The organism is Skermanella rosea, assembly GCF_016806835.2.
GTDB lineage: Bacteria > Pseudomonadota > Alphaproteobacteria > Azospirillales > Azospirillaceae > Skermanella > Skermanella rosea.
Genome location: NZ_CP086111.1, coordinates 550,001 through 606,211 on the forward strand (window position 1 = coordinate 550,001; position 56,211 = coordinate 606,211).

At 68.0% G+C, this 56,211-nt stretch carries 54 protein-coding genes and 2 rRNA genes (2 of these 56 only partly in view); 30 read left to right on the plus strand and 26 right to left on the minus strand.

What is annotated here, in order from left to right; translation table 11 throughout:
• A 23S ribosomal RNA gene (locus JL101_RS02605) occupies positions 1-2,209 on the plus strand; it begins 535 nt to the left of the window's first position.
• A gap of 99 nt (positions 2,210-2,308) precedes the next feature.
• Positions 2,309-2,423 (plus strand): 5S ribosomal RNA (gene rrf, locus JL101_RS02610).
• Between the two features lie 122 nt (positions 2,424-2,545).
• Here the strand turns inward: rrf and JL101_RS02615 are convergent.
• Positions 2,546-3,022, minus strand: a complete 477-nt coding sequence (locus JL101_RS02615; RefSeq protein ID WP_203100369.1) for a phasin family protein — start codon at positions 3,020-3,022, stop codon at positions 2,546-2,548.
• A 515-nt stretch (positions 3,023-3,537) separates the two neighbouring features.
• Here JL101_RS02615 and JL101_RS02620 point away from each other — a divergent pair.
• From JL101_RS02620 to mtnA, 3 genes are all read left to right on the plus strand, one after another.
• Positions 3,538-4,143, plus strand: coding sequence for a transcriptional regulator (locus JL101_RS02620; protein WP_203100367.1), 606 nt, complete (start codon positions 3,538-3,540; stop codon positions 4,141-4,143).
• Positions 4,144-4,214: 71 nt separating this feature from the next.
• Positions 4,215-4,547 (plus strand): hypothetical protein, encoded by a 333-nt coding sequence (locus tag JL101_RS02625; RefSeq protein ID WP_203100365.1) that lies wholly within the window; start codon positions 4,215-4,217, stop codon positions 4,545-4,547.
• A 43-nt stretch (positions 4,548-4,590) separates the two neighbouring features.
• Positions 4,591-5,679 carry an S-methyl-5-thioribose-1-phosphate isomerase gene (gene mtnA / locus JL101_RS02630; protein ID WP_203100363.1) on the plus strand — a complete coding sequence of 363 codons (1,089 nt, stop codon included), beginning with the start codon at positions 4,591-4,593 and terminating at the stop codon, positions 5,677-5,679.
• A gap of 160 nt (positions 5,680-5,839) precedes the next feature.
• Here the strand turns inward: mtnA and JL101_RS02635 are convergent, their stop codons facing one another.
• The 3 genes from JL101_RS02635 to JL101_RS02645 all read right to left on the minus strand — a co-directional run bounded on the left by JL101_RS02635 (position 5,840) and on the right by JL101_RS02645 (position 10,000).
• Positions 5,840-6,364, minus strand: coding sequence for a response regulator (locus tag JL101_RS02635; RefSeq protein ID WP_202682777.1), 525 nt, complete (start codon positions 6,362-6,364; stop codon positions 5,840-5,842).
• Between the two features lie 19 nt (positions 6,365-6,383).
• Complete coding sequence (locus JL101_RS02640) at positions 6,384-8,675, minus strand: histidine kinase dimerization/phosphoacceptor domain -containing protein (protein WP_203100361.1); 2,292 nt, start codon at positions 8,673-8,675, stop codon at positions 6,384-6,386.
• A gap of 89 nt (positions 8,676-8,764) precedes the next feature.
• Entirely contained in the window at positions 8,765-10,000 is a 1,236-nt protein-coding gene (locus JL101_RS02645) for a phenylacetate--CoA ligase family protein (protein ID WP_203100359.1), read from the minus strand.
• Positions 10,001-10,155: 155 nt separating this feature from the next.
• Between JL101_RS02645 and JL101_RS02650 the strand changes: the two genes are divergently transcribed.
• The gene (locus JL101_RS02650) at positions 10,156-10,392 is read left to right on the plus strand and encodes a hypothetical protein (protein WP_203100357.1); all 237 of its coding nucleotides are present in this window, start codon (positions 10,156-10,158) and stop codon (positions 10,390-10,392) included.
• 5 nt (positions 10,393-10,397) lie between these two features.
• Here JL101_RS02650 and JL101_RS02655 read toward each other — a convergent pair whose 3' ends face one another.
• The 8 genes from JL101_RS02655 to JL101_RS02690 all read right to left on the minus strand — a co-directional run bounded on the left by JL101_RS02655 (position 10,398) and on the right by JL101_RS02690 (position 18,570).
• Entirely contained in the window at positions 10,398-10,913 is a 516-nt protein-coding gene (locus JL101_RS02655) for a hypothetical protein (RefSeq protein ID WP_203100355.1), read from the minus strand.
• Complete coding sequence (locus JL101_RS02660; RefSeq protein WP_203100353.1) at positions 10,910-11,131, minus strand: hypothetical protein; 222 nt, start codon at positions 11,129-11,131, stop codon at positions 10,910-10,912. Before JL101_RS02660 ends, JL101_RS02655 begins: the two co-directional genes overlap by 4 nt.
• A 108-nt stretch (positions 11,132-11,239) precedes the next feature.
• Positions 11,240-12,085, minus strand: coding sequence for an ABC transporter ATP-binding protein (locus tag JL101_RS02665; RefSeq protein WP_407697381.1), 846 nt, complete (start codon positions 12,083-12,085; stop codon positions 11,240-11,242).
• Positions 12,086-12,155: 70 nt separating this feature from the next.
• A complete protein-coding gene (locus JL101_RS02670) occupies positions 12,156-13,424 on the minus strand; it encodes an ABC transporter substrate-binding protein (protein ID WP_407697429.1) in 1,269 nt (422 codons plus the stop codon).
• Positions 13,425-13,487: 63 nt separating this feature from the next.
• Positions 13,488-14,555, minus strand: a complete 1,068-nt coding sequence (locus JL101_RS02675; protein WP_201077149.1) for a branched-chain amino acid ABC transporter permease — start codon at positions 14,553-14,555, stop codon at positions 13,488-13,490.
• Positions 14,556-14,571: 16 nt separating this feature from the next.
• Positions 14,572-15,465 (minus strand): branched-chain amino acid ABC transporter permease, encoded by an 894-nt coding sequence (locus JL101_RS02680; RefSeq protein WP_202682786.1) that lies wholly within the window; start codon positions 15,463-15,465, stop codon positions 14,572-14,574.
• A gap of 322 nt (positions 15,466-15,787) precedes the next feature.
• Positions 15,788-17,740: a long-chain fatty acid--CoA ligase gene (locus JL101_RS02685; RefSeq protein ID WP_203100349.1), complete on the minus strand. Its 1,953-nt coding sequence runs from the start codon at positions 17,738-17,740 to the stop codon at positions 15,788-15,790.
• Entirely contained in the window at positions 17,740-18,570 is an 831-nt protein-coding gene (locus JL101_RS02690) for an ABC transporter ATP-binding protein (RefSeq protein ID WP_203100347.1), read from the minus strand. Before JL101_RS02690 ends, JL101_RS02685 begins: the two co-directional genes overlap by 1 nt.
• 325 nt (positions 18,571-18,895) lie before the next feature.
• Here JL101_RS02690 and acnB point away from each other — a divergent pair, with 325 nt between their 5' ends.
• The 5 genes from acnB (at position 18,896) to JL101_RS02710 (ending at position 25,599) form a co-directional block, all read left to right on the plus strand.
• On the plus strand, positions 18,896-21,484 hold the full coding sequence (gene acnB / locus JL101_RS02695) for a bifunctional aconitate hydratase 2/2-methylisocitrate dehydratase (protein ID WP_203100345.1): 2,589 nt from the start codon (positions 18,896-18,898) through the stop codon (positions 21,482-21,484).
• A gap of 255 nt (positions 21,485-21,739) precedes the next feature.
• A complete protein-coding gene (gene acnA / locus JL101_RS02700) occupies positions 21,740-24,448 on the plus strand; it encodes an aconitate hydratase AcnA (RefSeq protein ID WP_203100343.1) in 2,709 nt (902 codons plus the stop codon).
• 158 nt (positions 24,449-24,606) lie between these two features.
• Complete coding sequence (locus tag JL101_RS02705; RefSeq protein WP_203100342.1) at positions 24,607-24,786, plus strand: hypothetical protein; 180 nt, start codon at positions 24,607-24,609, stop codon at positions 24,784-24,786.
• Complete coding sequence (locus JL101_RS36870; protein ID WP_203100341.1) at positions 24,783-24,890, plus strand: BrnA antitoxin family protein; 108 nt, start codon at positions 24,783-24,785, stop codon at positions 24,888-24,890. Before JL101_RS02705 ends, JL101_RS36870 begins: the two co-directional genes overlap by 4 nt.
• Positions 24,891-25,179: 289 nt before the next feature.
• Positions 25,180-25,599, plus strand: coding sequence for a hypothetical protein (locus tag JL101_RS02710; RefSeq protein ID WP_203100339.1), 420 nt, complete (start codon positions 25,180-25,182; stop codon positions 25,597-25,599).
• 22 nt (positions 25,600-25,621) lie between these two features.
• On the opposite strand, the gene bla is transcribed toward JL101_RS02710, so the two are convergent.
• Both bla and JL101_RS02720 read right to left on the minus strand, forming a co-directional pair.
• Complete coding sequence (gene bla / locus JL101_RS02715) at positions 25,622-26,455, minus strand: class A beta-lactamase (protein WP_228435258.1); 834 nt, start codon at positions 26,453-26,455, stop codon at positions 25,622-25,624.
• Positions 26,456-26,818: 363 nt separating this feature from the next.
• Entirely contained in the window at positions 26,819-28,084 is a 1,266-nt protein-coding gene (locus JL101_RS02720) for an alpha/beta fold hydrolase (RefSeq protein ID WP_203100335.1), read from the minus strand.
• 224 nt (positions 28,085-28,308) lie between these two features.
• On the opposite strand from JL101_RS02720, the gene JL101_RS02725 reads away from it, so the two are divergent.
• On the plus strand, positions 28,309-29,154 hold the full coding sequence (locus JL101_RS02725; RefSeq protein WP_203100333.1) for a hypothetical protein: 846 nt from the start codon (positions 28,309-28,311) through the stop codon (positions 29,152-29,154).
• Between the two features lie 4 nt (positions 29,155-29,158).
• Here the strand turns inward: JL101_RS02725 and JL101_RS02730 are convergent, their stop codons facing one another.
• Complete coding sequence (locus tag JL101_RS02730; RefSeq protein ID WP_203100332.1) at positions 29,159-29,443, minus strand: hypothetical protein; 285 nt, start codon at positions 29,441-29,443, stop codon at positions 29,159-29,161.
• A gap of 474 nt (positions 29,444-29,917) precedes the next feature.
• On the opposite strand from JL101_RS02730, the gene JL101_RS02735 reads away from it, so the two are divergent.
• The 6 genes from JL101_RS02735 to JL101_RS02760 all read left to right on the plus strand — a co-directional run bounded on the left by JL101_RS02735 (position 29,918) and on the right by JL101_RS02760 (position 35,546).
• A complete protein-coding gene (locus tag JL101_RS02735; protein ID WP_203100330.1) occupies positions 29,918-30,688 on the plus strand; it encodes a terminase small subunit in 771 nt (256 codons plus the stop codon).
• Between the two features lie 29 nt (positions 30,689-30,717).
• Entirely contained in the window at positions 30,718-31,935 is a 1,218-nt protein-coding gene (locus JL101_RS02740) for a multidrug effflux MFS transporter (RefSeq protein WP_203100328.1), read from the plus strand.
• On the plus strand, positions 31,932-32,633 hold the full coding sequence (locus JL101_RS02745; RefSeq protein ID WP_203100326.1) for a M48 family metallopeptidase: 702 nt from the start codon (positions 31,932-31,934) through the stop codon (positions 32,631-32,633). Before JL101_RS02740 ends, JL101_RS02745 begins: the two co-directional genes overlap by 4 nt.
• 34 nt (positions 32,634-32,667) lie before the next feature.
• Positions 32,668-33,846 (plus strand): multidrug effflux MFS transporter, encoded by a 1,179-nt coding sequence (locus JL101_RS02750; protein WP_203100324.1) that lies wholly within the window; start codon positions 32,668-32,670, stop codon positions 33,844-33,846.
• A 118-nt stretch (positions 33,847-33,964) separates the two neighbouring features.
• On the plus strand, positions 33,965-34,522 hold the full coding sequence (locus JL101_RS02755) for an ankyrin repeat domain-containing protein (RefSeq protein WP_203100322.1): 558 nt from the start codon (positions 33,965-33,967) through the stop codon (positions 34,520-34,522).
• Between the two features lie 34 nt (positions 34,523-34,556).
• Positions 34,557-35,546 (plus strand): cobalamin biosynthesis protein CobD/CbiB, encoded by a 990-nt coding sequence (locus JL101_RS02760; protein ID WP_228435259.1) that lies wholly within the window; start codon positions 34,557-34,559, stop codon positions 35,544-35,546.
• Positions 35,547-35,583: 37 nt separating this feature from the next.
• On the opposite strand, the gene JL101_RS02765 is transcribed toward JL101_RS02760, so the two are convergent.
• Together JL101_RS02765 and cobS are read right to left on the minus strand one after the other, a co-directional pair.
• Positions 35,584-36,198 (minus strand): histidine phosphatase family protein, encoded by a 615-nt coding sequence (locus tag JL101_RS02765; protein WP_203100320.1) that lies wholly within the window; start codon positions 36,196-36,198, stop codon positions 35,584-35,586.
• Positions 36,195-36,974 (minus strand): adenosylcobinamide-GDP ribazoletransferase, encoded by a 780-nt coding sequence (gene cobS / locus JL101_RS02770; protein WP_203100318.1) that lies wholly within the window; start codon positions 36,972-36,974, stop codon positions 36,195-36,197. The genes JL101_RS02765 and cobS overlap by 4 nt, the downstream gene beginning before the upstream one ends.
• Before the next feature lie 131 nt (positions 36,975-37,105).
• Here cobS and cobT point away from each other — a divergent pair, with 131 nt between their 5' ends.
• The gene (cobT, locus tag JL101_RS02775) at positions 37,106-38,158 is read left to right on the plus strand and encodes a nicotinate-nucleotide--dimethylbenzimidazole phosphoribosyltransferase (RefSeq protein WP_203100316.1); all 1,053 of its coding nucleotides are present in this window, start codon (positions 37,106-37,108) and stop codon (positions 38,156-38,158) included.
• Between the two features lie 2 nt (positions 38,159-38,160).
• A complete protein-coding gene (locus JL101_RS02780; protein ID WP_203100313.1) occupies positions 38,161-38,583 on the plus strand; it encodes a DUF2141 domain-containing protein in 423 nt (140 codons plus the stop codon).
• Positions 38,584-38,586: 3 nt separating this feature from the next.
• Here JL101_RS02780 and gcvA read toward each other — a convergent pair whose 3' ends face one another.
• Positions 38,587-39,465: a transcriptional regulator GcvA gene (gene gcvA, locus JL101_RS02785; protein WP_203100311.1), complete on the minus strand. Its 879-nt coding sequence runs from the start codon at positions 39,463-39,465 to the stop codon at positions 38,587-38,589.
• A 122-nt stretch (positions 39,466-39,587) separates the two neighbouring features.
• Here gcvA and JL101_RS02790 point away from each other — a divergent pair, with 122 nt between their 5' ends.
• Positions 39,588-39,800 carry a DUF1127 domain-containing protein gene (locus tag JL101_RS02790; RefSeq protein ID WP_203100309.1) on the plus strand — a complete coding sequence of 71 codons (213 nt, stop codon included), beginning with the start codon at positions 39,588-39,590 and terminating at the stop codon, positions 39,798-39,800.
• Positions 39,801-39,809: 9 nt separating this feature from the next.
• Here the strand turns inward: JL101_RS02790 and JL101_RS02795 are convergent, their stop codons facing one another.
• Entirely contained in the window at positions 39,810-40,607 is a 798-nt protein-coding gene (locus JL101_RS02795; RefSeq protein ID WP_203100307.1) for an ABC transporter permease, read from the minus strand.
• A gap of 5 nt (positions 40,608-40,612) precedes the next feature.
• A complete protein-coding gene (locus JL101_RS02800; RefSeq protein WP_203100305.1) occupies positions 40,613-41,371 on the minus strand; it encodes an ABC transporter ATP-binding protein in 759 nt (252 codons plus the stop codon).
• 88 nt (positions 41,372-41,459) lie between these two features.
• Between JL101_RS02800 and JL101_RS02805 the strand changes: the two genes are divergently transcribed.
• The 4 genes from JL101_RS02805 to JL101_RS02820 all read left to right on the plus strand — a co-directional run bounded on the left by JL101_RS02805 (position 41,460) and on the right by JL101_RS02820 (position 44,238).
• Positions 41,460-42,800 carry an ActS/PrrB/RegB family redox-sensitive histidine kinase gene (locus tag JL101_RS02805; RefSeq protein ID WP_203100303.1) on the plus strand — a complete coding sequence of 447 codons (1,341 nt, stop codon included), beginning with the start codon at positions 41,460-41,462 and terminating at the stop codon, positions 42,798-42,800.
• 14 nt (positions 42,801-42,814) lie between these two features.
• Positions 42,815-43,399, plus strand: coding sequence for an ActR/PrrA/RegA family redox response regulator transcription factor (locus JL101_RS02810; protein ID WP_158043777.1), 585 nt, complete (start codon positions 42,815-42,817; stop codon positions 43,397-43,399).
• 94 nt (positions 43,400-43,493) lie between these two features.
• The gene (locus JL101_RS02815; protein ID WP_203100301.1) at positions 43,494-43,946 is read left to right on the plus strand and encodes a ferritin-like domain-containing protein; all 453 of its coding nucleotides are present in this window, start codon (positions 43,494-43,496) and stop codon (positions 43,944-43,946) included.
• Between the two features lie 97 nt (positions 43,947-44,043).
• Complete coding sequence (locus tag JL101_RS02820) at positions 44,044-44,238, plus strand: hypothetical protein (RefSeq protein WP_158043779.1); 195 nt, start codon at positions 44,044-44,046, stop codon at positions 44,236-44,238.
• Positions 44,239-44,253: 15 nt separating this feature from the next.
• Here the strand turns inward: JL101_RS02820 and JL101_RS02825 are convergent, their stop codons facing one another.
• Together JL101_RS02825 and JL101_RS02830 are read right to left on the minus strand one after the other, a co-directional pair.
• Positions 44,254-44,433 carry a DUF1289 domain-containing protein gene (locus tag JL101_RS02825; protein WP_203100299.1) on the minus strand — a complete coding sequence of 60 codons (180 nt, stop codon included), beginning with the start codon at positions 44,431-44,433 and terminating at the stop codon, positions 44,254-44,256.
• 15 nt (positions 44,434-44,448) lie between these two features.
• On the minus strand, positions 44,449-45,516 hold the full coding sequence (locus tag JL101_RS02830) for an NAD(P)/FAD-dependent oxidoreductase (RefSeq protein WP_203100297.1): 1,068 nt from the start codon (positions 45,514-45,516) through the stop codon (positions 44,449-44,451).
• Between the two features lie 174 nt (positions 45,517-45,690).
• Here JL101_RS02830 and JL101_RS02835 point away from each other — a divergent pair, with 174 nt between their 5' ends.
• Positions 45,691-47,853, plus strand: coding sequence for a sensor histidine kinase (locus JL101_RS02835; RefSeq protein ID WP_203100295.1), 2,163 nt, complete (start codon positions 45,691-45,693; stop codon positions 47,851-47,853).
• Between the two features lie 224 nt (positions 47,854-48,077).
• Here JL101_RS02835 and JL101_RS02840 read toward each other — a convergent pair whose 3' ends face one another.
• The gene (locus tag JL101_RS02840; RefSeq protein ID WP_203100293.1) at positions 48,078-48,269 is read right to left on the minus strand and encodes a hypothetical protein; all 192 of its coding nucleotides are present in this window, start codon (positions 48,267-48,269) and stop codon (positions 48,078-48,080) included.
• Positions 48,270-48,561: 292 nt separating this feature from the next.
• Between JL101_RS02840 and JL101_RS02845 the strand changes: the two genes are divergently transcribed.
• Positions 48,562-49,920: a TldD/PmbA family protein gene (locus tag JL101_RS02845; protein ID WP_407697382.1), complete on the plus strand. Its 1,359-nt coding sequence runs from the start codon at positions 48,562-48,564 to the stop codon at positions 49,918-49,920.
• A 211-nt stretch (positions 49,921-50,131) separates the two neighbouring features.
• On the opposite strand, the gene JL101_RS02850 is transcribed toward JL101_RS02845, so the two are convergent.
• The gene (locus tag JL101_RS02850; protein WP_203100290.1) at positions 50,132-51,100 is read right to left on the minus strand and encodes a S8 family peptidase; all 969 of its coding nucleotides are present in this window, start codon (positions 51,098-51,100) and stop codon (positions 50,132-50,134) included.
• A gap of 273 nt (positions 51,101-51,373) precedes the next feature.
• The gene (locus tag JL101_RS02855; RefSeq protein WP_203100289.1) at positions 51,374-52,294 is read right to left on the minus strand and encodes a LysR substrate-binding domain-containing protein; all 921 of its coding nucleotides are present in this window, start codon (positions 52,292-52,294) and stop codon (positions 51,374-51,376) included.
• Positions 52,295-52,404: 110 nt separating this feature from the next.
• Here JL101_RS02855 and JL101_RS02860 point away from each other — a divergent pair, with 110 nt between their 5' ends.
• Together JL101_RS02860 and JL101_RS02865 are read left to right on the plus strand one after the other, a co-directional pair.
• Positions 52,405-52,944 (plus strand): peroxiredoxin, encoded by a 540-nt coding sequence (locus JL101_RS02860; RefSeq protein ID WP_203100288.1) that lies wholly within the window; start codon positions 52,405-52,407, stop codon positions 52,942-52,944.
• A 118-nt stretch (positions 52,945-53,062) separates the two neighbouring features.
• Complete coding sequence (locus JL101_RS02865; protein WP_202682834.1) at positions 53,063-53,593, plus strand: carboxymuconolactone decarboxylase family protein; 531 nt, start codon at positions 53,063-53,065, stop codon at positions 53,591-53,593.
• A gap of 86 nt (positions 53,594-53,679) precedes the next feature.
• Here JL101_RS02865 and JL101_RS02870 read toward each other — a convergent pair whose 3' ends face one another.
• Positions 53,680-54,342: a LysE family translocator gene (locus tag JL101_RS02870; RefSeq protein ID WP_203100287.1), complete on the minus strand. Its 663-nt coding sequence runs from the start codon at positions 54,340-54,342 to the stop codon at positions 53,680-53,682.
• Between the two features lie 348 nt (positions 54,343-54,690).
• Between JL101_RS02870 and JL101_RS02875 the strand changes: the two genes are divergently transcribed.
• A protein-coding gene (locus tag JL101_RS02875; protein WP_203100286.1) for an LPS-assembly protein LptD crosses the window boundary here: on the plus strand, positions 54,691-56,211 show its 5' portion. It continues 702 nt past the right edge of the window; 1,521 of the gene's 2,223 nt are visible here — the first part of the coding sequence; its start codon is at positions 54,691-54,693; its stop codon lies beyond the right edge, outside the window.

Genomic DNA, 56,211 nt, shown 5'->3' on the forward strand with positions numbered 1-56,211 from the left:
GTGACGGCGTACCTTTTGTATAATGGGTCAGCGACTTAGAGTATGCAGCGAGCTTAAGACGGTAGGTGGAGGCGCAGCGAAAGCGAGTCTGAACAGGGCGCTTGAGTTGCATGCTCTAGACCCGAAACCTGATGATCTAGCCATGGGCAGGTTGAAGGTGCGGTAACACGCACTGGAGGACCGAACTCACGCCTGTTGAAAAAGTCGGAGATGACCTGTGGCTAGGGGTGAAAGGCCAATCAAATCAGGAAATAGCTGGTTCTCCGCGAAAGCTATTTAGGTAGCGCGTCGGATGGTTGCCCACGGGGGTAGAGCACTGGATGGGCTAGGGGGCCTCACCGCTTACCAAACCTAACCAAACTCCGAATACCGTGGAGCACAGTCCGGCAGACAGACGGTCGGTGCTAAGGTCGATCGTCAAGAGGGAAACAGCCCAGACCGCCAGCTAAGGTCCCCAAGTGGTGGCTAAGTGGGAAAGGATGTGGGAAGGCCATGACAACCAGGAGGTTGGCTTAGAAGCAGCCATCCTTTAAAGAAAGCGTAATAGCTCACTGGTCTAGACAAGCCGGCCTGCGCCGAAAATGTACCGGGGCTCAAGCCACCCACCGAAGCTGCGGGTGCACGCAAGTGCGCGGTAGCGGAGCGTTGCCTAGGCCGATGAAGGGTGCCCGTGAGGTCACCTGGAGGTATGGCAAGTGAGAATGCTGACATGAGTAGCGACAAAGAGTGTGAGAAACACTCTCGCCGGAAGTCCAAGGGTTCCTGCGCACGGTTAATCCGCGCAGGGTGAGCCGGCCCCTAAGGCGAGGCCGAAAGGCGTAGTCGATGGGAACCTGGTTAATATTCCAGGGCCTGGCAGAGGTGACGAATCCCGAAGTGCGTGCGGCCTTATCGGATTGGCCGTGCGCTGGAGGGGTTCCTGGAAACAGCCCTGCCATACAGACCGTACCCGAAACCGACACAGGTGGACAGGTAGAGCATACCCAGGCGCTTGAGAGAATGGTGTTGAAGGAACTCGGCAAATTGCCCTCGTAACTTCGGGAGAAGAGGGCCCCGTTCCTGCGCAAGCAGGGGCGGGGGGCACAGACCAGGGGGTGGCGACTGTTTACTAAAAACACAGGGCTCTGCGAAGTCTGGCATGACGACGTATAGGGTCTGACGCCTGCCCGGTGCCGGAAGGTTAAAGGGAGGGGTGCAAGCTCCGAACTGAAGCCCCGGTAAACGGCGGCCGTAACTATAACGGTCCTAAGGTAGCGAAATTCCTTGTCGGGTAAGTTCCGACCTGCACGAATGGCGTAACGACTTCCCCGCTGTCTCCAACACCAACTCAGCGAAATTGAATTCTCCGTGAAGATGCGGAGTACCCGCGGTCAGACGGAAAGACCCCGTGCACCTTTACTCCAGCTTTGCAGTGGTGCCAGGGTTCCCATGTGTAGGATAGGTGGGAGGCTATGAAACGCAGGCGCCAGCTTGCGCGGAGCCATCCTTGAAATACCACCCTTGGGATCTCTGGCATCTAACCGCGCTCCCTGAACCGGGAGCCGGGACCCTGCATGGCGGGGAGTTTGACTGGGGCGGTCGCCTCCCAAAGAGTAACGGAGGCGCGCGAAGGTTGGCTCAGAGCGGTCGGAAATCGCTCGACGAGTGCAATGGCATAAGCCAGCCTGACTGCGAGACCGACAAGTCGAGCAGAGACGAAAGTCGGCCATAGTGATCCGGTGGTCCCGCGTGGAAGGGCCATCGCTCAACGGATAAAAGGTACGCCGGGGATAACAGGCTGATCTCCCCCAAGAGTCCACATCGACGGGGAGGTTTGGCACCTCGATGTCGGCTCATCACATCCTGGGGCTGGAGCAGGTCCCAAGGGTTCGGCTGTTCGCCGATTAAAGTGGTACGTGAGCTGGGTTTAGAACGTCGTGAGACAGTTCGGTCCCTATCTGCCGTGGGTGTCGGAGTGCTGAGAGGCGCTGTCCCTAGTACGAGAGGACCGGGATGGACGCACCTCTGGTGTACCGGTTGTGGCGCCAGCCGCATCGCCGGGTAGCTAAGTGCGGACGGGATAACCGCTGAAAGCATCTAAGCGGGAAACCCCCCTCAAAACAAGCACTCCCCTTAGAGCCGGGATAGACCATCCCGTCGATAGGAGGCGTGTGGAAGCGCGGCAACGCGTGAAGCTAAGCCTTACTAATCGCTCGATCGGCTTGATCCCAACGCGGGCGCGTCCCGCGCAGCAGAAAGCCAGCACGACAAGCATCCGTCGAAGACGCATCACATCCTCACACCTCGAAGCACCCGGGCGCTTGGTCGACCTGGTGGTCATAGCGAGGGGCCCGCACCCGATCCCATCCCGAACTCGGCCGTGAAAACCCTCCGCGCCAATGGTACTGCGTCTCAAGACGTGGGAGAGTAGGTCGCCGCCAGGTCCACCAATCGCCCGTGCGCTTCAAGGCAAACGAACCGTCACGAATTCTCCCATGCGGATACGCTCAGCGCCGCCCGGTTACCCGGGCGGCGCTGATGTCGTTCGAGGATTGGGGTTGCCGGGTCAATCCGCGCTTTGGTCGATCCGGGCCATTTCCTCGCCGGCCTTGCGCAGGTTCCGGCCGGCTTCGTCCATCACGGACAGGCCGTTGCCGATGCTGCTCGTCAGCTCGCTGATCCGTTTCGCCGTGTCGCTCGCGACCTGCGTGGACACTTCCGAGATCCGGACATTGCTGTCATGCAGGGTTTCGATCCGGTTCCGGAGGATGCTGCTCTGGCATGACAGAAGCGCATCGACCGACCGGCAGTTCATCAGCTCCTGGAGGTCGCTCATGTTCTTCTGGGCGGTCTCGCGCGTCGTGTTGATCCATTCGTGCAGGATGGCTTGCCACCCCTCCGTCATGATGGTCCCGCATCTCATCAGCACGTCCATGTTGAAGGTGGCGTGCTTCGTGGCTTCCTCGGACACCCGCAGTGAAAAATCGAGCATCCTGCCGATCCGGGCGGTCGATTCCTCGACCAGTTGGATCGCCGAGTCCATCGACTTGTCACCCGCTTCCTTCCCCGCATCCCTCATGGATCGGAGCGTGTCCCTCGATGCCTCGATCATCCTTGTCTCTTCGGCCTCTGCGACGGTCGCAGCGCTTTCCTTATCCGCAGCCATCTCCTCACTCCTTAGCCGGTTGATTATCTACGTTTCTTGGGCATTGGCGGCCCGGTATACGCGGCCGTATCCGGGAGGCGGCGCCAGACTATCATGACTCGCGCAGATCGAAGAGAATATTGGAGCAGTCCTCGTGTGACAAACTGGGCTCATATGTTAATATATCGATTTATATAGACTTGCCGTGAGTGGCTATTCACCGGAAACCAGAAAATTATCCTTTTGGTGTCCGGGAGCCTGCTGTCACGCCGACTGTCGGAACCACGAGGGCATTTTTCACAAATATTCCGTTTTCGGCCCAGGCTTCACGGTTCGGAATGGCTCCCATCCACCGTTGGCCTGGAAACCCCGAACGGCTAGCCTGGGGCATTCATCCGTTGAAGGTTCATGTCATGACGACGCGCCGTCCGAGACGCTCATCCGATCCCGACCAGCTCGACCTGCTCGACATTCCCGAAGCCACGGCGGTGATGCTCACATATTCAGGCCGCACCCTGGATCTCGAGAAACCGGATTTCAGCCGTTTCGAGATCGAGGACATCGCCCGGCCGCTGGCCTACCAGTGCCGGTTCGTCGGCAATACCCGGGCCTTCTACAGCGTCGCCCAGCACTGCGTCCTGGCGAGCGAGCTGGCGCCCCAAGGGTTCGAGTACGAGGCCCTGATGCACGACAGCGAGGAGGCGTTCACCGGCGACTGGCCGACGCCGTGGAAGGTCCGGATCGGCCGAGACGCCATCAAGGCCGCCATCGAGCCACTGAAGGCGGCGCTCGCCGCCCGCTTCGGCTTCAGCCATCCCCAGCACGACGCGGTGAAGCTCGCCGACCAGCGCAGCCTGGCGACCGAGCTGCGCGACCTCTGCGCTCCCCATCGGGTCAACTGGCGGGACCTTCCCGCCCCGGCCCCCGATCCCATCGTGCCCCTCGGTCCCGACGATGCCATGGCCGCCTTCATCAGGCGCTATCATGAACTGCGTTCGGCCCAGCCGCACAAAGTCTGAGGAAACAAATCCGACCCCGCCCCGTTCTTGCCGGTGATCCGAGCTTTGTTGATGGCACGAGGAAAGAACGAATGCAGGTCATACGGGTTGCGGAACATACCCAGGAGCTTGAAGAGCCCGGTCTGGACCGGTTCAGCGCGGCCTACGAGGAGCGGCTGGAGCGGGTCCTGAAAGGCCTCTTCTCGGCCTGTCCGGACTGCGCCAGCGACGCCTGGGAAGAAGCGGCCGACGATTTCGACAGTCAGGTCGGCCGCGAAAAGGTCGTCGAATTCTGCCTGGAGCGCGGCTACGATGTCCGCCGCACCCCGGGCAGCGGCACCAACGGCAAGACCGAGCTTGTCGGGTGCTGGCGGGACGTGGGCATCATGCTGCTGGCCCGGGACCGCGGGTTGATCGACGCCTGACCTCTGGTCGGAATGGCGTGAAGTCACGGGGGAGGGGACGCACATGAAAATCGACGGCAGACCATACCGGACGATCTGGCTCGCCGACGACGGCTGGTCGGTGGAGATCATCGACCAGACGCGCCTCCCCCATGATTTCGCGATCGCCCGCCTGACGACGGTCGAGGAGGCGGCGCACGCGATCCGCGCGATGCTGGTGCGCGGCGCGCCGCTGATCGGGGCGACCGCGGCCTACGGCATGGCTCTGGCGGCCCGCGAGGCGCCGGACGACCAGTCCTTGTCGCAGGCATCCGACCGCCTGCTGGCGACCCGCCCCACCGCCGTCAACCTGCGCTGGGCGCTGGAGCGGATGCGAAGGCGCCTGGCCGAACTGGCTCCCGCCGACCGTGCCGCGGCCGCCTACGCGGAGGCCGAGGCGCTGTGCGACGAGGATGTGGCGTTCAACGAATCGATCGGCACCCACGGCGCCGACCTGATCCGGCAAGCGTCGGAGAAGGCCGGGGGCAGGGTGGTCAACGTCCTGACCCACTGCAACGCCGGATGGCTCGCCACGGTGGACTGGGGCACGGCGCTGTCTCCCATCTACAAGGCGTTCGAGGAAGGCATCCGCCTGCATGTCTGGGTCGACGAGACCCGGCCGCGCAACCAGGGCGCCAGCCTCACCGCCTGGGAATTGAATCATCACGGCGTGCCGCACACGGTGGTGGTCGACAATGTCGGCGGACACCTGATGCAGCACGGCATGGTCGATCTGTGCATCACCGGAACCGACCGGACCACCGCGAGCGGCGACGTCTGCAACAAGATCGGGACCTACCTGAAGGCCCTCGCGGCGCATGACAACGGCGTGCCGTTCTACGTGGCGCTGCCGTCCCCGACCATAGACTGGACCATCGAGGACGGCGTCAGGGAGATCCCGATCGAGCAACGGGAAGGGTCCGAAGTCTCGGCCCTGACCGGCCGCACGGCGGACGGACGGATCGAGACGGTCACCGTCACGCCGGAAGGCAGCCCCGTCGCCAACTACGCCTTCGACGTCACCCCGGCGCGGCTCGTCACCGGGCTGATCACCGAACGCGGCGTCTGCCCGGCATCACGCGAGGGACTGCGGAACCTGTTCCCCACATCCTGAAGCGCCGGAAGTCGCGGAGTTTCGGACGTTGATCGGCCGGGGGCGGGATATCGGGGTCAGGCCACCATTTCCCGCAAGCTCTCCAGAGTTTCGACGTCGAAGGGAAATGGTGGCCTGACCCCGATATCCCTCGTCGGCGCCGACCGTCGATACCGGAGCATCAGTTCCGGGTCATCGGCCCCAGATGCTCGGCCGCGGTGCGCAGCGTGGTCTTCACCGTCATGGGCGAATAGGGCTTGTCCATGAAGCCCAGCGGCAGGGCTCCCTCGGCCCGCGCGCGGGTCGCCGGATCGTTGTTGGCGGTCATGAAGATCGATCCGATGCCGAACCGGGTCCTGATCTCCCGCGCCGCCCAGATGCCGTCCATCTCTCCGGCCAGCCGGATGTCCATCAGGACCATGTCGGGCAGGACTTCCCCGGCAAGCCGGATGGCGTCCTCGGCCGTCGCCGTCACGCCGCACACGCCATAGCCCAGCCGCGCCACCAGGCGCTTCAGGGCCAGCGCCGTTATCGCCTCGTCCTCGACCAGCAGCAACTGGAGCCCCGTGCCGGCTTTCCGGTTGCCGTCGTTCCGCCCGGCAACGGGCGGCGTGGAGCCGCCGCCCAGGCTGCCCAGTCCGCTGACCCGATAGTCGATCGCCGGCTGCATCAGTTCGAACCCCCGCTGGAAGCGTGTGGTTGCCAAGTTACGCTCACGTATCATGTCAAGTAGGCGGCAGGGAGACGGTAAATCGAGCGCCTCCCGCCTCGTCGGTCGCACCGTAGGAGAACTTGGCCGCCAACTGGAGCGATAGTGAACTGACTATGGTCATTCCCAGGCCACCGTTCAACGGCTCGAAATCGTCGGGCAGTCCGACACCGTGGTCGGCCACGGTCAGGACATATCCGCCCCCCTCCTGCCGGACGAAGGAAACCCGGATGGTGCCGTCCGCTCCGGGCGGATAGGCGTACTTGAAGGCGTTGGTGACCAGTTCGTTCACGATCAGGGCCAGGGGGATCGCGCGGTCGGTCGACAGCTCGGCCGGGTCCGCCTTGACCTCCAGATGATATTCCTCGCCTTCCGACAGCATGAAGTTCGACAGGTCGTCGCACAGCCCGTACAGGTACTGGTCGAACTCGACGCTTTGCAGCTTGTCCGTCTGATAGAGCCGCTGGTGCAGCTGGGCGACCGTGGAAACCCGGTTGTGGGCGTCGGCGAACTGGCGCCGGGTATCCGGGTCGTCGATCCCGTCGCCCTGGAGCGACAGCAGGCTGGCGATCATGTGGAGGCTGTTCTTGACGCGGTGGTTGACCTCCCGCATCAGCATGTCCTTCTGGACCAGCAGCCCGTCCTTCTCGGCCGCCAGGGCCTCGATCTCGCGAAGCTTGGCGCTGAGTTCGGCCAGCTTGCGCTGGTGGCGGACGATCACCTCGTCGATCGCATGGCCCAGGCTGTGGGCGATCTCCAGCGTCCAGGATGGCCATGGCTGGGAATAGCACCGCATCCGCTCGGTCCAGCGCTCGAAGGAGCGGCGCGGCAGGATGCGGGTCTTTTCCGAGTCCGTGCTGACGGGCTTGTTCGGGTCGCCGCCCCAGGTGATCGTCCTGGTCACCTCCGGCCGGAACCACATCAGCGCGTTCGCCTGGTCGGGCCCCAGGAAAACCGCCAGCGCGCCGCTGGCGATGGTCGAATGCTCCGCGAACCGGGGAGAAATGCCGGCCATATGGTCGGTCCCGACCGGGTGCCCGGCGTCCGATCGCCGGCGCAGCGCCTCGGCCATCTCCAGGACGGTTTCGGGCGGCGGCGTTTCGCCGACGAGTTGGACCTGCCCGTCGCGGATCACTGCGGCGCCGCCCGCGTCGAACAGGCGGGCCAGGGTCACCGGGCCATGGGTCAGCGCCGCCGTGAAATCGTCCGCTCCGGCCATCTGCTCCAACAGCCGGGCATGGATCTCCACATGGGCCTGGCGTTCGTCCCAGTCGGCGGTCGTTTCCACCTCGGTCAGCCGCATGGCGAAGGCGTCGACCAGCAGGGTGACCGCGGTCCGGACGCCCGGCGGTATCAGCAGCGGCTCGCGGTGGTGCCCGATCACCAGCCCCCAGAGCCGCCCGTGCTTCATCACCGAAACCGACATGGAGCCGTTGACGCCCAGGTTCCGGTGATACTCCAGGTGGACCGGCGACAGCGCGCGCAGGCGGGCGAAGGTCAGGTCCAGCGGTTGCGCCCCGTCGCGCGACCCCACCGACAGCAGCGGCACCCGGTCGGCGTCGCGGTCCGGAACGAAGCGGCTGTGGTTCCGCGCATAGAGCTCGCGCGCCTGGCGGGGGATGTCGGATTCCGGGAAATGCAGGCCCAGCAGGGAGTGCTCCAGATCCGCGGCCTTGTCCTCGGCGATGGCCTCCCCGTTCCATTCCGGGTCGAACCGGTAGATCAGCACCCGCCCCAGTCCGGTCAGGTCGCGGATCGCCGTCACCGTCAGCCGGCCCAGTTCCGCGAGCGACCGGACGTCGCGCAGGCGCACCATGGTGCGCGGCAGCATGGCGGGGACCGCGTCGCGATCGCCGGCCGGCTCCGCCTCGACGATGACGAACCCGTCGTGGGCATGGACCGCATAGTCCAGGGGAGCACCGCCCGCCGGCAGGGTCGCGGCCAGGCGCAGGGGGTTCGCTCCGTCCAGGTCGCCCGCAGCCTGGGCTTCGCGGATCCGGTCCACCAGATCGGCGCCGGCCAGTTCCGCCAGCGGCCGGCGGCGCAGCTCGCCCGGCGTCACGCCGAACAGGTCCGGCGCGTTGGCGCTGTAGACGGCCAGCGACAGGTCCGCGGGGTTCAGCGCCAGCAGGGCACCGTGCGGCTGGATCGCGCCTGGAATGTGGATCGGCTCGCGTTCGCATGGGGTCAGGTCGACGCCCTCTGCGGATGCCAGCCGTTCGACCAGGGTACGGGCTCCGTTCCGGTCGAGTTCAGGGGAAGGCCGGCTGGCGGCACCGGAAGCTTCAGGACGGTGAGAGGAGTACATGCTCATCCGGACAGGGTTCTAAGCGCGATTTACAATAACACGCCGCATGCCGCCATGTTCAGGTCAAGGCGCCTGCTCTGCCCAAAGGCCTACCCCTCGTACTTGCGCAGGTCGTCGATCATCTTGCCGTCGTTGGGCAGGCTGCCGGGCGCCACGATCTCCACGGCGCCCTTCAGCTTGGTCACGGCCGCGAGGCTGGCCGCCAGCGCGCCGGCGTCGGCATCGGACGGCGCCTCCACCTTCAAGGTCATGATGTCGGTCCCCTCCGCCCGATCGACCACCAGGCGCCCGCGGCGGCATTCCGGGTGCCGCTTCAGGACCTCGGCGACCTGCCCGGCATGGACGAACATGCCCTTGACCTTGGTGGTCTGGTCGGCGCGGCCCATCCAGCCGCGGATGCGCCGGTTCGTCCGCCCGCACGGGCTGGTGCCGGGCATGAAGGCGGACAGGTCGCCCGTCGCGAAGCGCACCAGCGGATAGTCGCGGTTGAGCACCGTCACGACGATCTCCCCGACCTCGCCCTCGGAGACCGGGTCGCCGGTGCCGGGGCGCACGATCTCGACGATCACATGCTCGTCCAGGACCAGTCCGTCGCGGGCGGCGGTCTCGTAGGCCACAAGGCCCAGGTCGGCGGTGCCGTAGCTCTGGAAGACCTCCAGGCCGCGATCCCGGTAGAAGCGCTTCACGTCAGGCATGAAGGCGCCGCCGGTGACATGGCCGAGCCGCAGGAACGACAGGTCGACGCCCTGCTCGTCCGCCTTCTCCAGGATGACCTTCAGGTAGTCGGGCGTACCGGCGTAGCCCGCAGGCCGGACGCCGGCGATCGCCTGGACCTGCAGTTCCGTATTGCCGGTGCCGGCGGGAAACACCGCGCAGCCGAGCGCGTGGGCGCCACTCTCGAACATCGAGCCGGCCGGGGTGAAGTGATAGGAGAAGCAGTTGTGCAGCACGTCGCCGGCGCGGAACCCTGTGGCGAACAGCGCCCGCGCGAAGCGCCAGTAATCCGTCCGGCGGGCTTCCGGATCGAAGATCGGGCCGGGCGAGGCGAAGATCCGGGCGAGTTCGCCCGGCGCTACCGCGCTGAACCCGCCGAACGGCGGCTCCCGCCCCTGAAGGTCGGTCAGGTCCGACTTGCGGGTGACCGGCAGGGCCGCCAGGCTTTCCCAGGTCGTCACCGCCATGGCGTCGATGCCGCGCAGGATGCGGCCATAGGCGGGGGCACGCCGCTGGGCCAGGTGGATCTGTTCCGGCAAGGCCGCCAGCAGCGACGCCTCCCTTTCGTCGGCCGAGCGGGTCTCCAGATCGTCATAGAAGTTGTTGGCCATCGGGTGCCCTCTTATTCGATGAAAGCTTTACGAGCGCTGCCTATTACCGGGGTGTCGCATACTATTCATAAAGTCGCACCTGTTTTCTCTTTACCATGATCCCGGGTTGATCGTATGGTTCTACAACAGGTTGTGGTCACGTGCCGGAGGGTGCCATGGGAGATTGGACGACGGTTCAGTTTTCGGAAGTCCCCGACCTTCCGACCCGCAAGGCCATCCTGCAATGGGCCGAGCAGAGCATCACCGGCCGTTTCCTCAGCTTCAACACGACCGACGGGCTGGGCCGCCGAAAGTTCGGCCTGGAGTTCCAGCACCCCGACGACGCCGCCAGTTTCCAGCGCCGCTGGCTGGCCGGGCAGGAGCTTTGCGAAGAGCAAGGATGCGCCGACTGAATGGTTCAGAGGGGCTTCTGAAGCGGAACCTTCATGCTTTGCAGCCGCCACAGCAGGTCGCACCAGAGGAGGAAATGGTCCTCCTCGAAGCTGCCGTGCCTGAGGGTGTACAGTGTCGCTTCGTAAGTGTCCGGTGAGATCCGCGGCCCGGGAATCTTCAGAACCTGCAGCGCCACGGTCAGCCCCAGCATTTCGTTCAGGAGCAGGTAATCGCGGTGCGCCGCCTTGTTCGGCGTTCTCAGGAAGACAACCGGGCGCAGCTTGATGATCCATTTCAGGGAAAAGCTCGCCTGCTTCGGTTCCTCTGCGCGCTTGATCCGGTGAAACTCCTTGAAGCGGCTCAGGTCCTCCCAATAGAGCCTGACGACATCGATCAGGATCGTATGGTTAAGCGACAATCCCGTCAGCCCATGGGGAAGCCAGATCTGCTCCCGCAGGAAGTCGTAGGTCAGCTTGATGGCCGTGAACTTGTCCCGCATGACCTCGTCGGGCCGGCGTAGGATGCCTTCCCCATCGCTCAACGGGCCGCTCCGCGCTTGCCCATCTGTTCGATGGCGGTGCGGATCAACTTGCCATACTCGGTCGATGACGACTCAAGGAATTCCCGATACTCATCGATGCTGAACGCAGGCGCATCGTTGGGCAAACGCCAGTCCCAGACCGCGTTGAGTTCCGGATTCTCAAGGCCGTCGTCGAAGTCGCGCAAGGCTTCTTCCAGCGTAGGGTTGTCCGGTATCACGTCGGTCGTTCCATCAAGAGTCGCGGCCCGCGAATCGCGGGCCGCAAAATCGAAAGAGGTATAGCATGTGGGGGTGCCGTCATCAAGGGCTTGTGCCGTGTCGTCACGCTACAGCCATCTCTTGCGGCGCTTGTAGCTTTTCAGGTTCTTGAAGCTGCGCCGTTCCTCGCCCCCGCCGCCGAGGTAGAATTCCTTTACGTCCTCGTTGTTGACCAGTTCCTCCGCCGTGCCGTCGAGCACGACCTTGCCGGACTCCATGATGTAGCCGTAGCTGGCGGCCTGGAGCGCCATGCGGGCGTTCTGCTCGACCAGCAGGATGGTCACGCCCAGGTCGCGGTTGATCTGGCGGATGATCGAGAAGACCTCCTTCACCAGCAGCGGCGACAGGCCCATGGAAGGCTCGTCCATCAGGATCAGCTTGGGCCTGGCCATCAGCGCGCGGCCGATCGCCAGCATCTGCTGCTCGCCGCCCGAGAGATAGCCCGCGAGGCCCGTCCGCTCCTTCAGGCGCGGGAAATACTCGTAGACCATCTCGATGTCCTGCTTGACCCCTTTGTCGCGCCGGGTGAAGGCGCCCAGGCGGAGGTTTTCCAGGCAGGTCATGTCGGAGACGATGCGGCGGCCTTCCATCACCTGGAAGATGCCGCGGCGGACGATCTGGTCCGGATCGATTCCGTTGATCCGTTCGCCCCTGAAGCTGATGTCGCCCCGCGTGACCGCGCCGTCCTCGGTCTTCAACAGGCCGGAGATGGCCTTCAGCGTCGTCGATTTGCCGGCCCCGTTGGCGCCCAGCAGGGCCACGATCTCGCCTTCCGGCACCTGGAGGCTCAGGCCGCGCAGGACCAGGATGACATCGTTGTAGACGACCTCGATATTGTTGACGGAAAGCAGGGCCGGCTTGCCCGCGGCTGCGGCCGGCGCGGGGGCGGCGTTGGCGTCGATGACGGCGGTCATGGCCTCAATCCAGTAGTGAAGGAGGCCGGGACGGGCGGACCGTCCCGGCGCAGGTCGTGCCGGATGCCGCTTACCAGCCCAGCCATTCCTTCTTGCGCGGCAGGTCGACGCTGGTGACCTTCTCCAGCTTGATCGTCCCCGCCTTCACCAGTTCGTCCACCGAGGCCTCGGTGGCGCCGCCGACCTTGGCGCGGTAGATCGCCACGGTGGTGGTGCCGCGGTGGTCGTCCGGCGTCCAGGTCGAGGGGACGCAGACCCCTTCCATGCCGGCCGGCACCCAGTCCTTCTTCTGGTACATGCCCTGCTTGATGTTGGCGCCGGTGATGCCGCCGTTCTTGGCGGCCCACTCCATCGCCTCCTTCATGTAGAAGGCGGAGCAGATGCCGCTGATGTAGTGGACCGGGCGGTAGGCGGTGCCCGACGCGTCGGAGATTTTGGAGATTTCCCGGACCGTCTGCATGCCCGGCGCCTCGCCGCCCCACACCACGCCGGTGCGGACCGGGAAGACCACGCCGTCGGCGGCCTTGCCGGCGGCCTTCATGGCGTTCTCGTCCATGCCCCAGACATTGCCCATGAACTGCACCTTGGCGCCGACCGTGTCGCAGGCCCGCAGCACCGAGATGTTCGACCCCGCCGTATTGCCCAGATAGGCATAGTTGGCGCCGCTGTCCTTCAGCGTCAGGCACTGGGCGGTATAGTCGCCCGGCGTCAGCGCGAACTGCACGGCGGGAAGCACGTCGAAGCCCAGCTCCTTCGCCAACTCCTCGCCGGCTTCCTTGGGCGCGTTGGGGTAGGGGTGATTGGCGCCCATGTGGACGTATTTCGGCTTGCCCGAACCGCCCTTGGCCTTCCAGTCCTCCGCCGCCCATTGCAGCATGGCGCGCAGCGAGTCCGAATAGGACGGGCCGTAGAAGAAGTTGTACGGCGCCGCCTTGGTCGATTTCTCGCCCGACCCGTTCGGGTCGGTCAGCTGCCCGGCGTAGGAGCCGGAGAAGTAGGGGATCTCGTCCTTGGCGATGAAGGTGATCAGCGCCTCGGTGTCGGCCGTGCCCCAGCCCTGGATCGCCACGACCTTGTCGCGGCCGGACCATTTCTTGTACTGCGAGATGGCGCGCGGGACCTGATAGCCGTAGTCGAAGGTCTCGACGCCCATCTGGGTCCCGCCGGCGCCGCCGGTCTTGTTGATGTAGGCCAGCGCATCGGCCACGCCTTGGCCGAACGGGACGCCCACGTCGGACGTGGCGCCGCTGTAGTCGGCCAAGTGCCCGACCTTGACCTGGGCCAGGGCCGGGGAAGCCAGGGCGATCGCCGCGGTCGCGGCCAGGATGACGCTCTTCATGTTCATGGGGTCAGCCTCCTCATACTCTTCTTGTGGTTGTTGATTTTGGTTGTCCGGGCCCGGTCAGTGGGAGAACGGGTAGAGCTTCCAGTACGCCTTGACCTGGTGCCACCGGTGGGCCAGCCCGTCCGGCTCGAAGATCAGGAACAGGATGATCACGGCGCCGATCGCCATCTCGCGCAGGAAGGCGAGGCTGTTGCTCAGGTCCAGCGCCCGGTCTATGGCGCTTCCGGCCAGCGCGTCGGTCAGCCACTGCATGCTTTCCGGAAGCAGCACCATGAAGGCCGTGCCCATCAGCGATCCCATGATGGAGCCCAGCCCGCCGATGATGATCATGCCCAGGAACTGGATCGAGAACAGGATCGTGAAGCCCTCGACCGAGACGAACTGGAGGTAGTGGGCGTAGAGCGCGCCGCCGATCCCGGCATAGAAGGCCGAGATGCCGAACGACAGGGTCCGGTACTTGGTCAGGTTGATGCCCATCATCTCCGCCGAGAGGTAATGGTCCCGCACCGCCACCAGCGCCCGCCCGTCGCGGGTGCGCATCAGGTTGGTGCCGAGGATGTACATCACGACCACATAGGCCAGCACCACGTAGAAATAGCTCTCGTCGGTGTCGAAGGTGACTCCGAAGATCGAGAAGGGCTCGGTCAGCGTGCCGGCCACCCCGCCCGAGAACCAGGAGGCCCGGGCGAAGAAGTCCTGGAGGATGAACTGCGCCGCCAGCGTGGCGATCGCCAGGTAGAGCCCCTTCAGACGGGCCGCCGGCAGGCCGAACACCATGCCGACCGCCGTCGTCATGACCCCTGCCAGCGGGATCGCGAAGAACACCGGCACGCCGAAGTTCGACACCAGCCAGGCGGAGCTGAAGGCCCCGAACCCGAAGAAGGCCGCGTGCCCGATCGAGATCTGGCCGGTGAACCCGACCAGGATGTTCAGCCCCAGCGCCGCGATGCCCAGGTATCCGATCTGGATCAGCAGGCTCAGCAGGTACCGGTCCATCACCAGCGGCGCAAGGCACAGCACCGCGATGCCCAGGATCACCATGTTGCGGCTGGTGGTGGTCGGGAAGATGGTCGTGTCGGCGGAGTAGGTCGTCTTGAAGTCGCCGCAGGGAATCAGCGTGGTCATGTCTCGGGCGCTCCGCTCAGACGCGTTCGATGTCTTTGGTGCCGAACAGCCCGTAGGGCTTGATCATCAGGATGATGATCAGGACGTAGAAGGGCGCGATCTCGTACATGTTTCCCCAGTTGAGGAACTGGCTGTCGAAGAAGTGCGCCACGTTCTCCAGCAGCCCGACGATCAGACCGCCGATCACCGCGCCCACGATGCTGTCCAGCCCGCCCAGGATGACCGCCGGGAACACCTTGATGCCGAAGAAGGACAGGGCCGACGACACGCCGTTGACCGTGCCGACCACCACGCCGGCCACCGCCGACACCATGGCCGAGATCGCCCAGCTCAGCGCGAAGACGTTGCGCACCGAGATGCCCAGCGACTGCGCCACCTGCTGGTTGAACGCGGTCGCCCGCATGGCGAGGCCCATCTTCGAGAATTTGAAGAAGTACCCGAACCCGGCCATGATGATTACAGAGATGATCAGGCTCATCAGGTAGACCGTCTGCACCTGGAGCCCGAAGACGCTGACCGACTCGGTCTCGAAGATCGGCGGGAAGGGCTTGGCGAACACGCCGAACATCCACTTCATCAGCGCCTGGAAGAAGATCGACAGCCCGATCGTGACCATGATCACCGAGATGATCGGCTCCCCGATCATGGGCCGGAGCACGACGATCTGGAGGATGACTCCGAACGCCATCATGAAGGCCAGCGTGATCAGGAAGCCCCAGACGAAGGGGATCTGGTATGTCGTCAGCAGCCACCAGCAGGCCCAGGCGCCGATCAGCAGGAACTCGCCCTGGGCGAAGTTGACCACCTGGCTCGCCTTGTAGATCAGCACGAACGACATGGCCACGACGCCGTACAGCGCGCCGACGATGATGCCGTTGACGACGAGCTGGAACAGCAGGTCCCAGTTCATGGCGAGGTTCCCTCCCAAGCCGCGTTCTTGTTCTTGGAATCATTGACAAACGGTTGCGACACTATCGCCGCACACGCGCTATCGAAGAACTCTATCGTATGGGGTACGGTCCGAGGTGCCGGCCGGGAATGGGCCCGGCCGGCCAACTCAGGAGTAGAAGGATGAGAAAGGCATCCATTCTCCTGTGGCTCGACGTCAGGATCTGGCGGATTTCCATCCGCCTTCTCGTGACCCGGGCCTAGGAGGCGCCGGGGGGTGAGACAAGCACCTCCCGGCAGCCTCTTTTTACCCCGGCCCCCCCGAAATTGCAATCGCCTCCCCATCACGCCGCCCGCTTCGGAGAGGCCGGCGCGCTGCTCCCCGGCACCAGGTCGACCACCTTCAGGACCGTCCGGATGCGCTGCCTGGTGCCGTCCTGGAAGGCGATGGTGGTGTCCACGTCGATGCTGGGCCGGCCGGCATAGATCGCGTCGATGATCGTCCCGTACTTCTCCGCGATCACGCCGCGGCGCACCTTGCGGGTCCGGGTCAGTTCGCCGTCGTCGGCGTCCAGCTCCTTGTAGAGCAGCAGGAACTTGGCGATGCGCTGGGCCTCGGGCAGGGTCGCGTTGACCGTCTCCACTTCGCGCCGGATCATCTCGTAGACCTCCGGCCGGCTCGACAGGTCGGTGTAGGTCGTGAAGGAGATCCGGTTCTTCTCCGCCCATTTGGACACGATCGGGAAGCGGATGCAGATCATCGCGGCGAGATAGTCGCGCTGGTCGCCCAGGATCACCGCCTCGGCGACATAGGGGCTGAACTTCAGCTTGTTCTCGATGTATTGCGGCGAGAACCGGTCGCCCCGCCCGGTGGTGGCGATGTCCTTGATCCGGTCGATCACCACCAGATGCCCGCGCTTGTCGAAATAGCCGGCATCGCCGGTATGCATCCAGCCGTCGCGGATGTCCGCCGCCCCCGCCGCCTCGTTGCGGAAATAGCCCGCGAACATGTTGGGGTGCCGGGTCACGATCTCGCCGACGCCGTTGTGGTCGGGGTTGTCGATCCGGACCTCGATGTCCTTGCCGAACGGCTTGCCGACGGTGTCGAAATCCACGTCGCCCTGGGCATGGATCGTATAGGCCCCCAGCGTCTCGGTCTGGCCGTAGAGCTGGCGCAGCGGCACGCCCATCGCCATGAAGAAGCGGAAGGTCTCCGGCCCCAGCGCCGCCCCGCCGGTCGCGGCCGAGCGCAGGTTGGAGAATCCCAGCCGGTCGCGCAGCGCGCGGAACAGCAGCAGGTCGGCCAGCCAGGACCGCTTGCCCTTGTCCAGCGCCTCCAGCCCCACCTTCATCCCGTACTCGTACAGGCGCCGCTTGAGCGGCGAGGCGTCCATGATCCGGGCGCGGACGTCGGCCGCGATCTGCTCCCACACCCGCGGGGCGAACAGCACGAAGGTCGGCCCGACCTCCCGGAAATCGTGCATCATCGTCTCGGGTTCCTCGACGAAGTTCACGGTCATCCGGCTCAGCAGCGCCTTTCCCAGCACATAGACCTGCTCCATGATCCAGGGCAGCGGCAGCACCGAGACATACTCGTCCCGCGGCCCCTTGGCATCGACGTCCAGGTACGAGGCGCAGTGCCGGATCACCCGGCCGGCCGGCAGCATCGCCAGCTTGGGGTTGGCCGTCGTGCCCGAGGTGGTGCACAGCACCGCCACGTCCTCGCCCCGTCCCGCCGCCACCATCTCGTCGTACAGGGCGGGAAACTCCGACGCGACCGCGTCGCCGTGATGCATCAGCTCGGTCACGGAGACCAACCGCGGGTCTGAATGCTTCCGCATGCCGCGCGGGTCGCTGTAGACGATCAGCTTCACGGTGGCGATCCGGTCGCCCAGCTCCAGCAGCTTGTCGACCTGCTCCTCGTCCTCGGCGAACACCACCTTGGCGTCGCTGTAGGTCACGAGATACGCGATCTCCTCGTCCAGCGCGTCCCGGTACATGCCCAGGCTCATGGCGCCCACGGCATGGGCGGCGATCTCGGCGCAGACCCAGTCCGGCCGGTTGTCGCCCACGATCCCGACCACGTCGCCCCGGCCGACGCCGTAATGGTGCAGCCCCAGCGCGAAACCCTTGACCCGCGCCTGGTACTGGCTCCAGCTCAGGCTGTGCCAGATGCCCAGGTCCTTGACCCGGAGCGCCACCTCGTCCGGGTGGTTGCGCGCGTGGACCTGGAGCAGCTTCGGGAAGGTGTCGAACAGCGACAGGTCGGGCAGCCCGTTGACGGTTCCGGCGTCCATCACGCCACCTTCCCGGCCGGCACGGCCACGTCGTCCTCGTCGCTCAGCACGTCGTCGGCCTCGCCCAGGTAGGCCCGCTTGACATGGGCGTTCGCCAGGACCTCCTCCGGATAGCCCTCGGCGATCTTCTTGCCGAAATCCAGCACCATGACCCGGTGGGAGATGTCCATGACCACGCCCATGTCGTGCTCGATCATCACGACGGTCATGCCGTACTCCTCGTTCAGGTCGACGATGTAGCGGGCCATGTCCTCCTTCTCCTCCAGGTTCATGCCGGCCATCGGCTCGTCCAGCAGGATCAGGTCCGGCTTCAGCGCCATGGCGCGGGCCAGCTCGACCCGCTTGCGCAACCCGTAGGAAAGCGTGCCGGCGACCGCCTTGCGGACATGCTGGATGTCCAGGAAGTCGATGATCTCCTCGATCTCGCGGCGGTGCTCCAGCTCCTCCTTCCGCGCGCCGGTGAACCAGTACAGCGCGCCGGTCAGGAAGTTGTTCTTCATCAGGTGGTGGCGCCCGACCATGATGTTGTCCAGCACCGTCATGTGCCCGAACAGCGCCAGGTTCTGGAACGTGCGGCCGATGCCGATCTCGGCCCGGTGGTTGGGCGTCATCCGCGTGATATCCCGTCCCTTGAACAGGATCTGGCCCTCGGTCGGGCTGTACCGGCCGGAAATGCAATTGACCATGGAGGTCTTGCCGGCCCCGTTGGGACCGATGATCGAGAACAGCTCGCCCTTGTCGATGCTGAAGCTCACATCCGTCAAGGCGCGGACACCGCCGAACCGCAGCGACACATGTCGGGCTTCGAAAATGGGCGTATCGGCTTTCACCGCGCGTCCTCCCTGTCACGTTCTTATTGGGCGTACCTTTTTCGTTCGTACGACCCTTGCGCAGCAAGGTGCGATACCGGCTTCGTAAATTCAAGATGAATAGCTTGCACCCGTAAGTTCCCGGTACGGGCGCAGAGAGTCCCCGCCGAAAAACCGCGCCTGCCTGGTTTGGGACAATGAGGCGCAGCGGCAAAGAGCCTCATCGCGCATCAGGCAAGAGCCCGGCAAAACTGCCGGCAGGCCAAAACAGTCGGCAGGCATCGAGTCCAAGGGGCTGAAGTCCTGCAATAAACCTGGCAATAAACCTAAAAGAGAGGATCTAGCCGTGCTTGAAGCCTATCGCCAGCATGTCGCTGAGCGTGCCGCGCTCGGGATTTCGCCGCTGCCGCTGTCCGCCAGGCAGACCGAGGAACTGATCGGCCTGCTGAAGACGCCTCCCGCGGGCGAGGAGCGGTTCCTGGTCGATCTGGTGACCTACCGCGTGCCGGCGGGCGTCGACGATGCCGCCAAGGTCAAGGCCGCCTTCCTGGCCCAGGTCGCCAAGGGGGAGGAGTCCTGCGCGCTGATCTCCAGGGTCAAGGCGACGGAACTGCTCGGCACCATGCTCGGGGGCTTCAACATCGGTCCGCTGATCGGCCTGCTGGCCGACGCCGAATGCGGCGCGGCCGCGGCGGAGGGGCTGAAGACGACCCTCCTCATGTTCGACTATTTCCACGACGTCAAGGAACTGGCCGACCAGGGCAACGCCAACGCCAGGGCGGTGATGCGGTCCTGGGCCGATGCCGAGTGGTTCACCTCGCGCCCGGAGGTTCCGGAAAGCCTCACCCTGACCATCTTCAAGGTGACCGGGGAGACCAACACCGACGATCTGTCGCCGGCCCCCGATGCCTGGTCGCGCCCGGACATCCCGCTGCATGCGCTCGCCATGCTGAAGAACCCCCGCCCCGGCATCGAGCCGGACGAGCCCGGCGCCCGCGGCCCGGTGAGGCAGCTCGAGTCGCTGAAGGCCAAGGGCAATCTGGTGGCCTATGTCGGCGACGTGGTCGGCACCGGCTCGTCGCGCAAGTCCGCCACCAACTCCGTGCTCTGGTGGACCGGCGAGGACATCGCCTATGTCCCGAACAAGCGTTTCGGCGGCGTCTGCCTGGGCAGCAAGATCGCGCCGATCTTCTACAACACCATGGAGGACGCGGGCGCGCTGCCGATCGAGCTGGACGTCTCCCGGATGGAGATGGGCGACGTCGTCGAGTTGCGCCCCTATGAAGGCAAGGCCCTGAAGGACGGCGAGGTGATCGCCGAGTTCAAGGTCAAGTCCGACGTGATCTTCGACGAGGTCCGGGCCGGCGGCCGCATCCCGCTGATCATCGGCCGCGGCCTGACGGCCCGCGCCCGCGAGGCGCTGGGCCTGGAGCCGTCCACCCTGTTCCGGCTGCCGTCGGCCCCGGCCGACAGCGGCAAGGGCTTCTCGCTGGCCCAGAAGATGGTCGGCCGCGCCTGCGGCGTGCCGGACGGACAGGGCATCCGCCCCGGCACCTATTGCGAGCCGAGGATGACCACCGTCGGCTCGCAGGACACCACCGGCCCGATGACCCGGGACGAGCTGAAGGACCTGGCCTGCCTGGGCTTCTCCGCCGATCTCGTGATGCAGTCCTTCTGCCATACCGCGGCATATCCCAAGCTGGTGGACGTGAAGATGCACCACGAACTGCCGGCCTTCATCGCCACCCGCGGCGGCGTGTCCCTGCGGCCGGGCGACGGCGTCATCCACTCCTGGCTTAACCGCCTGCTGATGCCCGACACCGTCGGCACCGGCGGCGACAGCCACACGCGCTTCCCGATCGGCATCTCCTTCCCGGCCGGCTCCGGCCTGGTCGCCTTCGCCGCCGCCACCGGCGTGATGCCGCTGGACATGCCGGAAAGCGTGCTGGTGCGCTTCACCGGCACCATGCAGCCGGGCGTCACGCTGCGCGACCTGGTCAACGCGATTCCCCTCTACGCCATCCGCCAGGGCCTGCTGACGGTCGAGAAGAAGGGCAAGAAGAACATCTTCTCCGGCCGCATCCTGGAGATCGAGGGGCTGCCCGACCTGAAGGTCGAGCAGGCGTTCGAGCTGAGCGACGCATCGGCCGAACGGTCCGCCGCCGCCTGCACGGTGCGCCTGAACGAGGAGCCGATCATCGAGTACATGCGCTCCAACATCACGCTGATGCGCTGGATGATCGCCAACGGTTACCAGGATCGCCGCACGCTGGAGCGCCGCATCAGGTCGATGGAGGCCTGGATCGCCGATCCGCAGCTCCTGCAACCCGACGCCGACGCCGAGTACGCCGCCGTCATCGAGATCGACCTGGCCGACATCCGGGAGCCGATCGTCGCCTGCCCGAACGATCCGGACGACGTCAAGCCGCTGTCGGAGGTCGCGGGCGACGTGATCGACGAGGTCTTCATCGGCTCGTGCATGACCAACATCGGCCACTTCCGCGCCGCCGGCAAGGTGCTGGACGGCAAGTCCGACATCCCGACCCGGCTGTGGATCGCGCCGCCGACCAAGATGGACGCCATGATCCTGAACGAGGAGGGCTATTACAGCGTCCTCGGCAAGTCGGGCGCGCGGATGGAGATGCCGGGCTGCTCGCTGTGCATGGGCAACCAGGCGCAGATCCGCAAGGGCTCGACGGCCATGTCCACCTCGACCCGCAATTTCCCGAACCGCCTGGGCATCGACACCCGCGTCTATCTCGGCTCGGCCGAGCTTGCCGCGGTGTGCGCGCTGATGGGCAGGATCCCGACCGTGGCCGAGTACATGGAGCAGGTCAGCATCGTCAACCAGAAGGCCGCCGACATCTACCGCTACATGAACTTCGACCAGATCCCCGCCTTCCGCGAGATCGCGGACACGGTCGCGGTCGCCTGACCGGATCGGATACGCGCGCAACAGCCCCCGCCGGGAAACCGGCGGGGGATTTCTTTTTTCGGGAGCGCGCAGGCATGGGCCGCCGCGTCCCCAAGCGCGGAAACCCTTGCCGTCGGTCCGCTGGTAATACCACTCGCACACCGCTGCCGTTTGCCAGCGTGCTGATTCTGCGCTAAATCATCGCAGCGCAAAATAAGGTTTCGGTCACATGTCGATCCAAACCTCCGCCGGTTGCAAAGCAATGGAGGAGTTCCCGTGACAACATTCACCGGTCATGACACGCTGAAGACGCGCCGCACCCTCGACGTGGGTGGCAAGTCGTACGATTACTTCAGCCTGAAGGCGGCCGAGCAGGCCGGCCTCGGCGATCTCTCCACGCTTCCCTTCTCGCTCAAGGTCCTGCTCGAGAACCTGCTGCGCTTCGAGGACGGGCGCACGGTGTCGGTCGACGACGTCAAGGCGGTGGCGGAGTGGCTGAAGACCCGGCGCAGCGACACCGAGATCGCCTACCGTCCGGCCCGCGTCCTGATGCAGGACTTCACCGGCGTCCCCGCCGTGGCGGACCTCGCCGCCATGCGCGAGGCGGTGAAGACGCTGGGCGGCGAAGTATCGCGGATCAACCCGCTCTGCGCGGTCGACCTCGTGATCGACCACTCGGTCACGGTGGACGAGTTCGGCAGCCCCGGCGCCTTCAAGAAGAACGTCGAGCTGGAGTTCGAGCGCAACCAGGAGCGTTACGCCTTCCTGCGCTGGGGCCAGACCGCGTTCAACAATTTCCGCGTCGTGCCGCCCGGCACCGGCATCTGCCACCAGGTCAACGTCGAGTACCTGGCCCAGACCGTCTGGACCGACACCGACCAGGGCACCGGCAAGACCGTGGCCTACCCCGATACCCTCGTCGGCACCGACAGTCACACCACCATGGTGAACGGTCTCGCGGTGCTGGGCTGGGGCGTCGGCGGCATCGAGGCGGAGGCGGCCATGCTCGGCCAGCCCATCTCCATGCTGATCCCCGAGGTCGTCGGCTTCAAGCTGACCGGCAAGCTGAAGGAAGGCACCACCGCGACCGACCTGGTGCTGACCGTCACCCAGATGCTGCGCAAGAAGGGCGTCGTCGGCAAGTTCGTCGAGTTCTTCGGCCCCGGCCTCGCCGACCTGCCGCTCGCCGACCGCGCCACGATCGCCAACATGGCCCCGGAATACGGCGCCACCTGCGGCATCTTCCCGATCGACGCCGAGACCATCAAGTTCCTGACCTTCACCGGCCGCGACGCCGACCGCGTGGCGCTGGTCGAGGCCTATGCCAAGGCTCAGGGCATGTGGGCCGAGCCGGGCTCGCCGGAGCCGGTCTTCACCGACGTGCTGGAACTGGACCTCGCCTCGGTCGAGCCGTCGCTCGCCGGCCCGAAGCGCCCGCAGGACAAGGTGCTGCTGTCGGCCCTGTCCAAGGCCTTCACCAGCGACCTGACCACCGCCTTCAAGGTCCCGGCCTCCGACATCGACAAGGCGACCCCGGTCAAGGGCGCCGACTACAGCTTGAAACAGGGCGACGTCGTGATCTCGGCCATCACGTCCTGCACCAACACGTCCAACCCCAGCGTGCTGATCGCCGCCGGCCTGGTCGCCAAGAAGGCGGTCGAGAAGGGCCTGACGACCAAGCCGTGGGTCAAGACCTCGCTGGCCCCGGGCAGTCAGGTGGTGACCGACTATCTCCAGGCCGCCGGCCTGCAGACGCACCTGGACGCGCTGGGCTTCAACCTGGTCGGCTACGGCTGCACCACCTGCATCGGCAACTCCGGCCCGCTGCCGGAGGCGATCTCATCCGCGGTGGAGGAGGGTGACCTCGTGGTCGCCGCGGTGCTCTCGGGCAACCGCAACTTCGAGGGCCGCGTCAACCCGCACACCCGCGCCAACTACCTCGCGTCGCCGCCGCTCTGCGTCGCCTACGCGCTGGCCGGCAACGTCAAGGTCGACCTGGTCAACGACCCGATCGGCACGGGCAGCGACGGCCAGCCGGTCTACCTGAAGGACATCTGGCCGTCCAACAAGGAGATCGCGGACCTGATGCAGGCGTCCCTGACGCCGGAGATGTTCCGCCGCCGCTACAGCGACGTGTTCGCCGGCCCGGAGGAGTGGCGCAGCATCGCCACCGCGACCGGCCAGACCTATAGCTGGACCGAGGGCTCGACCTACGTCAAGCTGCCGCCGCTGTTCGAGGACATGCAGCCGGAGCCGCAGCCGGTCTCCGACGTGCACAACGCCCGTCCGCTGGCGCTCCTCGGCGACTCGATCACGACCGACCACATCTCCCCGGCCGGTTCGATCAAGAAGGACAGCCCCGCCGGCGAATACCTGCTGGGCTACCAGGTGCGGCCGACCGACTTCAACAGCTACGGCGCCCGCCGCGGCAATCACGAAGTCATGATGCGCGGCACCTTCGCCAACATCCGCATCAAGAACGAGATGGTCCCCGGCACCGAGGGCGGCGTCACCAGGCACATCCCCTCGGGCGAGGTGATGCCGATCTACACCGCCGCCATGCGCTACGCCGACGAGGGCACGCCCCTGGTCGTGGTGGCCGGCAAGGAGTACGGCACCGGCTCGTCCCGCGACTGGGCGGCCAAGGGCACCCGCCTGCTGGGCGTCAAGGCCGTGCTCGCCGAGAGCTTCGAGCGCATCCACCGCTCCAACCTGATCGGCATGGGCATCCTCGCCCTGCAGTTCAAGGACGGCATGTCGCGCCAGAGCCTGAAGCTGGACGGCACGGAGATCTTCGACATCACCGGCGTCGAGGCGGGCCTGACCCCGCGCAAGGACATCGACGTCAAGATCACCCGCGCCGACGGCACGTCCGAGACGATCCAGGTGACCCTGCGCATCGACACCCTGGACGAGGTCGAGTACTACAAGAACGGCGGCATCCTTCAGTACGTGCTGCGCAGCATGATGAAGCAGGCGGCGTAAGCCTCCGGCTTCGACCGAAGCATCGACTTGGAAAGGCCCCGCGGCGTCAAGCCGCGGGGCTTTTTCGTGGTGTGCGTCCTACGGGTATCCACGGTAAAGCCTTGGGCCGTAGCTACCGACGCCCTAGAGGCGCCGGGTAATTCCGATGGGGAGGGCCAATGACCGCGAACAGGCACGATTCCGGACCCGGCTGGGTAGATCCCGACGATGCTCCGGAGTTCACGGACGAGATGTTCGACCGTGCGGAGGTGACCATCGGCGGCGAGGTGGTCCGTGCCGCTTCCGTTACGGTCAAGCGTGCCGGGCAGCCAAACCATGCGGACCCCAAGAGCATGTGAATAACTGCCTTTCCGCCGCCGTCCTGCGCCATTCCAGGGCCGGTGGGCCGGGCTGGCAGACAAGGATCGACGAGGCTTTGAAGAAGGCGGCTGGAATCGAGTAATGCCAGCGTGATTTAGCAACAATCATCGATCAAGTCATGACGTGTTCGTAGGTCGGCCAAAGCGAAGCGGCAGCCGACACCAACGCGCCGGCTTTGTCGGATGCCGCTTCGCTTTGGCCGACCTACTGTTTCATGCCTGCGGCCGGTCAAACTCGAAAGCAATGGTATAAATTCGTGGCCTATGTGCTCACTGCCAAGGTGCCGCATTGACTTATCCTTGCACGGGGCTCATGCCGAAAGCCCACCGGGGTGCCCCTGACGGCGCGCCCGCGAACAAGGAGCAACGGTCATGCCCGTCCTCGACGGTATGCCGGCGGAGGAAAAGCGCCGCCGGTTCGCCGAAACGATCTCCCGCATGACCGCCGAGCGTTTTCCCGACGCGGCCGATCTACCCTTCGCCATCGCCGCCGTCGGCGCCCTGTCCGGCAGCCGCTTCTTCGGCGTCCGCTACAAGGCCGAAGCGGCCGGCTCCCGCGCCTGGGTGGCCCGGCCGCACGGCCCCGAGCGCACCGAGGTCTGGGACCCCGCGGCCCCTGCCTTCACCTGGAACTACTCGGAGTCGCTGCCCGGCGGCGTCGCGGCCTTCACCCCGGACGAAACGGGCATGGCGCGGCTGCACGCCCTGTTCGACGCCAAGGGCAACGACCTGACCGCCCTGGGTCGCCGCATCCACGCCCTGCTGACCGGCACCGAACCGGACGACGACTGACCCCGACCCGGCGAAGGGAGGCTCAAGCCCCCAGCGCGGTCTTCAACGCCCTGCCGATCTCCGCGATGGCCGCGTTTCGGTCGTCGAAGGAGGCTTTCGTCTCCGTCATGTAGATGCTCACGATGGTCGGCTTGCGGTTCGGCGGCCAGATCACGGCAACGTCGTTCATCGTTCCGTAATCGCCTCCGCCCGTCTTGTCGCCGATGCGCCAGTCCTTCGGCAGGCCCGCGCGAAGCTTCGCGTCCCCCGTCTTGTTGGACACGAGCCACGCCGTCAGCCGGTCGCGCGACTGCGGGGACAGGGTATTTCCCAGGACGAGCGACTCCAGGTTGGCGACCATGGCGGCCGGCGACGTGGTGTCGCGGGGATCGCCGGGCGTCGCCTCGTTCAGGTCGGTCTCCCGCCGGTCCAGCCGGGTCACGTCGTCCCCGAGGGACCGCGCGAACTCCGTGACGCCGGAAGGCCCGCCGAGGCTGTCCAGGATGATGTTGCCGGCCGTGTTGTCGCTCCGGGTCATCGCCGCCTCGCAGATTTCCGCGAGCGTCATCCCGGCGCCGCCGACCCTGTCCTGGGTCACGGGAGAGTATGTCACGACGTCGGCGGCCTCGAACCGGATGCGCCGCTCCAGGTCCTCCCGGCCGGCATCCACCTTCGCAAGCACGGCCCCGCAGGCGATCGCCTTGAAGGTGCTGCACAGGGGAAAGCGCTCGTCCGCGCGATGGCTCCAGCGGCGCCCCGATTCGGTATCCAGGATGGCCGCCCCCAACCGGGCGCCGAGCCTCCGTTCGACTTCGACCAGCTTTCCGGCCAGGTCTTCGCCGGACTCCGGCGCCGCCAGGACAATGCCCGGACGCAAGATCGCGCCTCCAGCCAGCAGGGAACCGACCATCGCCGAAAAGCCGCGCCGCGTCACCGTCAACCGCATACCGCACTCCATACCGCATCGATGCTGCCAGTCGGCGTTTCTGCACCTTTGAATTGCCGACGGCCGGAAGCTATCCGACAAAGCGGGATCCGGCAAACTCCATGAGGTTGCGAAGACCGGCTCCGCCTCCGGCGGGTGCATGCAAACCGTTCCACACGACGCGATAGCTTGAGCCGTGGCACACCGTTTCGGCTGCCCTGGATCGGTCCGACGGACCCCAGAACGCTTCAGATCGTGGTCGTGAACAGGGCAGGCGGTTCCTCCCGACATCCCATCGCCACCTGCAATCCCGGATCAGCGGGCCAGTTCGTCCAGCCTGTCGGCCTGAGAGGCTGCCGCCTGCCGGGCCGCGGGTGCCGGAGCCAGCGCCGGCACCTCCCGGTCGCGCACGCGGACGAGGCGCGCCGGACCCATCGGCAGGCGCGTGGCCGCCACCGCGAACAGATGGAACGCCCCCAGCGCCGCAACCGCCCACCGGCCCGCGGCCGGCTCTTTCCGGAGCCGCGTCGCCGATGCCAGCAGCAACTCCATGCCGCTGGATGCGTCGATATTGAGGTGGACCGTCATCGGGATCTTCCGGACGGCCCCGAGTTCGTAGTCGGTGAACAGGCTGTATGCCGATGCCGACATGGCGGTCAGGGTCAGCAGCTTTCGCGTCCGGGGGCCGCACGCCAGCGCGTGGGGCAGGGCGAGGCACAGGGCGGCCGTCGCATAGTCCAGCATCCCGTGGGTTCGTGTGCTGATCGGCTGCGGCGGGGCGAGCGGGTCGTGCTCGTAGTCGGATCCCGGAACGACGATCCGGTTGCTTTCGGCGGCCGGCCGCCCGTCCAGTTCACCGTCCAGGAAGGAATGGATCAGCCGGGCCGTGACATACGCGGCGGTGTAATGGACATTGTGCGCCGCCCCCTCGACCACCACCAGCCGCCCGTCGGGCAGCAGCCGCGTGAAATCTTCCGCCCAGGGCTGCGACAGCGTCTGGTCGTACTGCCCGCGGATCACCAGCGCCGAAGCCCGCACCTTCGGGAGCCTTTTCTCGATCGGGTCGTCCACGGTGCGGCGGAGCTGCTGGGCCATGCGGGGGATTCCGGCCGACGCGTACTCGACCTGGAACAGCGAATTGAGCGACGGCGTCTCGAACGGCATGTTCATGACGACGCGCGGGTACTGCTTCATCGGCGTGCGGTATGCCGGATCGGGCGTCGGGCCGGCCAGGACGAGCCGGTCCACGCGGTCGGGGAAGCGCACCGCGACTTCCACGGCGACCTGAACCCCGATGGAGTTGCCGAACAGCACCGCCTTGTCGACGCCGCAGGCGTCCATCCAGGCGATCAGTTGCTCCGCCTGTTCGAGGACGTCCGGTCCGGCCGGCCACCGTGCTCCGGCCGGTATGGGCGAGCGGCCGAAACCCGGCAAGTCGGGCGCCAGAACGTCATGACCGATCGCCGCGAGGCGGCGGCCCAACGGGACCATGTACCGGCTCGACAGGCCCAGCCCATGCACCAACACGATCGGTGGTCGGATCCGTCCCGCCGGGTTGTCGGTCCACATGCGCGAATGCATGCTGATTCCGAGCGGGGCCACTTCTGTCCAGACGCTGCGAGGCATGAAGGACCGTTCAGTCTTTCCGAGGATTCCCATGGTTCCGTCCGATGCTGCGTTCCGTTGTGAAAAATCGTGTGGTCCGCCAACATGCACACGGAAAGAAGGGTTCCGGCGTATCGCCGCCGCCGGCATCGCGCTATCCTCGCGCCCGAACGCCCCATTCCAGGTTTCAACGGAACTCCATGCCGCTCCTCCCCCAGCAGATCGCTCCCGTGGACGAACGGCAGGCCGCGCTGACCGATGGCTGCCTTTCGGGCCACACCGGCGCGCTGATGGACTATTTCCTGGCGCTGAGGGCGGAAACCGACGCGGCCCTGGCGCCCCGGCTCGGGGCGGCGGCCGGAAAGCCTTACCCGTACGGGCGGTGCGCGGAAATCAACAGCGACCTCTTCACCCGGCTGGCTCGGCGCGTCAAGGAACCGGCCACGGACGTTGATCGGACCCTTCGTGACTTCGTTTCGCAGGGGGGAATCGTCCGAACGGTCTGGGGCGTCCTGCGCGGCCAGTATTTCCAGAACGCCATCCAGTTCGGCGGCCTCTACGTCGATGTCTCCAACGACACCGTCGTGTTGACCAAGCCCAAAGTCGAGATCCTGCCGATTGCGGAGTCCGGGCTGGTCCCGGTGCGCGACCTCGCGCATTTCCGGGCCACGGCGGAGTCCTACTGGGGAGCGGCGATCTACGCCAACCATCTGGTGCCGTCGCTCGCCCCGCTGCTGCCGATGATCTCGGCCAGCCCGGGCCGTCTGCGGCCGGGAATGCAGTCGGCCTGCGACTACATGATCGCCCTGATGTGCCTCGACGGGTTCCGGCAGGCGGAGGACTGGCTCCGCGACGGCCCGGCCCCACCGGCGGAGATCGCCTCGGCGGTTCTGGCATCCGTCCCCCCCGACCTGCGCGCCCGGACTGCCGACGGCAGGGCCGAGTCGCTCGAAGCCTGCCGGTGGGCTCGCGCCTCCGGCTGTGACCGGGACCAAGGCTGGCGCGACGTTCGGGTGAAGGAATACCTGCGTACCGTGCGCGCTTAAGGGGTCAGGGCGGATAGCGGCCCGTACCGCGTGACGCAGACGAAGCCTCCGTCCGCATGCCCCCGCCCAGGCCGCCGTTCACGACGCTGATGGTGGTGCCGTCCGGCTTGTCGATCTGGATGCCGCCTTCGAAACGGCGCATGGACGCGATCCCGGTCTCGTCGAAGATCGGCATGCCGTTCTGCCAACAGCGGATCGCGGTCGCCCGCGAGTCAAGGGGGCGCCGCAGTGCCGGGGCGGCGTCCGTCCCGTCGTCGGCACCGTCGCCGGCCCGTCCCGGGGCGGGCAAGGCCAGGCTATTGACCGGTTAAGGCCTGGACATGCAGTGCCGCCTCCCGGTCATAACATGACGGGAAGCGGCATCGTTCCGGCCGATGCCTGTCGCTATAATAGGGGTTCTCACACCCCGGGACGGCATAAGGCCACCTCGCTCACAGAAGGCGTATCGGGAGTGGTGGTGTCAAGACCTTCTCACGGCGCTCGGCCAATGCGCCCGCATGCATCGCAGGTCGGCCGAAGCCGGGATATCGGGGTCAGGCCAACATTTCCTCCGAAGGTTGAATCTATGGAAAGCCGTTGGGAAATGGTGGTCTGACCCCGATATCCCTCGTCCGCACCAACGGCCCATATCCACAGTTCGTCAATACTGTCATTCATGGCCGCTAGGCGCATTGTCCGCGCAAAACCCCTCAAAAACCTTGATAACTGCTGAATTATAGGATAAATATCCTTTACCTGCCCCCTCCCTCAAAGGCGCGCCGCCGTGACCCAACTCGCCGCTTCCCCTCCCGCCATCCGTCTCGGCCACCGCCAGGAACTCTTCTGCCAAGCCATGGCAGCCGGGACCGCGGCGGCGGAGGCGGCCCGGCGGGCGGGTTATTCGTCGAAGGGGGCGAAGCAGCGCGGCCATTTCCTGATGACCCAGCCGGAGATCCGCGTCCGCATCGACCGGATCCGCGCCGGACGACGCGCGATGCACCAAGCCGAACTCGACCGCGCCGCCGGCCTGGTCGACACCATCATTGCCGACGCGATGGAGAAGGGGCGGTCGGCGCTGGCGCTGCGGGCGATCCAGTTCCGCCTGAAGCTGCTCGGCGTGATCCAGGACCGGCGCATCGCCCATCACTTCCACGATCACCGTTTCTCCCCGGATGCCGACGTGGAGACCCTGGCTCCCGACCCCGCGGAGTGGATGGACGGCATCGACTCCGCCCCGGAACCCACACCCACCCCCGCACCCCAGGACGCCGCAGCCCCCGATACCGCAGTGACCGACGCCGCAGTGACCGATGATGACCTTTCGCCACCTGCGGACAGTGACCCGGACTGCCTGCCCGCCGGCTTCGTCGAGGCCCTGAAGGCCGAGCTTCCGCCCGACATCCTCGCCGGGTTCCTGGACGGAATTCCGGCCGACCTGCTGGATGACCTTCCGGAGGAGATCGCCGGCCTGTCCTGGGCCGAGCTGGCCTCGCGCCTCAGAGGGTTTTCCGGCATGCCTGCCCCGTCCGGCGGCGACCGGCACGGCCATTGGTAAAACGCGCCGGCCCCTCTATAACAGCCTCCATGCCCGATACCCGATCCTCCGCCATGACGCTGCTGGTGACCGCGATCACCGCGCTCGGCCCCCTCACCATGTCCATGTACGCGCCGTCCATGCCGACGATCGCCCAGGCGCTTGACACCACGGCGGGCATGGTCCAGGTGACCCTCAGCATCTATCTCACCGGGTTCGCGGTCGGCCAGCTCGTCTACGGCCCGCTGTCGGACCGGTTCGGCCGCCGACGCGTGCTGCTGCTCGGGCTCGTGGTGTTCATCGCGGGCTCGGTCGGCTGCGGCCTCGCCGGCGACATCGAGACGCTGATCGCGGCCCGGCTGGTCCAGGCGCTGGGCGCCGCCGCCGGTCCCGCGCTGGGCCGCGCCATGGTCCGCGACATCTATACCCGGGAACAGGCGGCGCGGGTGCTGTCCTTCATCGGCATGGCGCTCGCGGTGGCGCCGGCGATCGGGCCGGTGCTCGGCGGCTACCTCCAGGTCTGGTTCGACTGGCACGCGATCTTCGCCGTGCTCGGCGCTTTCGGGCTGACGCTGCTGGTGGTCGTCGCCTTCCGCATGCCGGAAACCAACCCCGTGCCCGATTACCAGGCCCTGCGCCCGTCCCGCATGGCCTCCAACTACACCGACCTGATGCGGCACGGCGGCTATGTCGGCTACATGGCGGTCGGCGCCGTGACGCTGGGCGGGCTGTTCACCTTCTACGCCGTGGCGCCCTTCATCTTCATCGACCTGATCGGCCTGTCGCCGGAACAGTACGGCTGGACCACCAGCATCACCGTCGTGGGCTACCTGATCGGCGGGGTCGCCGCCAACCGGCTGGTCGGGCGCCTGGGCATCGACCGCATGATCATGATCAGCACGATTCTGGTCCTCGGCGGGTCCGGGCTGATGCTGGCCTTCAGCCTCGCCCATATCGTCACCGTCGCCAGCGTGATCGGCCCCATGGCGCTCTGGACCATGGGAATGGGCCTCGCGCTGCCCAACTCCATGGCCGGCGCCATGAGCCCGTTCCCCCGGATCGCGGGGGCCGCGTCCGCCCTGATGGGCTTCATGCAGATGGCGGTCGGGACGGCCGGCAGCATCGCGGTCGCCCGACTCAGCGACGGGACCGCGCTGGCCCCGGCGCTGGCGCTACTGGCCTTCGCCCTGGTCGGCTACGGACTCTATTGGCGGCTGGTCTGGTGCCGCCGCGGTTCCTCCGGGACCCGGCCGGGAGGAACGCCATGACCGCCCGGGCGCGCCCGCTGGCGGTCACCGGCCTGCCGGCCGCGGCGCTGGAACTGCGGGAGAGCGCACGGGCGACCCGGCTGACGCTCCGCGTCGATCCCGGCCGGGACGTGATCCAGGTCGTCGTCCCGGTTGGCGTCAGCGAGGCGGAGGCCGCGCGCTTCGTCGGGCGGCACGCCGAATGGGTGCGCGGCCGCCTCGCCGCGATGCCGCCGCGCCGCCCCTTCGCCGAGGGCTCGGTCGTCCCGGTGCTGGGCACCGACCACGTGATCCGCCACGCCGCCGGCTACCGTGGCGCCACGCACCGGGCCTCGGGGGAGATCCGGGTCGGAGGCGAGCCCGAGTTCGTCGCCCGCCGGGTGCGCGACTTCCTGATGCAGGAGGCCCGGACCGAGCTGGCGCGCCGCTCGCGGGCCAAGGCCGCGACCATCGGCAAGCGGGTCGCCGCGGTGACCGTGCGCGACACCCGCAGCCGCTGGGGAAGCTGCGCCTCCTCCGGCCGGCTGTCCTTCTCCTGGCGGCTGATCCTGACGCCCGAAGCCGTGTTCGACTATGTCGTGGCCCACGAGGTCGCCCATCTGCGGGAGATGAACCACGGCAGCCGCTTCTGGGCGCTGGTCGCGACCCTGACGCCCGAGGTCGAAGGCCCGCGCGCCTGGCTCAAGGCCAACGGCGCCTCGCTGCTGCGCTTCGGCTGATCCCCGATTCCCGATTCCCGACCCCAAGGCCGCCATGCCCCGCCCCGACAGCCGAGCGATCGCCGTCCTGCTGACCCTGCTGGTCGCGTTCGGGCCGCTCTCCACCGACCTCTACCTGCCGTCGCTGCCGACGCTGGTCCGCGTGTTCGGCAGCGACATCGCGACGGTCCAGCTGACGCTCAGCGTCTTCCTCGTCGGCTTCGCGGTGTCCCAGCTCGTCTACGGGCCGCTGTCCGACCGGTTCGGCCGGCGCCCGGTCCTGATCGGCGGCATCGCCGTCTTCGTGGTCGCCAGTGCCGCCTGCACCCTGGCCGGCTCGATCGAACAGCTGATCGCGGCGCGCTTCTTCCAGGCGCTGGGATCGTGCTGCGGCCCGGTCCTGGGGCGCGCCGTGGTGCGCGACGTCTACGGGCGGGAGCGGGCGGCCTCCGTCCTGGCCTACATGGCGATGGCCATGGCGCTCGCCCCGGCGATCGGGCCGGCGGCCGGCGGCTACCTGACCGGGCTGTTCGGCTGGCGGGCCAATTTCGTGTTCCTGACCGTCTTCGGAGTCGCGATCCTGGCCGCCGTCTGGACGATGCTGGAGGAGACCAACAGCCGGCGCGATGCCACGGCGCTGATGCCCCGCCGGCTCGTCTCCAACTACGCGTCGCTGGCGCGCAGCCGGACCTTCGCCGGCTATACCCTGTGCCTGGCGGCGATCTACAGCGGGATGTTCGCCTTCATCTCCGGTTCGTCCTTCGTCCTGATCGAGCAGTTCGGCCTGTCGCCGGAACGCTACGGCATGGCCTTCGGGGTGATCGTCGTGGGCTTCATGATCGGCACCTTCAGCGCCGGCCGGCTGACCCGGCGGCTCGGGGTGGACCGGCTGATCGGGGCCGGCTCGACCCTGTCGGGCCTGTGCGGCCTCGCCGGGCTGGCGCTGGCGGTGGCACGGGTGGACCACACGGCGGCGATCCTGGCGCCCATGTTCGGCTTCATGATCGGGGCCGGGCTGCTGATGCCCAACGCCCAGGCCGGCGGGCTGGGGCCGTTCCCGACCATGGCCGGGACGGCCTCGGCCCTGATGGGCTTCACCCAGATGGGACTGGCTGCGGTGTCCGGCATCCTGGTCGGGTCCCTCCAGGACGGGACCCAGGTCCCCATGATGGCCTCGGTCTGCGCGGGCGCGCTGGCGGCCGCGGCCTCCTACCGGTTCCTGATCCGCCGATAGGGTTCGCTTATATCCTCGGCCGATCGGTGGTGGCGGACCGCCGGGCGGATTGGCTACACTCGGCACCGGCCGCACAGCGGTACCCCTTCAGCGCCCTTCAGCAATGGAAGAACACGCCATGAGGAAGATACTGGCCGCGTGCCTGCTCGCTTTCGCTTTCGCGTTTCCCGCCCCGGCGGGTGCGCAGACCGTGCTGTTCCAGGCGCCGCCGATCATCAAGGCGGCGGTCGAGAACAACTACGAGGCCATGCGCTCGCTGCTGGTCAAGGGCACCAGCGCCAACACCGCCGACGGCAACGGCAAGACCCCGCTGATCTACGCGGTCGCGGCATCCAACGCCGACATGGTCCAGCTCCTGCTGGAGAACAAGGCGAACCCCAACATGGCCGACAAGAGCGGCAACGGCGCGCTGTTCTGGGCGGCGGGGCAGGGCGACCCGATCGTGATCGACCTGCTGATCAAGGGCGGCGCCCGGATCGACCAGGAGAACCGGCAGGGCGCCACTCCGCTGATGGAAGCGGCCCGCACCGGCAAGCTGGAGGCGGTCCAGAAGCTGCTCGCCGCCGGGGCGAAGGCGGACCAGGCGGACTTCACCGGGCGCAACGCGCTGGACTGGGCACAGGACGGGCGCAACCAGCGCGTCGTCGCGGCGCTGCGCCAGGCCGGCGCCCGCTGACCTCCGCGGCTCCATAGAACGCCGCCGGCCCGCCATGCCTTTCCCGACCTTCGGGCCGATGCCCGGTGGCGCCGAGTCGCTGCTCCTCCTGCCGATCGCGCTGGCGCTCGCGGCGCTGGCCGGCGACTGGCCGGTGGTGGACGGGGTGCTCGGCCTGCCGCGCCGGCTGGCCCTGGGATCGGCCGGCTGGCTCGACCGGCGGCTCAACCGCCTGAACCGGAGCCCCCGGAACCGACTCGTCCGCGGCCTGCTGGTCACCGTCCTGTTCGCCGTCCTGGCTGTCGCCGCCGGGCTGGCCCTGACGGTGGCGCTCCGTTTGCTGCCCTACGGATACGCGGTGGAACTGGCCCTCGTCGCCGGCGCGCTCCAGGTCCGGCGGCCGTGGAACCGGCTGCGGACCACGATGCGGGCGCTGGAATGGAAGGGGCTGTCGGCGGGGCGCGACGCCGTCCGCGACCTGACCGACCGCCACGCCCTCGGCCTGGACGAGCACGGCGTCGTCCGGGCCGCGGTCGAGGGGGCGGCCCGCGCGCTGGACGGTCGGGTGGTGGCGCCCGCCGTCTGGTACGCCCTGGCCGGACTGCCCGGCATTCTGCTGTGGACGGCGCTGGACGCCCTGGACCGGGCGATCGGCGACCGCGGGCCGCGGCACGACCGGTTCGGCTGGGCGACCGCGCGCCTGCACGCGGCGCTCGGTTGGATTCCGACCCGCCTGACCGGCCTGCTGCTGGTTCTGGCCTGCCCGTTCGTGCCCCGGACCCGCACCGGCGAGGCGGCCCGCACCCTCGCCGCCGCCGCGCCGGCCCCGGTCGCCGCGATCGCCGGCGCGCTGGACCTGTCGCTCGGCGGTCCCCGCCGGGAAGGCGAGGTGATGGTCCGCGCTCCCTGGATCGGCGAGGGCCGCGCCCGCGCCATCCCGGCCGACATCAGGCCCGCCCTGGCGCTCTACGCCGTCGCGTGCCTCCTGCTGGCCGGCCTCGCAGCGGCCGGCGCCGCCGCGCTGCACTATGCCAACGGCTTGTAATGCTGGCCGACCTACGAAGCCGCACTGCATACGCGCTCTAAAGGGCCGGCCGGTTGACGCCGACGATCCGCCAGGCGGGCTTCGCCCGGTCCAGCGGGATATGGTCGATCCGGGTCACCGACAGGGGATCGACCTGAAACATCAAGGCCGCCGCCGGGGGGATGCCCAGCGCCACCGCCAGCGCCGCCCGGATCGCGCCGGCGTGGCAGATCGCCACGACGTCCCGCCCGGCATGGAGTTCCGAGTTCCGCTCCAGCGCCAGGGCGACCCGGCCCACCACCTGCTCGAAGCTCTCGCCGCCCGGCGGCCGGGTGGTCGCGGGAGCCTCCCAGAACCGGGCGACCCGCCCGTCCTCGTCCATGGCGGCCAGCTCGTCGTGGCTGAACCCCTGCCACGCGCCGAAATCCTGCTCCAGCAGCCCCGCCTCGACGGTCATGTCCGTCGCGGCGCCCCAGATCGCCTCGGCGGTACGCCAAGTGCGGGACAGCGTCGTCACCATCCGCACCGCGCCGGCCGGCAGCAGCCGGGCAAGCGCCTCGAAAGCCGGGGCGTCGCCGCAGTCCGCTTCCAAATCGAGCTGGCCGTGGATCCTGCCTTCCGGGTTGATCACCGGGGCATGCCGCACCAGCCACCAGCGGGTGACAGGGTTCATGGCAGCACCGCCGCCAGGACCAGCAGCACGGTGATCTCCACCCCCTGCTGGCAGGCGCCCAGAACGTCGCCGGTATGGCCGCCGACCTGGGCCCGCGCCAGTTCGGCCAGGGCCAGCGCCGCGACGATCGCCGCCGCCAGGACCGGGAGCGCTGCAGGTCCCAGGGCCAACCCCGCCAGGCAGGTTCCCAGCGCCAGCGCCATGGCGATCCGGGTGCCCGGCGGCGCTCCCAGCCCGGCGGCCAGCCCGTCGGTCCGGGCCGGGTCCAGATAGCCGTAGACGGCCGGCACCATCGCCCGCGACAGCGCGCCGGCCCCGATCAGCGCCGCCGCGACGGCCAGCGGGTCGGCCAGCGCCGCCAGCGCCGACCAGCGCAGCCCGACCGAGAACAGCAGCGCCAGCACGCCGTAGCTGCCCAGGCGGCTGTCGCGCATGATGGCGAGCTTGGCCATTTTGTCGCGCCCCCCGCCGAAGCCGTCCGCCACGTCGGCCAGCCCGTCCTCGTGCAGCGCCCCCGTGACGGCGATCTGGAAGCCCAGGGCCAGCAGTGCCGCCGCCATGGATGTCAGGCCCAGCAGGGTCGCGGCGGCATAGACGGCGCCCGCCGCCAGCCCGAGTCCCGCGCCGACCACGGGATACCAGCCCAGCGCCCGCCCGTGCAGGTCCGTCGGCATGGGGCCGTCGAACCGGACCGGCAGCCGGGTCAGGAAGATGAGGGCGGCGGCGATTTCGTCGCCCGGCCGGGCGGACGCCTTGGTTTGGGAACTCTCTGACATGGATGCGGTATAAGGCAGGGCAGGTCCGTTCGGAAGGCTTTTGACCGGCCCGGTCTTTCCTGCCAAGGTGCCGCCCGAATCGTGCCCCATACCTCTCCCGCACCCCGTTTCCGCAAAGCCGAGACAGCGCCATGGCCAATCCGCAACCCGCCGTCACCTTCGACGAGATCCGCGCCCTGATCCGCGACCTGCCGGGCCCCGACCTGGAAGCGGGCACGGCGGCGCTGGCCCGGCAGAACCAGCTCACCAAGCCGCGCGGCTCGCTCGGCCGGCTGGAGGAACTGGCCCAGTGGATGGCGACGTGGCAGGGCAAGCACCCGCCCGAGCTGCGCCGGCCTCGGGTCAGCGTCTTCGCCGGCAACCACGGCATCGCGGCGCGCGGGGTCTCGGCCTATCCGGCGGAGGTCACCGCCCAGATGGTGCAGAACTTCATCGACGGCGGCGGCGCCGTGAACCAGCTGTCGGAGGTGGCCGACGCCGACCTGCGCGTCTACGAGCTGGACCTGGAGCGCCCGACCCAGGACTTCACCGCCGGCCCCGCCATGTCGGAGGAAGGCTGCGCCCGCGCCATGGCCTACGGCATGATGGCGGTGGAGCAGGGGCTCCACCTGCTCTGCCTGGGGGAGATGGGCATCGCCAACACCACCTCCGCCGCGGCGCTCTGCACCGCGCTGTTCGGCGGCGACCCGGCCGACTGGGTCGGCCCCGGCACCGGCGTGGACGCCACCGGTCTGGCGCTCAAGGTCGAGACGGTGGCCGCCGGCCTCGCTGCCAATCCCGGCGCCTCCGCCGATCCGCTGGAGGCGCTGCGCTGCCTGGGCGGCTACGAGCTGGCCGCCGTCGCCGGCGCCGTCGCCGCGGCCCGGCTGGCCCGCACGCCGGTGGTCCTGGACGGCTACGCCTGCACTGCGGCGGCGGCCGTCCTGGCGAAGCTCGACCCGCGCGCCCTCGACCACTGCCTGATCGCACACCGCTCGGCCGAGCCGGGGCACGCCCTGCTGATCGAGAAGCTGGGCAAGCAGCCCCTGTTCGACTTCGGCATGCGCCTGGGCGAGGGATCCGGCGCCGCCCTGGCGATCCCCATCCTGAAGGCGGCGGTGGAGTGCCATACCGGCATGGCCACCTTCGCCGAGGCCGGGGTGAGCGGGCAATCGTCCGGGCCGTCGGCCGGCCAGGTCCACTGACCATGGGAAAAGCCGCCCTGCTGGCGGTCGCGGCCGCGACCCTGTGGGCCGCGGGCGCATCGGCTTCCGAGCTGCGGGTCACGGTCCGCGGCGTTCCGTCCGCCGACGGCGACGTCAAGGTCGGGCTCTACGCCACGCCGGAAGCCTTCGAGAAACGGGAGCGGACCTTCGGGGAGGCGGCTCCCGCCAGGGCGGGCGATGTGGTGGTGGTGTTCCGCGACCTGGCGCCGGGCCGCTACGGCATCGCCGCGATCCACGACATCAACGGCAACGGCAAGCTCGACTCGAACCTGCTGGGGGTCCCGACCGAGCCCTTCGGCTTCGGCAACGACGCGAAGGTGAACTTCGCGCCGCCCGACTTCGCCGACATGGCCGTCACCGTGGGCGCCGGGACCGTGGAGACCTCGGTCACCCTGCGCCGCTGATCCTCAGCTTCGGCGCGCCTCCTCCAGCAGCCAGTCGCGGAACGCGGCCAGCGCCGGCCGGTCGGCCAGGTGCTTCGGGCTGACGAGCTGGTAGCTGCCGAGCCGCGCCTCAAGGCCGGGGAAGGGCACCGCGAGCCGGCCGGCCGCGATGTCGTCCTGGACCAGCGACAGGTCGGCCACCGTGACGCCGTGCCCGTCGGCCGCGGCCTGGATCGCCAGGTCCTGGGTGTCGAAGATCTGGCAGTTGCGGTCCACGTCCAGGTCGGGGGTGCCCGCCAGCTCCAGCCAGGCCCGCCACTCGCTCTGGTGCGGGTCGGGGTGGAGGATCGTGCAGCGCGCCAAGTCGGCGGGAGCCTTCAGCCGGTCCAGCAGGGACGGCGCGCACAGCGCGGTCAGCCGTTCCTCGAACAGCGGGTCGGCGCGCAGCCCCGGCCAGGGGCCGACCCCGAACACGATGCCGGCGTCGAAATCGTCGCGGTCGAAATCGACCCATTCCCAGCCGGTGTTCAGCCTGACCCGGATGTCGGGACGGCTGGTCTGGAACCGGATCAGCCGGCGCATCAGCCAGCGGATCGTGAAGGTCGGCGGCACCTTGACCTGGAGGTCGTGGGCCCGCGCCTCGACCCGCGCCGCCGCCTGGGCGATCCGATCCAGCCCCTCGGTCACCCCCGCCAGCAGCACCTTGCCCTCGTCGGTCAGGGCCAGGGCGCGGGGCAGGCGCTGGAACAGCGTCACGCCCAGATGGTCCTCCAGCCCCTTGACCGCCCGGCTGACCGCGCCCTGGGTCACGTGCAGCTCCTCCGCCGCGACCGTGAAGCTGAGATGGCGGGCCGCGGCCTCGAAGGCGCGCAGCGAGTTGAGCGGCGGCAGGCGGCGGGACATGGCGGCCTATGCATGAGTTTCGCTCATGCAGACTATGAGAACTCATGGTTTGTGCGCAAGCACCCGGCATCATAGATCAGGCTTATCGAAAACATCGCACACCGCACGCCGAGGAGGCTGCCATGATCAGAACTCAAACCAGGCATGCGCCGGCGCTGCCCGTCGCGTTCCCCGCAATGCCGTTGGCCAGCCTTGCCGGGCTGCCGGCCCTGTGGCGCCGCCGCGCGCTGACCCGCCGCGATCTCGCCCGCATGGACCGACACCTGCTGTCCGACATCGGCCTGACCGAGCAACAGGCCCTGGCGGAGGTCTCCAAGCCGTTCTGGCGGGAGTGAGAAACGCCGCTACTCCCCGGTCTGGAGCAGGGAACCGCGCACCCGGGCGACGTTGAAGTAGTGCAGGAAGACGAACGCCGCCGCGGCCATGTAGGCGGCGTTCAGCCCGACCGCCCAGGCCAGATGGTCCCAGCGCATCGCGTCTTCGAACATCAGCGCCCGCATGCCTTCGAAGACGTGGGCCGAGGGGAGCGCCCAGGCCACCGCCTGGAGCCAGCCGGGCAGCACAGCGACCGGGTAGTAGACCGCGCTGACCGGCGCCAGCAGGAAGACCGCGACCCAGGCCAGGCTCTCGGCGCCCAGCCCGTGCCGCAGGATCAGCGCCACGATCAGCAGCCCGAGCCACCAGCCCATGACGATCAGGTTGGCGAAGAACCCGACCAGCGGCAGTCCCATGTCGAAGATCGAATAGCCGAAGACCGGGATCGCCAGCAGGCCGGCGGGGATGGTGCCCAGCAGCGTCCGGATCAGGCTCATGGTCATCAGTGCGGCGACCCACTCGCCCGGCCTCAGCGGGCTGACGAACAGGTGGCCCAGGTTGCGCGACCACATCTCCTCCAGGAACGACACCGATACGCCGAGCTGGCCGCGGAACAGCACGTCCCACAGCAGCACGGCGGCGATCAGCACGCCCGCGGCCTGCGCCACCCAGGTGCTGTTGGTCGCCATGAACTGGCTGATGAAGCCCCACAGGATCATCTGCACGGTCGGCCAGTAGGCCAGCTCCAGCAGGCGCGGCCAGGATCCGCGCAGCAGGTACCAGTAGCGCAGCACCATGGCCGATACCCGGCGGACGGAACCTGCCATGGCGCTCACTCCGCCGCGTCCGCGACGCCGCCCGGTCGGCGGTCGCGCGCGATGTCCAGGAAGACGTCCTCCAGCGTGTCGCGGCCGTAGCGTTCCAGCAGCTCGGCCGGGGTGCCTCGGTCGACGATCGCGCCGCCGCGCATCATCAGCACCAGCCCGCAGAGCCGCTCGACCTCCGGCATGTTGTGCGACGCCAGCAGGATCGTGGCGCCGGTCTCGCGGCGGTAGGTCTCCAGGTAGGTCCGGATCCAGTCGGCGGTGTCGGGGTCGAGCGAGGCCGTCGGCTCGTCCAGCAGCAGCACGTCGGGGCGGTTGAGCAGGGCCTTGGCGAGCGCCACGCGGGTTTTCTGCCCGGCGGAGAGCTGCCCCGTCGGCTTCTTCAGGAAGCGCGCGACGTCGAGCGCCTCCGCGATCTCGGCGACCCGGCGGCGGACGCCCGACAGCCCGTAGAGATGGCCGTAGACCGTCAGGTTCTCGGCGACGGTCAGGCGGTGCGGCAAGTCGACATAGGGCGACGAGAAGTTCATCCGCGGCAGCACCCGGTGGCGGTGGCGCAGCATGTCCTCGCCCAGCACCTCGATGGTGCCCGACGTGGGCAGCAGCAGGCCCAGCAGCATGGAGATGGTGGTGGTCTTGCCGGCGCCGTTGCCGCCGAGCAGGCCGGCGACGGTGCCGGCCGGCACGGCGAAGCCGATGCCGTCGACCGCCGTGATGGCGCCGAACCGTTTGGTCAGGTGATCGACTTTGATGACAGGCTGGGACATAAGCAGGCTATATGGCGGACCGTCCAGCCGCTGACCACCCCCTCGACACCGTGCCCCTCCGTCCCAGCCCGACACCCGGCAGCCCACCATGATCGAAGCCGCACCGCCGCCGCGTTCCGGTCCAGCCTCTCCCCCGGTCGTCACGCCGATCGCCACCGCGATCGACGGCCGGGTGACCCTGCGGACCCTCATCCTGATCCGCTGGATCGCCGTCGTGGGACAGTTGACGGCGGTGCTGTCCGTCCATTTCGGCTTCGGGTTCAAGCTGCCGCTCGGGCCGGCGCTGGCCGCCATGGGGGCGTCGGTGCTGCTGAACCTGGCGGCGCAGGCCCAGCGCGGCACCCGGCCCCGGCTGGCCGACCGCGACGCCGCCCTGTACCTGGGATACGACACGCTCCAGCTCACGCTGCTGCTCTACCTGACCGGCGGCCTCCAGAACCCCTTCGCGATCCTGATCCTGGCGCCGCTGACGGTGGCCGGCACGATCCTGTCCAGGGTCAGCGTGATCGCGCTGACCGTGCTGGCGCTGTGCTGCCTGACCGGGCTGGCGCTGTGGCAGTTCCCGCTGCCCTGGGCCAACGGCGCGGTCGGGCTGCCGCCGCTCTACCTGCTCGGCATCTGGCTGTCGCTGTCGCTGTCGGCGATCTTCATCACAGCCTATGTCTGGAGCGTCGCGCAGGAGGCGCGCTCGATCTCCGACGCGCTGGCCGCCAGCCAGATGGCGCTGGAGCGCGAGCAGCGGCTGTCGGCGCTGGGAGCGCTGGCGGCGGCGGCCGCCCACGAGCTGGGCACCCCGCTCGGCACCATCCACCTCGTCGCCAAGGAACTGGCGAGCGAGATCCCGCCGGACAGCCCGCTGGCGGAGGACATCGCCCTGCTGCAGAGCCAGAGCCTGCGCTGCCGGGACATCCTGGCCGAGCTGTCCCGGAAGCCCGAGGCGGAGGGCGGCGAGCCGTTCGACCGGCTGACCGTCCCGGCGCTGATCGAGGCCGCCGGCGCTCCGCACCGGCTGGGCCACATCAAGTACCTGCTGGAGACGGAGCCGGTGGCCGGCCCGCCCGTCCCGATGATCCGGCGCAGCCCGGAGATCATCCACGGCCTGGGCAACCTGATCCAGAACGCCACCCAGTTCGCCCGGTCCACCGTCACCGTGCGCGCCCGCTGGGACGAGGAGGCGCTGACCATCACCGTCAGCGACGACGGCCCCGGCTTTCCCCAGAGCCTGCTGAACCGGATAGGCGAGCCCTACATCTCCACCCGCGTCGAGGGCGGCCGGGCCGAGGGCGGTTCGCATATGGGGTTGGGCATCTTCATCGCGCAAACCCTGCTGGAGCGTACCGGGGCGGAAGTCATGTTTGCCAATAGTCGTAGCGGCGGGGCGCAAGTTGTCGTACGGTGGAATCCACCGATTTTCGACACGAAAGGCTGAGGACGGGAACGCGAATGACTTCCGACATCGGTCCGACAGGCGAAGCAGCCAAACTCACTTTCTCCGGTGACGCCTCGCGCAGCCTCCTGGTTGTCGATGATGATCCCCCGTTCCGCAACCGCCTGGCCCGCGCGATGGAGAAACGCGGTTTCGACGTCGTCGCGGTCGACAGCGTCGCGATGGGGATCGAGGTCGCCCAGGAATCGGCGCCCGTGTTCGCCGTGGTCGATCTTCGGCTGGGCGACGGCAGCGGGCTCGACGTGGTCGCCGCGCTGCGCGACGCCCGCCCGGACAGCCGGATCGTGGTCCTGACCGGCTACGGCAACATCGCCACCGCGGTCGCGGCGGTCAAGGCGGGGGCGGTCGACTATCTGCCCAAGCCGGCCGACGCCGACGCGGTGGAGGCTGCGCTGCTGGCCGACGGCCGTCCGCTGCCCCCGCCGCCGGACAACCCCATGTCGGCCGACCGGGTCCGCTGGGAACATATCCAGCGGGTGTTCGAGCAGTGCGACCGCAATGTCTCGGAGACGGCGCGCCGCCTGAAGATGCATCGCCGCACCCTTCAGCGCATCCTGAACAAGCACGCGCCCCGGGGCTGAGCCTGCCGCCGGGTCCGGGGGTCGGACCCGGCGATGGGAACCAAGTCAGGGAATCGCTCGTTATCGCCGGTGTGAAACATCGGTGGAGCGGGCCATGACCAAGGACGAGATCGTCGATACCCTAAACGATCTGATTCAGATCACCGAGGACAGCCACGAAGGGTATCGGAAGTCGGCCGAGGATGCCCAGGACCCCGATCTGAAGACGCTGTTCAACGATCTCTCCGCCCAGCGGGGCGCCATGGTCCGCGACCTCCAGAAGCACGTGGCGGAGCAGGGCGGGGCGCCGGAGGCCAGCGGGACCATGCTGGGAGGCGCCCACCGGTTCTTCGTCGACCTCAAGTCCGCCGTCGTCGGCCGCGACCGGGCCGCGATCATCCAGGAGGTGGAGCGGGGCGAGACCGAGGCGGTCCGCCGGTACGAACAGGCGCTCGACAAGGATCTTCCCACCCATCTCGCCAGCGTGATCAGCCAGCATCTCGCGCGGATCCGCTCCGACCGCGACCGTCTCGCGGCGGTCAAGCAGGGCTCGAAGCAGGCTTCCTGACCGTCGAATCGGAACGGACGGTCGCAACGGAACGGGCGGGGGCGTGTTGGAGACCGAATACGCCTTTCGTCCAGACCCCTCACACAGGAGACCGCCGATGGCAACCAACGCCGAGATCGCCGCCAAGCTGCTGAGGGATGCCGCATCCTTCTTCCGGCATGTCGGGGAGCAGAACGATCCGATCCGGGAACAGATGGACACCAACGCCCAGGCCTACGAGACCATCGCCGGGCTGGTCGAGACCGAACCGACCGCCCAGTTCGACCTGGCGGAGCGCGGGCCGGACGCCTGAGGCTCCGGGCGGTCCCTAGCGCCGCCTCCGATCCTCCAGCGCCGCAAGGATCTCGCGGCGCTCCCGGGGCGGCTTGGCGCCCCAGCCGGCGATCTCGTCCAGGGTCCGCAGGCAGCCCCGGCAGAAGCCCGAGACCGGATCGATCACGCAGACCCGCGTGCAGGGCGACGGAACGTAGTTTTCATCGAATGTCATGGCGGCGGGACGGTATCAAACCGGCGCGCCATCCGCCAGGATCCGATCGGCCAGAGCCAGGCCGCTGAGGAACGCGCCCTCGACCCTGCCGCCCAGGCACCAGTCGCCGCAGGCGCCCAGGCCGCGCTCCGGATCGTACAGGCATTCCTGTTCCAGCCCCCGGACCGGGATCGAGAAGCGCCAGCGGTGCGCGGCGAGATGGTCCGCCTCGGCCGCCCCGAGTCCCGCCAGTTCCCGGAACGCCGCCGTCAGCCGGGCGATCACCGCGGCCGGATCGTCCTCGATATGGCGCTGCGACCATTCGGGCGAGCCGTGGAGCACCCAGGTCTCGCCCCCTCCGGCGTCCCGGCCCGGCTTGGAACTGTCGCGGGCGATCCAGGAGAGCGGCGACTCCATGACGAAGGCCCCGTCATAGTCCGGCCCGAGCGGCCGCGGGAAGCGGGCCATCACCGACCAGCATCCCGCCATCACCGCGTCGGCCGCCGCCGCGGCGAGATCCGGCGCCTCGGCCAGCAGGGGCACCGCCTGGGGCGAGGGCACGGCGACCGCCACCCGGCCATAGCTTCCCAGGTCCCGTCCGGCCTCGTCCCGCAGCCGCCATCCGTCGTCTCCCTGAACGACCTCCGCCACCCGCACGCCGCTGCGGGGAGCGACCGACCGCGCCAGCAGGCGGGCGGGAGCGGTCATTCCCGGCGTGCCGACGAATCGCTCGCCCGGCGATTCCTCGATGCCGCCGTCCTTTCCGATCCGGACAATCCGCCCGGTCCACGGCGCGGCGGCGCCTTGCGCGACCCAGTCCTCGACCCGGTCGCGGAAGCGGGGATCCCGGGCGGTGAAATACTGGGCGCCGTGGTCGAACCGCAGGCCGGCGTCTCCCCCCGCACCGCCGCCGGCGTCCGCCCGGCGAGTCGCCATCCGGCCGCCCGGCGCGCGCCCCTTGTCGAACACGGTTACCGGCCAGCCCCGGCCGATCAGCCGCTCCGCGCAGGCCAGGCCGGAAAGCCCGGCTCCGATCACGGCGACCCTGGGAGGTCCGCTTCGGGCGGATCCTCCCGGAAACCCGATCACCGTCCCGTCGCTCATGGATGCCCCCTCGACGCTTCTTGCCATCGGGGATGAGAAGTAGCCCGGTGCGGCTATTCATCCAGGCTCACGGTTGGCACATGCCGGATGAGCCATTGCGGGTTAGGCTGATTCGGAGATAATACCGCTAAAATGCATCTGTAACTATTTGCTGGCAGGTCGGTGTTGGTACGCGTGGGCGCGGAAACAGCGGGAGGACCCAGGGTCCGGGACCGGGCTCCGGATCTGGATCCGGAACGCCGCAGGCGCGACCGCCGGATGACGCTGGCCTGCGTCGTCCTGTGCGGGCTGCTGCTGTCCGTCTCAATGTTCCAGGTGGTGCGCCAGCAGACCGCCGCCCAGATCGCCGAGATCCTGGACGTGCAGGCGGTCCACATGACCGAGACGATCCAGCGCCGCGTCCGCATGCTGGAGGATACCGTCAGGGCGACCAGCGCCCTGTTCAGCGCGTCGGGCGTGGTCACGTCCGGGGAATTCGCCGGATTCATCGACCATATCCTGCCCGAACGCGACGGCGTAGACCTGCTGTTCTGGACGCCGCCGGCCGAGGACCGCATCGTCGCCCGCTACGCCATCGCGACCCCCGGGAACCGGGCGGAGGATCTCGCCGTGGAGTCCAGCTCGGACCTGCGCGCCCTCGCCTCGGCGGTGCTGGCCGGCCTGCCGATGGCGACCGGCGTCGTCCGCGACCTGGAAGGCACGGACGGGACCGGCTACCGCTTGGCGGTCGCGGTGCCGACGCGGCAGCGGGAGGACGGGGCGGTCAACGGAGCCGCCGTGGCCCTCGCCACCCTCAGGGACCTCTTCCGCGAGGTCCAGGGCGAGCAGGGGACCGGAACCTTGCCGCTCTCGCTCCGGGTGTTCGATCCGGAGCATCCGGAAGAGCCGCTCTACAGCCGGGACTACACGCCCAGCCTGGGCCTGCTGGCCCTCGTCGGTCCTGTGGTCCGAAGCACCCGCATCGTGGTCGCCGACCGTATCTGGATCGCGGAGTTCCGGGCCGTCATGCTCGGCCTGCCGCCCGCGCTGGCCCTGGCCCCGGCCGGAGCGCTGCTGGGCGGGCTCGTGCTGACCGCGATGCTGGCTGCCTACCTGATCGCGTCCCAGCGCCGGGCCGCCGATGTCGGCGCGCTGGCGGGCCGCCTGGAGCGGATCAACCGCGAACTCGAGCATCGCATCCGGGAGAACGAGCGGACCGCGGCGGCGCTGGGCGAGAGCGAGCGCAAGTACCGGGATATCTACGAGAACGCCGCCGAGGGCATCTTCCAGACCTCGCCCGAGGGGCGGATGCTGAGCGCCAATCCCGCCCTGGCGCGGATCTACGGCTATGGGACGCCCGGGGAGGTGCTGGCGGCCCTGCAGGACATCCGGCACCAGCTCTACGTCGATCCGAGGCGCCGGGACCAGTTCGCCCGCCTGCTGGACCGATACGACACGATCCACGGCTTCGAGTCGGAGATCCGCCGCAAGGACGGCAGCGTCATCTGGATCTCGGAAACCGCCCGCGCCGTGCGCGACGCCGCCGGCCGGCTGCTCTATTACGAGGGCAAGGTCGAGGACATCACCGACCGCCGTGCCGCCGAGGAGCTTCAGCGGCTCGCCCGGGAGGAGGCGGAACTCGCCGGCCGCGCCAAGTCCGAGTTCCTGGCCAACATGAGCCACGAGCTGCGCACGCCGCTGAACGCCGTGATCGGCTTCTCCGAGATCATCAAGAACGAGATGTTCGGTCCGGCGGGCCGCCCCGAATATGTCGAATACGCCCGCGACATCCATGAGAGCGGCACGCAGCTGCTGGAATTGATCAACGACATCCTGGACATGTCGAAGATCGAGGCCGGCAAGAAGGAGCTTCAGGACGCGGTGGTCGATATCGGCCGGGTCGCCCGGAACTGCGTCCGGCTGGTCGAGGGGCGCGCCCAGTTCGGCGGCGTGGCGGTCGCGGTCGACCTGCCGCCGGACCTGCCGCCCGTCCGGGCGGAGGAGCTGGCGCTGAAGCAGATCATCGCCAACCTGTTGACCAACGCGGTCAAGTTCACGCCCAAAGGCGGCCGGGTGCTTGTCTCGGCCGACATCGAACCGGACGGAAGCCTGGCCGTCGCCGTGGCCGACACGGGCATCGGCATCGCGCCGGAAGACATGGAGAAGGCCCTGGCGCCCTTCGGCCAGATCGACAGTTCCTTCAGCAACAAGACGCAGGGAACCGGTCTCGGCCTGCCGCTTGCCCGGTCGCTCGCGGCGCTGCACGGCGGAACCCTGTCGATCGAGAGCATGCCGGGGCGGGGCACCACGGTGACCGTCCGCCTGCCGTCTGAGCGGGTGATCCGCAAGGTCGCCTGACCAGCCGCACTCCCGGGAAAGCACGCGCGGCAAAAAAAGAGGCCGCCATGAAGGCGGCCCGGAGTCTAGGGAGGAAACGCCCAAAGAGGCGTCGCAGCATCTCTGCTGCAGTGCAAAATATAATGTACGGTTCAGTACATCGCAAGCCCAATCGCGGTTTTTCCCATCCTACTTTCGTCCGACGGGCGCCCCATGGGGCAGGCTCGGCCTGCGCCGGTCGCGGTTCAGGCGGCGTTGCGCAGGCCGTCGTTGGCCGGCGTCGGCGTCACGGCGCCCGTGATGATCGAAGCGGCCGGCCGGGCGGAAACCTGCTCGACACCGGTCAGCCTACGGGTGATGACCATGCTGACCACGGCGTGGGCGACTGCCAAGAGGGCGAGGATGGCGATGGCTTCGAAATTGGTCCCAGTCAGCATGGATCGGCTCCGGTTCGGTAGGAAGTGCGGCAGGATGTCTGCCGGGATGCGTTGGAAGGAAGATGCTCCCGATCGATTTGGATGTCAAACACGGTATGCCGTATTTTGTATACCAGAACCGAAGAGCAGCCCTGCATTCCGGGGATGCCTGCCGACGGCCGCTGCGGGCGGGGTGCGAAAGGGTGCGAAAATATGCGGGACAGGCCCATCTCTCCCCTGCCATCTTTCGCCGACACGGCCCACTTTGATAGGGACGTCCGAAAGAGCGTGCGCGAAATGAAATGGACCGGAGATGTCGATGCCTGCTGATTCCCACAACGCCTCCCTCTCCCTGCTGGAAGACCTGATCGGGAAGGCCAAGGCCGCCGGCGCCGATGCCGCCGACGCGGTGCTGTTCGACGGCGCCTCCCTGTCGCTGTCGCAGCGGCTGGGCCAGCCGGAGCGGCTGGAGCGGGCGGAAGCCGGCGACCTGGGCCTGCGCGTCTTCGTCGGCAAGCGCCAGGCGATCGTCTCGACCACCGACCGCAGCGCCGACACGCTGGCGGCCCTGGTCGAGCGCGCCGTCGCCATGGCCCGCAACGTGCCGGAGGACCCGTTCAGCGGCCTCGCCGATCCCGACCAGCTCGCCCGGGGCTGGCCGACCGACCTGGAGATGGACGACCCGACCGAGCCATCGGCCGAGCAGATGATCGAGCAGGCGCGGATCGCGGAGGAGAGCGCCCTGGCGGTCCAGGGCGTCACCAATTCCGAAGGGGCGGAGGCGAGCTGGAGCCGCTCCCACGTCGCCATCGCCGCCAGCAACGGCTTCGCCGGCACCTATTCCATCTCGCGCCGCAGCCTGTCGGTGTCGGTGCTGGCCGGGTCCGGCACGGGGATGGAGCGCGACTACGAGTACAGCTCCAAGGTCTTCGCCGAGGACCTGGCCTCGGCGGAGGAGATCGGCCGGGGCGCCGGCGAGAAGGCGGTGCGCCGGCTGAACCCGCGCAAGGTCAAGACCTGCCAAGTGCCGGTGGTCTACGACCCGCGGGTGTCGCGCGGCCTGATCGGCCACCTGTCCGGGGCGATCACCGGGCCGTCGATCGCGCGAGGCACCAGCTTCCTGAAGGACAAGATGGGCGAGCAGCTGTTCAGGGCCGGGATCACCATCGTGGACGACCCGCACGTGCGGCGCGGCCTGCGGTCCAAGCCGTTCGACGGCGAGGGCGTCGCCAATTCCCGGCGCAACATCATCGAGGACGGGCGGCTGACCACGTGGCTGCTCGACCTGCGCTCCGCCCGCCAGCTCGGCCTGACCTCGACCGGGCATGCGTCGCGCGGCACCTCCGGCCCGCCCTCGCCCTCGCCCAGCAACCTGTACATGGCGCCGGGAACCCGCACGCCGGAGGAGCTGATCGCCGACATCGGCCAGGGCCTCTACATCACCGAGCTGATGGGCATGGGCATCAACGGGATCACCGGCGACTACAGCCGGGGTGCCGCCGGCTTCTGGATCGAGAACGGCAAAATCGCCTATCCGGTCAGCGAGCTGACGGTCGCCGGCAACCTGAAGGAGATGTTCAAGGTCCTGGAGCCGGCCAGCGACCTGGAGTTCCGCTACGGCATGGACGCCCCGACGATCCGGATCGAGGGCATGACCGTCGCCGGCACCTGACCCTTCGGACGGCCGGCCTCGGCGGAGGCCGGCCGTCCGGCACGTCAGATCGTCGTCGCCCCCCGGGTGTGGGTGCCGTCGGCATAGACGATCACCTCGAACCGCCGGATCTCCGGGTTGAAGCCGGAGCAGGCGAAGCTGTAGTGGAAGCTGATGCGGACGCCGATGATCGGCTTGCCGCCCGGCCCGGGCTTCGCCGGCACCTGCTCGCTCAGCAGGATCGAGCCGGAGATCTGGGCGCTGCCGACATGGTCGAACAGCTTCTCTGCGTTGGTATCCTCGTCGGCCGCGCGCTCCAGCTCCTCCTCGGTGTCCTGGGCCTCGACCTTGGCCAGGTCGAGGTCGGCCATGAGCTTCTTGCGCTGCTGACCCGGCCCCGGTTGTCGGCGGCCCCGACCGCGATGACGTGGGGAAGGGCGCCGGGATAGTAGAGCTCGCGCCGGCCGTCGTTGCCGGACGCCGCGACGATGGTGACGCCGTTGCGCCTCGCATAGTCCACCACCTCGCGGTGGGGCAGCCCGCCGCCCTCGTGGCGCACGCCCAGGCTCATGTTGATCACGTCGGCGCCCTGGTCCACCGCCCATTTGACGGCGCTGTTGATGTTGTCCAGCAGCCACGCGCCGAACCGCTTGCCCGCCCCGTCGAGGATGTCCACGAAGTCGCGGCCGGGGCGGAGCGAATCCGCCAGCTCGGGATGGGCGAGGTCGATCCCGGTGTCGAGCACGGCGACCAGCACCCGTTTGTCGCCGCGCGTATAGTCCGACGCCTCGTCGAGCCCGATGGCGGCCCGGCCGGTGCGGTCGTCGCCGGACAGCGCCGACGCCCGGGGCAGCTCCGACCGGGCGATCAGGCCTGGGCGGACCTGCTCGACCACCGGCAGCAGGGAGATGTCCTCGACGAGGCCGGGCGGGATTTCCCGGTTGTCCTGGAGGATCAGGCGGTAGACGCGGTTGAGGCCGCTCTCCAGCTCCTGCGCCGTCCACCGGCCCGAGGGATCCCGAGGCCGGTATTCCGCCGTGACCCAGACGCCGACGCGGTGACGGTCGAGCACCCGGTCCACGTCGGGATGGAGCCTGCCGCCGACGTCCGACTTGTCCCGGACCGCATCGCTCCAGGCCGGCGCGGTCGCCGTCGCGGACGCGGCCCGGGGGGCGAGCCTGATGATCAGATGCGGCTTCATGGGCGATCCTGGACGCATGCGGGCGCAGTCACCCGAATGCCGGGGTTGATGGAAGGCTGACCGCTACAGTGATCCTGGAATCCGGGTTCGGATGCGTGAAATATTAAGTCCGCTCTTACAGGCTGCATACTATGCTATAGCACTAGTATTCTTGATTCTACTGGATCCATACGTAGAATTCGACAAATGGTCAAGCCGGAATCACTTTGATCACCTGCGACTCCGGGGGATGATTACCAGGGAATGTAGGGTGGCGTCGTCCGTCCCGCCGGGTCAGCCGACCGGTTCGGCACCCAGCGGCAGATTGTCGCGCAGGAACTGCGCCAACTCCTTGAACTCGCGGCCGCGGGCGGCCTCGCGCCGCCAGACCAGGGCGACTCGGCGGGACGGGCAGGGCGGGGCGAAGGGACGGATCTCGACCGACCCGTTCGGCGCGGAGGCGCCGGTCACCGACAGCGCGGGCAGCAGGGTGATGCCGATGCGGCTCGCGACCATCTCGCGGAGCGTGTCCAGCGACGTCGCGGCGAAGCTCTCGCGGTCGCGCGCCCTGGCATCGCCGCAGACCGCCAGCGCTTGGTCGCGGAAGCAGTGGCCGTCCTCCAGCAGCAGGACCTGCTCGTCGGCCAGGTCCGATTCGCTGACCTGGTTGCGCGCCGCCAGCCGGTGGCCGGCGGGCAGCGCCACCACGAAGGTCTCGTCGAACAGGGGTTCGGCCTCGAAGGACGGCTCGGCCACCGGCATGGCGAGCATCAGCGTGTCCAGGTCGCCGCCCTTGAGCCGTTCCACGAGTCGCCCGGTCTGGTCCTCCCGGAGATAGAGTCGCAGATCCGGGTATGTGCGGCGCAGCGAAGGAAGCACCCTGGGGAGCAGGTATGGGCCGACCGTGGGTATGACACCTAGTCGCAGGTCGCCCGCCAGCGGAGCCGCCACGCCCTGCACGCTGTCGGCCAGGTCGCGCACCTCGGCGAGGATGCGGCGCGCCCTTTCGGCAACCTCGGTGCCGATCGGGGTCAGCATCACGCGGCGTTTCGTGCGCTCCACCAGCTGGGTGCCAAGTGCTTCTTCCAGTTGCTGAATTTGGGCCGACAGGCTGGGCTGGCTGATGTTGGCCGCATCCGCCGCCCGGCCGAAATGCAGGGTGTCCGCGACCGCCACCAGATAGCGCAGGTGCTTGAGCGTGACGGCCTGACTCATCGGCCTCTCCTATCACTGCGTTCGGAAAATGCGATTGGATTTATCATAGGGCTGTCGCCAGTTTTGGAACTGTTCGAATTTAGTGCACCGCAGCATACGGAGCGAGTTTCATGCTTACTGTCGGCGACAAGTTTCCCGCCTTCGACCTCAAGGCCGTCGTTTCCACCGATATGAAGGAAGCCTTTGCCCAGTTCACCGACCGCTCCTTCGAGGGCAAGTGGCTGGTCGTGTTCTTCTGGCCGAAGGATTTCACCTTCGTGTGCCCGACCGAGATCGCCGCGTTCGGCAAGCTGAACGGCGAGTTCGCCGACCGCGACGTCCAGGTTCTCGGCGCCTCGACCGACAGCGAGTTCGTGCATCACGCCTGGCGCGTCCATCACGACGACCTGCGCGACCTGCCGTTCCCGATGCTGGCCGACATCAAGCGCGAGCTGAGCACCGAGCTGGGCATTCTGGACAAGGCCGAGGGCGTGGCACTGCGCGCCACCTTCATCGTCGACCCCGAGGGCATCATCCGCTTCGTTTCGGTCAACGACCTGTCGGTCGGCCGCAACCCGCAGGAAGTCCTGCGCGTCCTGGACGCCCTGCAGACGGACGAACTGTGCCCCTGCAACTGGCAGAAGGGCCAGGACACCCTGCAGGCCGCCTGATCCCGCTTCCCGACGGGACTGACCATGGTGGGCGCCGAAGGGCGCCCATCGTGCCGGCGCCGGTTCCCGTACCGGCCTGATCTGCATTCACCTGTCCGCACCTTAGGAATTGCCTGCCATGTCGATCGATGCGCTGAAGGGCAAGCTGCCCGACTACGCCAAGGACCTGAAGCTGAACCTGTCCGGCGTGTTCAACACGCCCAACCTGACACCGCAGCAGGCCTGGGGTACCGCCGTCGCGTCCGCCCTCGCATCGCGCCAGCCCGAAGTGATCCGTGCCATCGTCGCCGACGCCGGGCAGCACCTCGAGCCGGCGGCGCTGAACGGTGCCAAGGCCGCCGCGGCGATCATGGGCATGAACAATATCTACTATCGCTTCGTCCACCTGTCCGCAACCAAGGACTACGCCCAGATGCCGGCGCGCCTGCGCATGAACGTCATCGGCAATCCGGGGGTGGACAAGGTCGATTTCGAATTGTGGTCGCTCGCCGTCTCGGCCGTCAACGGCTGCGGCATGTGCATCGAGAGCCACGAGCACGAGGTCGTCAAGAAGGGCGTCTCCAAGGAGGCCGTGCAGGACGTGATCCGGATCGCTTCCGTGATCCACGCCGTCTCCGCGGTGATCGACGGGGAGAACGCGCTCGCCTGAGCGCACATCTCCCGCCCGGGAACGATCATGGAAAAGGCGCCGGCCCGCGAAAGCGGCCGGCGCCTTTTGCGTCTGTGCCGCCCCGTTCAGTTCATCGCGGAGGCCGGCCCGATGATGCCCCCGATGATGTCGAGGACCGCGCTGTACAGCGCATAGATCCCGAAGCAGGCCAGCAGCACCGCCGCGGTCCGGTTGATCCCCCGGAACACGCCGTCCGAGATCATGTGCCGCATCATGGCCACGCTGCCGCTGAGCGTCAGAAACCAGAGGGCCGAGCCCAGGAAGACGCCCAGCACCAGGACGGTCGCCTCGTAGTCGGAGGCGAGCTCGCCGCCCAGCCCGAAGCCGGCGAAGATCGCGACGAAGGCGAAGATGGTGATCGGGTTGGTCAAGGTGAGCCCGAGCCCGACCGCGAAGCCGCCCAGGACGGTGCGGATGTCCCGCGTGATCTCCCGCGGGTGCGGCTCCGCGGTGAAGGCCCTGGCCGCGATCAGCAGCATGACGGTGCCGCCGACCAGCCGGAAGGTTGTCTGGTGGCCGGCCAGCCAGTCGGTCATGGCCTGCACGCCGAAAGCCGCTATCGCGCCGAAGATCCCGTCGGCCACCGCGGCGCCCAGGCCGGTGGCGAAGCCCGTCAGGACCCCGCCCTGAAGCGTGCGGCGGATGCACAGCAGGCCGATCGGCCCCACCGGCGCCGCGATGGCGATCCCCAGCAGGATGCCGCGCAGGAGAACCGCCAGATACTCCACAACCAGAACTCCCCCAACCCTCCGTGCGCGCGACGCGGCGGAGTATGCCCGCCCGGCTCCCGAAGCGGAACGGGCGAATGGCCGGTGCGGCACTAAACACGGCCCGCGGGGACGGCGGGAGGAAAGGATGGGGCGCTGAGGGTTGCCGGAGTGCAGCACCTGTGACCTTTGTACCGGCTGCCGGTCCGATGCGGCTTGCCTCCCGGACGGCCTTCGATTAATCAGGGAACCGGTACAGGGCCGCGGACCAAGTCCCATCGCCAACCATCCGCCTCCACTGGGGAGCGCTCCGCCGGGGCCGCTCCGAAGGGTATTCTTGTGCGTGCTTTTTCCTTCCGGGATAAGGGTTTGAAACGTCCTGAACGGGGACTGCGCAACAGCTTGCGCGGCGGCCTGGTGGCCCTGGGAATCGCGGCGGCGGTAGGCGTTCCCGCGGCATCGGCGCAGGAGGCCGGGGGCGACCAGCCCGTGCTGCTGAACGCCGACGAGCTCACCTATGACGAGACCCTGGGCATCGTGACCGCCACGGGCGACGTTGAACTGGCCCAGGGCGACCGCCTGCTGCTGGCCGACCGCGTCTCCTTCAACGAGCGCACCAGCGTGGTCACCGCGACCGGCAACATCCGCCTGCTGGAGCCGAGCGGCGACGTGATGTTCGCGGAATACGCCGAACTGACCGACGACCTGGCCCAGGGCTTCGTGCAGCAGGTCCGCGCCCTGCTGACCGACAATTCCCGGCTGGCCGGGACCGAGGCGGAGCGGACCGACGGGGGCCGCTTCATGCGGATCAACCGGGCGGTCTATTCCCCCTGCGACCTGTGCGCCGAGGACCCGACCCGGGCGCCGCTCTGGCAGCTCCGGGCCAACCGCGTGGTCCACGACAAGGAGGCGAAGGAGGTCGTCTATCGCGACGCCCGGCTCGAGATGTTCGGCATCCCGGTGCTGTATACGCCCTATTTCGAGCATCCCGACCCGACGGTGGACCGGAAGAGCGGATTCCTGAGCCCGATCTTCGGCTATGGCGGCAATCTCGGGACCTTCGCGGCGGTCCCCTACTACTGGACGATCGCGCCCGACATGGACGCGACGATCACGCCGATGTTCAGCACGGAGGACGGGCTCCAGGTCCGCGGCGAGTGGCGCCAGCGGTTCGAGCGGGGCCGCCTGTTCCTCGACGGCAGCATCGTCAACGCCGACCGGACGACGACCTCGGGCGAGGTGAAGGAGGACCGCTGGCGCGGGCACCTGTTCGGCGAGGGTCTGTTCGACCTCGACGAGACTTGGCGGGCGGGCTTCAACCTCCAGCAGACGTCGGACCGGTCCTACCTTCGGCGGTACCGGATCAGCGGCGAGGACATCCTGACCAGCCGCGCCTTCGTCGAAGGCTTCCAGGGCCGCAACTACGCGGTCGCGAACGCCTATCGGTTCGACGACCTGCGCGAGCTTTACGAGAACGAGCCCTACGTGATCCCGCTCGCCGAGGCCCAGATGCTCGGCGAACCCGACTCGTTGCTGGGTGGGCGCTGGTCGCTGGATTTCGGCTTGGTCGGATTGCAGCGCCCGGAAGGGCGCGACACCCAGCGCGCCTCGATCGAGGCGGGCTGGCAGCGCCAGTTCGTCGCCGACGCGGGCCTGATCACCACGGTCAGCGGAACCCTGCGGGGCGACGCCTATTACGTCACCGACTATATCAGGCCGGACGATCCGACCGGGCGGGAGGACAGCACGACCGACTACCGCCTGTTCCCGCAGGGGCAGATCACCATGCGGTATCCGGTGGCGCGCCAGATCGGCACGGTCCAGCACGTGATCGAGCCGATCGTCTCGTTCACCACCTCGCCCAACGTCGACGACCAGGACGACATCCCG

Bases quoted from the DNA above. Each gene is read 5' to 3' on its own strand.
- JL101_RS02685 (WP_203100349.1), bottom strand. From the start codon at position 17,740: ATGGACGCCGGAACCGTCAACGGGCTGCCCGACCTGTCGCTGTTCGAC.
- JL101_RS02675 (WP_201077149.1), bottom strand. From the start codon at position 14,555: ATGACCACGCTGATTCCCTGCGGCGACTTCAAGACGACCTACTCCGCC.
- cobS (WP_203100318.1), bottom strand. From the start codon at position 36,974: ATGTCAGAGAGTTCCCAAACCAAGGCGTCCGCCCGGCCGGGCGACGAA.
- JL101_RS02825 (WP_203100299.1), bottom strand. From the start codon at position 44,433: ATGACATTCGATGAAAACTACGTTCCGTCGCCCTGCACGCGGGTCTGC.
- JL101_RS02805 (WP_203100303.1), top strand. From the start codon at position 41,460: ATGATCGAAGCCGCACCGCCGCCGCGTTCCGGTCCAGCCTCTCCCCCG.
- gcvA (WP_203100311.1), bottom strand. From the start codon at position 39,465: ATGTCCCGCCGCCTGCCGCCGCTCAACTCGCTGCGCGCCTTCGAGGCC.
- mtnA (WP_203100363.1), top strand. From the start codon at position 4,591: ATGAAAATCGACGGCAGACCATACCGGACGATCTGGCTCGCCGACGAC.
- JL101_RS02760 (WP_228435259.1), top strand. From the start codon at position 34,557: ATGCCTTTCCCGACCTTCGGGCCGATGCCCGGTGGCGCCGAGTCGCTG.
- JL101_RS02745 (WP_203100326.1), top strand. From the start codon at position 31,932: ATGACCGCCCGGGCGCGCCCGCTGGCGGTCACCGGCCTGCCGGCCGCG.
- JL101_RS02615 (WP_203100369.1), bottom strand. From the start codon at position 3,022: ATGGACTCGGCGATCCAACTGGTCGAGGAATCGACCGCCCGGATCGGC.
- JL101_RS02840 (WP_203100293.1), bottom strand. From the start codon at position 48,269: ATGCTGACTGGGACCAATTTCGAAGCCATCGCCATCCTCGCCCTCTTG.
- JL101_RS02740 (WP_203100328.1), top strand. From the start codon at position 30,718: ATGCCCGATACCCGATCCTCCGCCATGACGCTGCTGGTGACCGCGATC.
- JL101_RS02865 (WP_202682834.1), top strand. From the start codon at position 53,063: ATGTCGATCGATGCGCTGAAGGGCAAGCTGCCCGACTACGCCAAGGAC.
- JL101_RS02620 (WP_203100367.1), top strand. From the start codon at position 3,538: ATGACGACGCGCCGTCCGAGACGCTCATCCGATCCCGACCAGCTCGAC.
- JL101_RS02750 (WP_203100324.1), top strand. From the start codon at position 32,668: ATGCCCCGCCCCGACAGCCGAGCGATCGCCGTCCTGCTGACCCTGCTG.
- JL101_RS02765 (WP_203100320.1), bottom strand. From the start codon at position 36,198: ATGAACCCTGTCACCCGCTGGTGGCTGGTGCGGCATGCCCCGGTGATC.
- JL101_RS02845 (WP_407697382.1), top strand. From the start codon at position 48,562: ATGTCGATGCCTGCTGATTCCCACAACGCCTCCCTCTCCCTGCTGGAA.
- JL101_RS02810 (WP_158043777.1), top strand. From the start codon at position 42,815: ATGACTTCCGACATCGGTCCGACAGGCGAAGCAGCCAAACTCACTTTC.
- JL101_RS02705 (WP_203100342.1), top strand. From the start codon at position 24,607: ATGACCGCGAACAGGCACGATTCCGGACCCGGCTGGGTAGATCCCGAC.
- JL101_RS02850 (WP_203100290.1), bottom strand. From the start codon at position 51,100: ATGAAGCCGCATCTGATCATCAGGCTCGCCCCCCGGGCCGCGTCCGCG.
- JL101_RS02665 (WP_407697381.1), bottom strand. From the start codon at position 12,085: ATGACCGCCGTCATCGACGCCAACGCCGCCCCCGCGCCGGCCGCAGCC.
- JL101_RS02625 (WP_203100365.1), top strand. From the start codon at position 4,215: ATGCAGGTCATACGGGTTGCGGAACATACCCAGGAGCTTGAAGAGCCC.
- JL101_RS02725 (WP_203100333.1), top strand. From the start codon at position 28,309: ATGCCGCTCCTCCCCCAGCAGATCGCTCCCGTGGACGAACGGCAGGCC.
- JL101_RS02820 (WP_158043779.1), top strand. From the start codon at position 44,044: ATGGCAACCAACGCCGAGATCGCCGCCAAGCTGCTGAGGGATGCCGCA.
- JL101_RS02795 (WP_203100307.1), bottom strand. From the start codon at position 40,607: ATGGCAGGTTCCGTCCGCCGGGTATCGGCCATGGTGCTGCGCTACTGG.
- JL101_RS02680 (WP_202682786.1), bottom strand. From the start codon at position 15,465: ATGAACTGGGACCTGCTGTTCCAGCTCGTCGTCAACGGCATCATCGTC.
- cobT (WP_203100316.1), top strand. From the start codon at position 37,106: ATGGCCAATCCGCAACCCGCCGTCACCTTCGACGAGATCCGCGCCCTG.
- JL101_RS02650 (WP_203100357.1), top strand. From the start codon at position 10,156: ATGGGAGATTGGACGACGGTTCAGTTTTCGGAAGTCCCCGACCTTCCG.
- JL101_RS02755 (WP_203100322.1), top strand. From the start codon at position 33,965: ATGAGGAAGATACTGGCCGCGTGCCTGCTCGCTTTCGCTTTCGCGTTT.
- JL101_RS02780 (WP_203100313.1), top strand. From the start codon at position 38,161: ATGGGAAAAGCCGCCCTGCTGGCGGTCGCGGCCGCGACCCTGTGGGCC.
- JL101_RS02710 (WP_203100339.1), top strand. From the start codon at position 25,180: ATGCCCGTCCTCGACGGTATGCCGGCGGAGGAAAAGCGCCGCCGGTTC.
- JL101_RS02670 (WP_407697429.1), bottom strand. From the start codon at position 13,424: ATGAAGAGCGTCATCCTGGCCGCGACCGCGGCGATCGCCCTGGCTTCC.
- JL101_RS02815 (WP_203100301.1), top strand. From the start codon at position 43,494: ATGACCAAGGACGAGATCGTCGATACCCTAAACGATCTGATTCAGATC.
- JL101_RS02800 (WP_203100305.1), bottom strand. From the start codon at position 41,371: ATGTCCCAGCCTGTCATCAAAGTCGATCACCTGACCAAACGGTTCGGC.
- JL101_RS02640 (WP_203100361.1), bottom strand. From the start codon at position 8,675: ATGTACTCCTCTCACCGTCCTGAAGCTTCCGGTGCCGCCAGCCGGCCT.
- JL101_RS02855 (WP_203100289.1), bottom strand. From the start codon at position 52,294: ATGAGTCAGGCCGTCACGCTCAAGCACCTGCGCTATCTGGTGGCGGTC.
- JL101_RS02720 (WP_203100335.1), bottom strand. From the start codon at position 28,084: ATGCATTCGCGCATGTGGACCGACAACCCGGCGGGACGGATCCGACCA.
- JL101_RS02645 (WP_203100359.1), bottom strand. From the start codon at position 10,000: ATGGCCAACAACTTCTATGACGATCTGGAGACCCGCTCGGCCGACGAA.
- JL101_RS02830 (WP_203100297.1), bottom strand. From the start codon at position 45,516: ATGAGCGACGGGACGGTGATCGGGTTTCCGGGAGGATCCGCCCGAAGC.
- JL101_RS02790 (WP_203100309.1), top strand. From the start codon at position 39,588: ATGATCAGAACTCAAACCAGGCATGCGCCGGCGCTGCCCGTCGCGTTC.
- JL101_RS02860 (WP_203100288.1), top strand. From the start codon at position 52,405: ATGCTTACTGTCGGCGACAAGTTTCCCGCCTTCGACCTCAAGGCCGTC.